Annotated in this window: 42 protein-coding genes and 1 pseudogene (1 of these 43 running past the window's edge); 28 read left to right on the top strand and 15 right to left on the bottom strand. The window is 63.8% G+C overall.

What is annotated here, in order from left to right:
- Positions 1-83 precede the first annotated feature (83 nt).
- On the bottom strand, positions 84-1232 hold the full coding sequence (locus tag NDJ82_RS23765) for an aldose epimerase family protein (protein ID WP_250926416.1): 1149 nt from the start codon (positions 1230-1232) through the stop codon (positions 84-86).
- Between the two features lie 137 nt (positions 1233-1369).
- Between NDJ82_RS23765 and NDJ82_RS23760 the strand changes: the two genes are divergently transcribed.
- A complete protein-coding gene (locus NDJ82_RS23760; protein ID WP_112194774.1) occupies positions 1370-2137 on the top strand; it encodes an SDR family NAD(P)-dependent oxidoreductase in 768 nt (255 codons plus the stop codon).
- A gap of 76 nt (positions 2138-2213) precedes the next feature.
- Here the strand turns inward: NDJ82_RS23760 and NDJ82_RS23755 are convergent, their stop codons facing one another.
- Positions 2214-2810, bottom strand: a complete 597-nt coding sequence (locus NDJ82_RS23755) for a glutathione S-transferase (RefSeq protein WP_250926415.1) — start codon at positions 2808-2810, stop codon at positions 2214-2216.
- A gap of 89 nt (positions 2811-2899) precedes the next feature.
- Positions 2900-3862: an AraC family transcriptional regulator gene (locus NDJ82_RS23750; protein WP_250926417.1), complete on the bottom strand. Its 963-nt coding sequence runs from the start codon at positions 3860-3862 to the stop codon at positions 2900-2902.
- A gap of 100 nt (positions 3863-3962) precedes the next feature.
- Between NDJ82_RS23750 and NDJ82_RS23745 the strand changes: the two genes are divergently transcribed.
- Both NDJ82_RS23745 and yghU read left to right on the top strand, forming a co-directional pair.
- Positions 3963-5198 carry an MFS transporter gene (locus NDJ82_RS23745; protein WP_250926414.1) on the top strand — a complete coding sequence of 412 codons (1236 nt, stop codon included), beginning with the start codon at positions 3963-3965 and terminating at the stop codon, positions 5196-5198.
- 44 nt (positions 5199-5242) lie between these two features.
- Positions 5243-6070 carry a glutathione-dependent disulfide-bond oxidoreductase gene (gene yghU / locus NDJ82_RS23740; RefSeq protein WP_112194780.1) on the top strand — a complete coding sequence of 276 codons (828 nt, stop codon included), beginning with the start codon at positions 5243-5245 and terminating at the stop codon, positions 6068-6070.
- A 61-nt stretch (positions 6071-6131) separates the two neighbouring features.
- Here the strand turns inward: yghU and NDJ82_RS23735 are convergent, their stop codons facing one another.
- Genes NDJ82_RS23735 through NDJ82_RS23725 form a run of 3 tightly spaced genes read right to left on the bottom strand, consistent with a single transcriptional unit; the run spans position 6132 to position 8858 of the window.
- Positions 6132-7058, bottom strand: a complete 927-nt coding sequence (locus tag NDJ82_RS23735; protein ID WP_099586407.1) for a sugar ABC transporter substrate-binding protein — start codon at positions 7056-7058, stop codon at positions 6132-6134.
- Positions 7059-7077: 19 nt separating this feature from the next.
- Positions 7078-7857, bottom strand: coding sequence for a TIM barrel protein (locus NDJ82_RS23730; RefSeq protein ID WP_099586408.1), 780 nt, complete (start codon positions 7855-7857; stop codon positions 7078-7080).
- Positions 7854-8858, bottom strand: coding sequence for a Gfo/Idh/MocA family oxidoreductase (locus NDJ82_RS23725; RefSeq protein WP_250926413.1), 1005 nt, complete (start codon positions 8856-8858; stop codon positions 7854-7856). Before NDJ82_RS23725 ends, NDJ82_RS23730 begins: the two co-directional genes overlap by 4 nt.
- 185 nt (positions 8859-9043) lie before the next feature.
- Between NDJ82_RS23725 and NDJ82_RS23720 the strand changes: the two genes are divergently transcribed.
- Positions 9044-11005 carry a sigma-54 interaction domain-containing protein gene (locus tag NDJ82_RS23720; RefSeq protein WP_250926412.1) on the top strand — a complete coding sequence of 654 codons (1962 nt, stop codon included), beginning with the start codon at positions 9044-9046 and terminating at the stop codon, positions 11003-11005.
- Positions 11006-11074: 69 nt separating this feature from the next.
- Here the strand turns inward: NDJ82_RS23720 and NDJ82_RS23715 are convergent, their stop codons facing one another.
- The gene (locus NDJ82_RS23715; protein WP_250926411.1) at positions 11075-12124 is read right to left on the bottom strand and encodes a LacI family DNA-binding transcriptional regulator; all 1050 of its coding nucleotides are present in this window, start codon (positions 12122-12124) and stop codon (positions 11075-11077) included.
- A gap of 162 nt (positions 12125-12286) precedes the next feature.
- Between NDJ82_RS23715 and NDJ82_RS23710 the strand changes: the two genes are divergently transcribed.
- From NDJ82_RS23710 to NDJ82_RS23695, 4 genes are read left to right on the top strand one after another with little or no spacing between them, the layout of a single operon-like run.
- Positions 12287-13381, top strand: coding sequence for a fatty acid desaturase family protein (locus tag NDJ82_RS23710; protein WP_250926410.1), 1095 nt, complete (start codon positions 12287-12289; stop codon positions 13379-13381).
- Between the two features lie 27 nt (positions 13382-13408).
- Complete coding sequence (locus NDJ82_RS23705) at positions 13409-13729, top strand: MocE family 2Fe-2S type ferredoxin (protein ID WP_250926409.1); 321 nt, start codon at positions 13409-13411, stop codon at positions 13727-13729.
- Positions 13730-13731: 2 nt separating this feature from the next.
- Positions 13732-14931, top strand: coding sequence for an NAD(P)/FAD-dependent oxidoreductase (locus NDJ82_RS23700; protein ID WP_250926408.1), 1200 nt, complete (start codon positions 13732-13734; stop codon positions 14929-14931).
- A 1-nt stretch (position 14932) separates the two neighbouring features.
- Entirely contained in the window at positions 14933-15757 is an 825-nt protein-coding gene (locus NDJ82_RS23695) for a sugar phosphate isomerase/epimerase family protein (protein ID WP_250926407.1), read from the top strand.
- Positions 15758-16038: 281 nt separating this feature from the next.
- On the opposite strand, the gene NDJ82_RS23690 is transcribed toward NDJ82_RS23695, so the two are convergent.
- Positions 16039-16914 carry an undecaprenyl-diphosphate phosphatase gene (locus tag NDJ82_RS23690; RefSeq protein WP_099586416.1) on the bottom strand — a complete coding sequence of 292 codons (876 nt, stop codon included), beginning with the start codon at positions 16912-16914 and terminating at the stop codon, positions 16039-16041.
- A 178-nt stretch (positions 16915-17092) separates the two neighbouring features.
- Between NDJ82_RS23690 and NDJ82_RS23685 the strand changes: the two genes are divergently transcribed.
- On the top strand, positions 17093-17599 hold the full coding sequence (locus NDJ82_RS23685; protein ID WP_099586436.1) for a GNAT family N-acetyltransferase: 507 nt from the start codon (positions 17093-17095) through the stop codon (positions 17597-17599).
- On the opposite strand, the gene NDJ82_RS23680 is transcribed toward NDJ82_RS23685, so the two are convergent.
- Entirely contained in the window at positions 17577-18521 is a 945-nt protein-coding gene (locus NDJ82_RS23680; RefSeq protein WP_250926406.1) for a GlxA family transcriptional regulator, read from the bottom strand. The two genes, NDJ82_RS23685 and NDJ82_RS23680, sit on opposite strands and share 23 nt — an antisense overlap.
- Positions 18522-18694: 173 nt before the next feature.
- On the opposite strand from NDJ82_RS23680, the pseudogene NDJ82_RS23675 reads away from it, so the two are divergent.
- The 3 genes and pseudogenes from NDJ82_RS23675 (at position 18695) to NDJ82_RS23665 (ending at position 21201) form a co-directional block, all read left to right on the top strand.
- A pseudogene (locus NDJ82_RS23675) lies at positions 18695-19322 on the top strand (TetR/AcrR family transcriptional regulator).
- Positions 19319-19999: a type 1 glutamine amidotransferase domain-containing protein gene (locus NDJ82_RS23670; protein WP_250926405.1), complete on the top strand. Its 681-nt coding sequence runs from the start codon at positions 19319-19321 to the stop codon at positions 19997-19999. Before NDJ82_RS23675 ends, NDJ82_RS23670 begins: the two are co-directional and overlap by 4 nt.
- Positions 20000-20076: 77 nt before the next feature.
- Positions 20077-21201, top strand: coding sequence for an alkene reductase (locus NDJ82_RS23665; RefSeq protein WP_112196943.1), 1125 nt, complete (start codon positions 20077-20079; stop codon positions 21199-21201).
- A gap of 61 nt (positions 21202-21262) precedes the next feature.
- Here NDJ82_RS23665 and NDJ82_RS23660 read toward each other — a convergent pair whose 3' ends face one another.
- The gene (locus NDJ82_RS23660; RefSeq protein ID WP_250926404.1) at positions 21263-22261 is read right to left on the bottom strand and encodes an NAD(P)H-quinone oxidoreductase; all 999 of its coding nucleotides are present in this window, start codon (positions 22259-22261) and stop codon (positions 21263-21265) included.
- A gap of 195 nt (positions 22262-22456) precedes the next feature.
- Here NDJ82_RS23660 and NDJ82_RS23655 point away from each other — a divergent pair, with 195 nt between their 5' ends.
- Complete coding sequence (locus tag NDJ82_RS23655) at positions 22457-22843, top strand: DoxX family protein (protein WP_099586421.1); 387 nt, start codon at positions 22457-22459, stop codon at positions 22841-22843.
- Positions 22844-22887: 44 nt separating this feature from the next.
- On the opposite strand, the gene NDJ82_RS23650 is transcribed toward NDJ82_RS23655, so the two are convergent.
- Entirely contained in the window at positions 22888-23706 is an 819-nt protein-coding gene (locus NDJ82_RS23650) for an alpha/beta fold hydrolase (RefSeq protein ID WP_250926403.1), read from the bottom strand.
- Between the two features lie 149 nt (positions 23707-23855).
- On the opposite strand from NDJ82_RS23650, the gene NDJ82_RS23645 reads away from it, so the two are divergent.
- A complete protein-coding gene (locus NDJ82_RS23645; RefSeq protein WP_112194802.1) occupies positions 23856-24923 on the top strand; it encodes an NAD(P)-dependent alcohol dehydrogenase in 1068 nt (355 codons plus the stop codon).
- 56 nt (positions 24924-24979) lie between these two features.
- On the opposite strand, the gene NDJ82_RS23640 is transcribed toward NDJ82_RS23645, so the two are convergent.
- On the bottom strand, positions 24980-25291 hold the full coding sequence (locus NDJ82_RS23640) for a hypothetical protein (RefSeq protein ID WP_191948498.1): 312 nt from the start codon (positions 25289-25291) through the stop codon (positions 24980-24982).
- Positions 25292-25508: 217 nt separating this feature from the next.
- Here NDJ82_RS23640 and NDJ82_RS23635 point away from each other — a divergent pair, with 217 nt between their 5' ends.
- The 3 genes from NDJ82_RS23635 to NDJ82_RS23625 are packed head-to-tail and all read left to right on the top strand — an operon-like array spanning position 25509 to position 27659.
- Positions 25509-26153 carry a secretin and TonB N-terminal domain-containing protein gene (locus NDJ82_RS23635; RefSeq protein WP_099586425.1) on the top strand — a complete coding sequence of 215 codons (645 nt, stop codon included), beginning with the start codon at positions 25509-25511 and terminating at the stop codon, positions 26151-26153.
- Complete coding sequence (locus NDJ82_RS23630) at positions 26150-26695, top strand: RNA polymerase sigma factor (protein WP_099586426.1); 546 nt, start codon at positions 26150-26152, stop codon at positions 26693-26695. Before NDJ82_RS23635 ends, NDJ82_RS23630 begins: the two co-directional genes overlap by 4 nt.
- Positions 26696-26732: 37 nt before the next feature.
- The gene (locus NDJ82_RS23625) at positions 26733-27659 is read left to right on the top strand and encodes a FecR family protein (RefSeq protein WP_250926402.1); all 927 of its coding nucleotides are present in this window, start codon (positions 26733-26735) and stop codon (positions 27657-27659) included.
- Positions 27660-28485: 826 nt separating this feature from the next.
- Here NDJ82_RS23625 and NDJ82_RS23620 read toward each other — a convergent pair.
- Complete coding sequence (locus NDJ82_RS23620) at positions 28486-29091, bottom strand: type II secretion system protein GspJ (protein ID WP_099586428.1); 606 nt, start codon at positions 29089-29091, stop codon at positions 28486-28488.
- Positions 29088-29540: a type II secretion system minor pseudopilin GspH gene (gene gspH, locus NDJ82_RS23615; protein ID WP_099586429.1), complete on the bottom strand. Its 453-nt coding sequence runs from the start codon at positions 29538-29540 to the stop codon at positions 29088-29090. Before gspH ends, NDJ82_RS23620 begins: the two co-directional genes overlap by 4 nt.
- A 93-nt stretch (positions 29541-29633) precedes the next feature.
- Here gspH and NDJ82_RS23610 point away from each other — a divergent pair, with 93 nt between their 5' ends.
- A complete protein-coding gene (locus NDJ82_RS23610) occupies positions 29634-30065 on the top strand; it encodes a type II secretion system protein N (RefSeq protein ID WP_158878772.1) in 432 nt (143 codons plus the stop codon).
- Here the strand turns inward: NDJ82_RS23610 and gspI are convergent.
- The gene (gene gspI, locus NDJ82_RS23605) at positions 30052-30417 is read right to left on the bottom strand and encodes a type II secretion system minor pseudopilin GspI (protein WP_099586431.1); all 366 of its coding nucleotides are present in this window, start codon (positions 30415-30417) and stop codon (positions 30052-30054) included. The two genes, NDJ82_RS23610 and gspI, sit on opposite strands and share 14 nt — an antisense overlap.
- Before the next feature lie 147 nt (positions 30418-30564).
- On the opposite strand from gspI, the gene gspG reads away from it, so the two are divergent.
- The 10 genes from gspG to NDJ82_RS23555 all read left to right on the top strand — a co-directional run.
- Positions 30565-31014 carry a type II secretion system major pseudopilin GspG gene (gene gspG, locus NDJ82_RS23600; RefSeq protein WP_099586432.1) on the top strand — a complete coding sequence of 150 codons (450 nt, stop codon included), beginning with the start codon at positions 30565-30567 and terminating at the stop codon, positions 31012-31014.
- A gap of 8 nt (positions 31015-31022) precedes the next feature.
- Positions 31023-31901 (top strand): type II secretion system minor pseudopilin GspK, encoded by an 879-nt coding sequence (gspK, locus tag NDJ82_RS23595; protein ID WP_250926401.1) that lies wholly within the window; start codon positions 31023-31025, stop codon positions 31899-31901.
- Complete coding sequence (gene gspL, locus NDJ82_RS23590) at positions 31898-32968, top strand: type II secretion system protein GspL (protein WP_250926400.1); 1071 nt, start codon at positions 31898-31900, stop codon at positions 32966-32968. The genes gspK and gspL overlap by 4 nt, the downstream gene beginning before the upstream one ends.
- Positions 32961-33473, top strand: a complete 513-nt coding sequence (locus NDJ82_RS23585; RefSeq protein WP_112194814.1) for a type II secretion system protein M — start codon at positions 32961-32963, stop codon at positions 33471-33473. The genes gspL and NDJ82_RS23585 overlap by 8 nt, the downstream gene beginning before the upstream one ends.
- Positions 33470-35731 carry a type II secretion system secretin GspD gene (gspD, locus tag NDJ82_RS23580; RefSeq protein WP_250926399.1) on the top strand — a complete coding sequence of 754 codons (2262 nt, stop codon included), beginning with the start codon at positions 33470-33472 and terminating at the stop codon, positions 35729-35731. Before NDJ82_RS23585 ends, gspD begins: the two co-directional genes overlap by 4 nt.
- A gap of 142 nt (positions 35732-35873) precedes the next feature.
- Positions 35874-37292 (top strand): type II secretion system ATPase GspE, encoded by a 1419-nt coding sequence (gene gspE / locus NDJ82_RS23575; RefSeq protein ID WP_150675258.1) that lies wholly within the window; start codon positions 35874-35876, stop codon positions 37290-37292.
- Positions 37292-38503, top strand: a complete 1212-nt coding sequence (gspF, locus tag NDJ82_RS23570) for a type II secretion system inner membrane protein GspF (RefSeq protein WP_250926398.1) — start codon at positions 37292-37294, stop codon at positions 38501-38503. The genes gspE and gspF overlap by 1 nt, the downstream gene beginning before the upstream one ends.
- 474 nt (positions 38504-38977) lie before the next feature.
- Complete coding sequence (locus tag NDJ82_RS23565; RefSeq protein WP_099584170.1) at positions 38978-40159, top strand: substrate-binding domain-containing protein; 1182 nt, start codon at positions 38978-38980, stop codon at positions 40157-40159.
- A gap of 183 nt (positions 40160-40342) precedes the next feature.
- Positions 40343-52861, top strand: a complete 12519-nt coding sequence (locus NDJ82_RS23560) for a filamentous hemagglutinin family protein (RefSeq protein WP_250926397.1) — start codon at positions 40343-40345, stop codon at positions 52859-52861.
- A 549-nt stretch (positions 52862-53410) separates the two neighbouring features.
- A protein-coding gene (locus tag NDJ82_RS23555) for a transposase (RefSeq protein ID WP_099584172.1) crosses the window boundary here: on the top strand, positions 53411-53545 show its beginning. 459 nt of this gene lie beyond the right edge of the window; the window shows 135 of its 594 coding nt (coding positions 1-135); the start codon lies at positions 53411-53413; its stop codon lies beyond the right edge, outside the window.

The following is a 53545-nucleotide window of genomic DNA, read 5'->3' as shown; positions in this document are numbered from 1 at the left end:
GGGCTTGCCCCCGATAGCGGTGGGTCAGTCACAGATTTATCAACTGACCCACCGCTATCGGGGGCAAGCCCCCTCCCACAGTTTTAATCGGCGGAGAATTTGAACACGGTGTTTTGGGTATAGGTTTGCCCTGGATTCAGGCGAGTTGAAGCAAACGTCGGCTGGTTAGGCGCATCCGGATAATGCTGCGTCTCCAAGGTAAACCCGCTCCAGTGCAGGTAAGTCTTGCCGCCTTTACCCTTTACCGAGCCATCCAGGAAGTTGCTGGTATAGAACTGCACCCCAGGCTCGCTGGTGTACAGCTGCAAACGCCGGCCCGACTCAGGGTCATGCACCTCGGCGGCAAGCTTTTTGACGTCGCCCTGGGTATCGAGCGCCCAGTTGAAGTCAAACCCGCCTTGCTTGGGCTCGGCAAACTTGAGCTGCGGATGATCGGCCTTGATGTGCTGGCCGATCGGCGTCGGTTTCAGGAAGTCCATCGGGGTGCCTTTGACCGGTGCCAGCTCGCCTGTCGGGATCAACGTGGCATTCACCGGGGTGTAATGGCTGGCATGCAAGGTAGCGACTTGCTTGAGGATGTCGCCGTTGCCCGCGCCGGCCAGGTTGAAGTAGCTGTGGTTGGTCAGGTTGAGCACCGTGGGTTTGTCAGTGGTGGCGGTGTAGTCGATGTGCAGTTCGTTGTTGTCGTTGAGGCGGTAGGTGACTTCGGTCTTCAGGTTGCCGGGGAAACCCATTTCACCGTCCTTGGACAGGTAGCTCAGCTTCACGCCGACCGAGCCCTTGTCCTTGACCGACTCGGCCTTCCACACCTGCTTGTCAAAACCCTGGGCGCCGCCGTGCAGCGAGTTGGGGCCATCGTTGAGCGGTACCTGGTAGCGCTTGCCGTCGAGTTCAAAGGCGCCGCCCGCCAGGCGGTTGCCGAAGCGCCCAATGGTCGCGCCAAAAAACGCCGTGCCGGCCTGGTAGCCCTGCACGTCGTCGAAGCCGAGCACCACGTCGTCGACCTTGCCGTTTTTATCCGGCACTTTGAGCGACTGCAACACGCCGCCGTAGGTGATGACCGTGGCTTGCATGCCATGGCTGTTGCGCAGGATGTACTGTTCGACGGGTGTACCGTCGTTGGTCTTGCCGAAGGCTTTGTGCTCGCTGGACAGCCCTGCCGCCTGGGCGCCGCCACTGGCAACCAGCAGGGACATGGCGAGGCCCGAGAGCAGGTATCGAGGGTGCTTCATGGTCGAACTTCCTTTTGTTGTTTTGAGTGGAATAGTTCTACTAATAGCGATATTTTGTCGGTGTGACAGCGAATTTATAGCCTTTAACGCCGATTTCGTAAAATAAAATAAGACTAATTGATCGAGGCAACCGTTATATGAGTACTGCACAGGCTGTTTATCCCGACCTTGAAGGCAAAACCGTGCTGGTGTCTGGCGGTGCCTCGGGCATCGGCGAGTTCATGGTGCGGGCCTTTGCCGCGCAGGGTGCCAAGGTCGGCTTTGTGGACCGTGCACAAAGCCAGGGCGAACGCCTGGCGGCGTTGCTGAGTTCAGCGGGGCATACCGTGGAGTTCGTGTGCTGCGACATCACCGATGAGATTGCCTACAAGGCCGCCATCGAGCGTTTCGAGCATTCATTGGGGCCGATCACCGTGCTGGTGAACAACGCCGCCAATGACGTGCGCCACACCCTGGAAGAAGTGGACTCGGACACCTTCGACAAGCTGATCTCGGTCAACCTCAAGCACGCCTTCTTTGCGGCCAAGGCGGTGGTGCCGATGATGAAAGCGGCCGGTGGCGGCGCGATCATCAACCTGGGTTCGGTCGGCTGGATGATGGCCTCCGCCGGCTACCCGGTATACGCCGCCAGCAAGGCGGCCGCCCACGGCATGACCCGAGGCTTGGCGCGCGAGCTGGGGCCTCACCGCATTCGCGTCAACACGCTGGTGCCGGGCTGGGTCATGACCGAGAAGCAATTGGCGATGTGGGTGGACGACGCGGCCAAGGAACTGATCGCCCGCAGCCAGTGCCTGCCCGGCAGCGTGATGCCGGAACACATCGCCAACATGGCGTTGTTCCTCGCCTCGGATGCCTCGGCGATGTGCTCGGCACAAAACTTTATTGTGGATGGCGGTTGGGTCTGAGCCTGACTCAATCCTTCATGCAACCCAGGCCAGTGTGGGAGGAGGCTTGCCCCTTCCCACATTTGAACTGCGGTGCTTAGGCGATGGGGTAACGCTTGAACGCCGGATGCTGCTCCAGACGCTCGGCATGCCGTCGCAGGTTCGGGAACGCATCGGCCTTGACCACCGACGCCACGGTGAACTGGCTGAACGACCACGCGACTGCCGCCGTAATCGACGCCTGGGTCAGCACTTGGCTGTCACCCAGCTGCTTGTCCAGCAAACCATAGGCCGCGAGCAACTGGCCGGTTACGCGCTCAAGCCACGGCGCGTGCTGTTTCTCCGCCGGGCGCAGGTTGTGCTCATAGACGATCTGCACGCTCTTCTCACAGGCTGCCAGCGCCAGCCCTAGAACGTGCAAGTCCTTGGCAAGTGCCACCGGTTGCTGGGGCAGCAGTTTGCTGTCCGCCGGGGCCAGGGCTTCGAGGTACTCTAGGATCAGGCTCGAATCCATCAACACCGTGCCATCGTCCAGCACCAGGGTCGGGGCCTTGACCACCGGGTTGATCTCGGCAAATTCCGCGTAGGTGCTGAACACCGACAATGGCTCGTGCACAAACTCAAGCCCATACAACTCCAGGGAAATGGCTACGCGCCTTACGTAAGGCGAATCCAGCATGCCGACCAGTTTCATGAAGCCTCCATTGCTATCAGGGTGACGAGCTCAAGAGATTAAGGGCACTCGGCCGCCCGGCGCAACGAGGATGTCTTCAAGCCCGGCGCTCATACCGCGCTCCTGAAACCCTGGCGGCTGGCGCCCGGCGGTTGCCCGGTAATGCGTTTGTAGGCGCGACTGAAGGCCGCCTGGGAGGTATAGCCGAGGCGGTGCGCCACTTCTTCGATGGGCAGTCGCTCCAGGGTCAGCCACTGGCTGGCGAGGCGCATGCGCAGTTCGGTCACGTAACGCAACGGCGGAACCCCCAGGGTCGCCTGGAAACGATCCGCGAACACCGAGCGCGAGGTATGACAGTGCGCCGCCAGTTCGGCCACGCTCCAGTCGCGCCCCGGCTGCTGGTGCAGGGCGAGCAGGGCACCGGCCAGGCGGGTGTCGCGCAAGGCGGCCGCGAGACCCGACGCATTGGCGCAGGCGCACTCGACCCAGCCCCGCACGATCATCGCCGCCACCACATCGGCCAGGCGCGCAAGGATGCCGGCGTAACCGACGCGGGCGCTGGAGACTTCGCGTTCCATCACCGCCAGGATCGGCATCAGGCCAGGGTAACGCTGGCCTGCGGCATCGATCAGCATCAAGGCCGGCATCAAGTTGCCGAGGCCCTGGATGCTGTCGAGTTCGAACTCCATGCAGGCACTGAACAGCAGGGTGCTGGAGGCAGCGTGGGGCGAGGCATTCACCGCGCACACGGTATCGCCCAGCGGTGCGGCGTCGAAGCTGGCGATGTCCTGCACGGGGTCATCCGGTTTGGATAACAGCGCGTGGGCGCCACCGTGGGCGATAAACACCGCATTGCCGGCCGACAACTCAAAGAGGCTGCCGTCGTGCAGGCGCAGGGTAGCGCAGCCGGCGGCCAGAAAATGGAAATACGCATGGCCCGGCTTGGCCGCAAAGCTGATGCCGAACACCGGCCCGGCCTGGATGCGCCGGTACTGCACGCCGCGCAGGCGCATGCTGCGCAGCAGTTCGTTGATCAGCTCGGAGGACAGGGTGAACGCATTGTCGGCTGGCATATTCGGGGTTTCGGTCAAGAACTTAAGGGTTTGAATCATAGATCATCCTGAAGGCGGAACCTAGACTGGCCGTCACGTTAATGCCTGAGGATGTCTTGTGATGAATGATTGTGTGTCCCATGCCCCTGTTGATGAACGGGTCGAACCGACCACACCCGCGTGGATGGCGGTGTTTTCCCTGGCGATGGGCGTGTTCGGCCTGCTCACGGCGGAGTACCTGCCGGCCAGCCTGCTGACGCCGATGGCCTTGGACCTGGGTGTGTCGCAAGCGTCGGCCGGGCAGGCGGTCACGGTCACGGCGGTGGTGGCGTTGTTCGCCGGTTTGCTGGTGCCTGGCCTGACGCGCGGCATCGACCGGCGCCTGGTGCTGTTGGGGTTCTCCACGCTGATGATTGCCTCCAACCTGCTGGTGGCGTTCTCGTCCAGCCTCCTGGTGCTGTTGTTGATGCGCATCCTGCTGGGCATTGCTCTCGGCGGTTTCTGGAGCATGGCGGCGGCCGTGGCGATGCGCCTGGTACCGGCGGCGTTGCTGCCCCGTGCGCTGTCGATCATCTTCAGCGGCATTGCGGTGGGTACCGTCGTCGCGGTGCCGTTGGGCAGCTACCTGGGTGACCTGTACGGCTGGCGCAGTGCATTTGTGGCTGCGGCCGCCGTCGGCGTGGTGACCCTGGTGTTCCAGCTGTTCACCCTGCCGCGCCTGGCACCCAGCGGCACCGCACGCCTGCGCATCGTGCTGGATGTACTGCTGCGCCCCGGCATTGCCATCGGTATGTTCGGCTGCGTGTTGGTGCACACCGGGCACTTCGCGCTGTTTACCTACATTCGCCCGTTTCTGGAAAGCACCACCGGGGTCGGCACCCAAGGGCTGGCGTTGATGCTGCTGGGGTTTGGCGCGGCGAATTTTGTCGGCACACTGTTGGCCGGATGGTTGCTGGTGCGCAACCCCCGGGGAACCCTGGTGTTGATGCCGGTCCTGGTGGGCGTCGCTGCGTTGGCCCTGGTGATGCTGCCCGCGTCACTGCCGGGTCAGGCATTGCTCCTGGCACTGTGGGGCATGGCCTTCGGCGGTGTGCCGGTGGCGTGGTCCAACTGGGTGGCCCGTGCGGTGCCGGATCAGGCCGAAAGTGCCGGTGGCATGGTGGTCGCTTCGGTGCAATCGGCAATCGCGGCGGGTGCGGCGGGCGGTGGCGCGATGTTCAGTGCCACCGGCATCGATGGGGTGTTTATAGGCGCGGGTTGCTTGATGCTGTTGGCGGCATTGTTGATCGCCCTGCGAGTGCAGGTGCCCCGGCACGCTGCGGCGGGGAGTGTGACGCACCACCCGTCTTTGGTTTAGTCTGAAACGCTTCGTTGATCGCAAACGCTTCTGGAGTCGTAAGCATGACCGAGTATGTACCCCCGAAAGTCTGGACCTGGGACACCGAAAGCGGCGGCACCTTCGCCAGCATCAACCGGCCCATCGCCGGTGCTACCCACGACAAACAATTGCCCATCGGCAAGCACCCGTTGCAGCTGTATTCCCTGGCCACGCCCAATGGGCAGAAGGTCACAATCCTGCTCGAAGAGCTGCTGGCCCTGGGGCACAGCGGTGCGGAATACGACGCCTGGCTGATCAAGATCGGCGACGGCGACCAGTTCGGCAGCGGCTTTGTCGGGGTCAACCCGAACTCCAAGATCCCGGCCTTGATGGACCACAGCGGCGCCACGCCGATTCGTGTATTCGAGTCTGGCGCGATCCTGCAGTACCTGGCCGAGAAATTCGGCGCGTTCTTCCCCACCGAACCGGCGGCCCGAGCGGAGTGTTTGTCGTGGTTGTTCTGGCAGATGGGCAGCGCGCCTTACCTGGGCGGTGGCTTCGGGCATTTCTATGCGTATGCGCCGAGCAAGATGGAATACCCGATCAACCGCTTCGCCATGGAGGCCAAGCGTCAGTTGGACGTGCTGGATAAACGCCTGGCGGTCAGCGAGTACATTGCCGGAGACGAATACACCATTGCCGACATCGCGATCTGGCCCTGGTATGGCGGGTTGGTCAAAGGCCGTTTGTATGGCGCGGCGCAATTTCTGTCGGTACACGAATACACGCATGTGCAGCGCTGGGCGGACGCGATTGATGCGCGGCCGGCGGTGCAGCGGGGGCGGCGGGTGAACCGGGTGTCGGGCGAGGAACAGTTGCCCGAACGCCATGACGCAAGCGACCTCGACTGATTGAGGTCCCAGTGTGGGAGGGGGCAAGCCCCTCCCACATTTGGATCTCCTTGTCTTTGATTTATTTATAGCGCTGTTCGAACACCGCCACCTGCTCAGGCTTGATCAGTTCAAACGGCACCCACACCTCCGACTCGATCGGCTCGCCCTTGATCATCTTGATGGCCGACTCCACCGCCTTGGTCGCCTGGGCCTTGGGGTCCTGGAACACCGACGCCGCCAGCATCCCGCGCTTGACCGCCGCCAGACCGTCCGGCAAACCGTCGATACCGACAATCGCCACTTCGCCCTTGGCCTTGCCCGATTGCTGCAACGCCATGGCCGCGCCAATCGCCATTTCATCGTTGTTGGCGACGATGGCATCGAACTGGGTGCCCGCCAGCAACCAGTTGCTGGTCAGGTCCATGCCTTTGCTACGTTGCCATTCCGCGCTTTGTTGCTCCACCACCTTGATCCCCGGAAAGTCCTTGAGCACCTGCTTGGCGCCCTCGGTGCGGTCGTGGGTGGCATTCTGCGCAAGATCGCCCATGATGATCGCCACATTGCCCTTGCCACCGAGTTTTTCCGCCAGGAAGCGCATCTGCAATTGCCCGGCCTCAATGTCGTTGGAGGCGACCGTAACCACGCCCTTGGGCAGGGTGCGTTCATCCGGGTGGCGGTTGACGTACACCAACGGCGTCTTGGCGGCCACGGCGGCGCGGGTCATGTTGGCGGTGGCGGAGGTGTCCACCGGCAGTACGATCACCGCGTCGACCTTCTGGTTAAGGAAGCCTTCGACCTGGTTGAGCTGGCGCACCACGTCGCCCTGGGCGTCTTCGAACTGGATCTGCACGCCGTGCTGCTTGGCGGCGCTGTCCAGGCCGTTGCGCACGTAGGTCATGAAGTTATCGTCGACCCTGGCAATGCTCACGCCGATTCGGTAATCGGCGAAGGACCATGGGCTGAACAGCAGTAGCAGCGTGGCAACGATCAATGAATAGCGATGCATGAGAGTGTTCCTTTTATTGTTATAGGGTGAACGCTTGACGGAAACGCTCCAGGGCCAGCTCGCTGTCGCCGCTGGCCCAGCCTTCCAGGCCAACCACGCCGCTGTAGCCGATGCCATGCAAGGCCCTGGCAATGGCCGGGTAGTGGATTTCGCCGGTGCCGGGCTCTTTGCGTCCGGGCACGTCGGCCACCTGGATCTCACCGATGGCGGGGCCTGCGCGCTGGATCAGTTCGATCAGGTTTCCTTCGCCGATCTGTGCATGGTACAGGTCCAGGTTCATCTTCACGTGGGGGCTGCCCACGGCTTCGATCAGCGCCAATGTGTCCTCGGCGCGGGCGAACGGAACGCCGGGGTGATCGACTTCGGTGTTGAGGTTTTCCAGCAGGAACACACGACCCGCGTCTTCACCCAGGCGGGCGATTTTTTCCAAGGTTTTGCAGGCGCTCAGCCACATGCGCCCGGTGGTCTGGCTCACGGGCTGCACCGGCAGGCCGCCTTCACCCAGGCCAGTGCCGTGCAGGTTGAGGCTGGGGCAATTCAGGCGTTCGGCGATGCCTAAAGATTCCCGGGCGCTGTCGAGCAATTGGCGGATGCCATCGGGATCGGTGAGGGTGCCGCTGATGTAGCCGGTCATCGAGGTGAAATCGGCGCCCGTGGCGACCAGCGCGTCGATGTCCTTGTGGGTCCAATCCCAGATTTCGGCGCTGAAGCCCAGGGCGTGAATGCGTTTGACGCGCTCGACGAAGGGCAGGTCGAGGAACACCATCTCGGCACTGATCGCCAGTTTGAACGGGATCATACGGCCACCGCCTTGCCCTGTTCGAATGAGGTGATGCAGGCGCGGGCAATCGCCAGGGCCGCCCGCGCGTCTTCGCCGCTGGCCAGGGGCTTGGCGCCGGTGCGCAGGCAGTCGACAAAGTGGTTGAGCTCGGCGACGTAGGCGTCGCGCAGCAGGTCGGTGTCCAGGCGCTGGGTGTCGGCCTGGATACCTTGGGCCAGGTAGCGCGTCAGGTCGGATTCCTGTACGCCACCCATGGTCAGCATGCCGGCGCTGCCGAAAACTTCGCCGCGCACATCGTAGCCATACACGGCCTGGAAGTTGGCCTCGGCGGTGGCAATCGCACCGTTATCGAAGCGGATCGCGACCACGGCGGTGTCGAGGAAGCCTTTGCTTTTGAATTGCGGGGCGATCAGCGCGTCGGCCATTACGTGGACTTCTACGGCTTCGGCACCGGGGTTGAGGTAGCGCAGGGTGTCGAAGTCGTGAATCAGGGTTTCGAGGAAGATCACCCATTGCGGCGAGTTGGCCGGGTTGTTCAGCGCCGGGTCGCGGGTCAGCGAGCGCAGCAGCTGTGGGGTGCCGATACGGCCGGCCAGCACGTCAAGGTGCGCGGTGCGAAAGCTCTTGGCGAAGCGCCGGTTGAAGCCGACCTGCAACGGCACGCGGGCATCGGCGGCGGCAGCGATGGCGCGGTCGGCCTCATCGAGGGTGATGGCCATGGGTTTTTCGCAGAAAACCCCTTTGCCGGCGCGGGCGGCGCTGATCACCAGTTCGGCATGGCTGCGGGCAGGAGCGGCGATCAGCACGCCGTCGATATCCGGGTCGTCGAGCAACTGTTGCGGGTCGGTGTAGACCTTGTCCACGCCCAACTCTGCTGCCAGGCGAGCGGCTTGACCTGGGGTCGGATCGGCGATGGCGGCCAGGCTGGCGCCGGGGATATGCCGCGCAGCAGTCAAGCCGTGGAAGCTGCCCATGCGACCAGCACCGATCAAGCCCAGGCGGATGTTCTGTGTACTCATGTGGTGACCCCTTCTTATTGTTGGCCTCAGGACGGTCCTGATGGGCAAAGGGGTAGGAGCAAAGCCTGTGCCAATTCGTAAGTTGCTGATAGTTATAGGTTTATGGAAATTCAATAAACAAAATGTGTTCATTTGGATGACATGTCTATACTGACATGTCAAAAATATGAACATGGATAACCGTGATGAGCATGGCCTTCAGCGTACAAGACCTCGACTACCTGACAGCCCTCGGGCCTGCTGCGCTGAACGACGGCCCAATCAATGCCTTGGAGCAAGCGTGGCAGGGTTGCCAGGAACATTTGGTCGAACGCCCGGCCGATGTGCGCCAGGTGATCTGGGATTCATGGCGGCGCAGCGTCGAGGCGGGTATCGATCCTGCCGACAGCCAATACCGTTTTGTCGACCCTCACATCCTGGCTGCCACCCTGGCCAGCCACCGCGTGCTGATCGCGGCCGCAGCCCAAGTCATGCATGGCCTGCTGGCCTACAACCCTCGCGGGCATATCAACCTTACCGATGCCGACGGCACCACCCTGTATTTCTGCGGGCTGGACATTACCCCCGTGGGCAGCCGCCTGTCGGAGTCGGTACAAGGCACCAACTGCACCGGTTTGGCCCTGGCCGAAGACCGCCTGGTGTATGTGCTGGCCGAGGAAAATTTCGCCGTTGGCCTGCGCCAGCGCCGCATGCACTGTGCCGCCGCGCCAATCAAGAATGCCCAGGGCCAGACCTTGGCCATGCTCACCCTCACCGCCGAGCCCGGTTGGTTCCACTTCCACACCTTGGGCACCGTGCAAGCTGCCGCCGAAGCCGTATCACGCCAGATGGCCCTGCAAGCGCTGCTTGAAGAACAGCAAACCGTGCTCGAAGTGCTTAACGAAGGCCTGGTGGTACTGGACGAGCGCGGCTGCATCAAGGCGCTCAACCGCTATGCCCGGCAGCTGTTCCAGGTCGGGCCGGAGTTGGTGGGCAGCCCCTTCCAGCGCCTGGGCCGCAGCGAATTGAGCGACGCTCTGGGTGAGCCGGTGCGTGACCTCGATTGCACCTTCCACCTGCACGACCGCAGCCAACTCGCCTGCCTGGTCTCAGTGTGCCCGCTGGAACAGGGTGGGGTGATCGTGTCGCTGCGCGAGAACCGGCGCATCCGCGAAATCACCCGGCGCCTTGTCGGCACCCAGGCGCGGTATACCTTCGAGACCCTGCAGGGCACCTCGCGGGCGATCCAGGACGCGCTGCACCTGGCGCGCATCGCCAGTCGCAGTGACGCCACCACCCTGATCCTGGGTGAAAGCGGCACCGGCAAGGAGTTGTTTGCCCAGGCGATCCATAACGCCAGCGAGCGCTGCAACGGCCCGTTCGTGGCGGTCAACTGCGGCGCGATTCCACGGGACCTGGTGCAGAGTGAACTGTTCGGCCATGTCGAAGGCGCGTTCACCGGCTCGGCGCGGGGCGGCTCGGCGGGCAAGTTCGAACTGGCGGATGGCGGCACCATTTTCCTGGACGAGATCGGTGACATGTCCTTCGACGCCCAGGTCAGCCTGCTGCGGGTGTTGCAGGAGGGTGAAATTGCGCGGGTCGGCGCAAAAAGCGCACGCCAGGTGGACGTACGCATCATCGCCGCCACCCACCGCAACCTCAGCCAGGCCGTGGCCGAAGGCGCGTTCCGCGAAGACCTCTACTACCGCCTCAACGTGCTGAACCTGACCGTGCCGCCGTTGCGCATGCGCCGTGAAGACATCCCGCTGCTGGCGCGGCACTTCCTCACGCGTTGCGCGCGCTCGTTGCGAAAATCGGTGCAGGGTTTTTCGCCGGAGGCCTTGGCCTTGCTCTCGGCCCACGGCTGGCCGGGCAATGTGCGGGAGCTGGAAAACGCCATCGAACGGGCGACCAACCTGGCGACGGGCGAACTCATCCAATCGGCCGACTTACCCCTGGAAACCAGGCCGCGAGCCACGCTGCGCCATTCCGAGCCCCAGCCCGCCCAAGACCTGAGCAGCCACGAAATGCACGCCATCATCGCCGCGCTCAAAAGCACCCGCGGCAACATCCGCCTGGCCGCCCAACAACTGAACGTATCGCGGGGTGGGCTGTACAACAAAATGAGCCGATTCGGGCTGAATGCCGGGGATTTTCGCGGCGCGTAAATTCAAAATATGGCCACAGAAGCCCCTCACCACAGAAACCAGGTCACCACAACAGCGCATGACCGCGCTTCAGTCACACATATTTTCGGACGTCACAATCTGCGGCGCGATATGCACCCGATGCCGCATCGCATCAAACCCTTCGGCACTCTGCAACTCCACCAACAGCCCCACCAGCGCCACCGCCGTCTGCCGTGGCTGTGAGTCCATCACCACATCAATCAAGCCCTGGCTCAACGCCTGGCGAGACAGCTCGGTGGACTCCTGCAGGATGCAACACAGCGCCGGGCGCTTGGGCAGCTGCGCCAGGGCGCTGATGATGCCGTCACCGCCGCCGCCCACCACGCACAGGCCGCGCAGGTCGCTGTGGCGGGTGAGCAGGTCGAGGGTGGCTTCTTCGGTGATGTCGCAGTTGTCCAGGTTGATCAGCGGCTCCAGCGGCTTGAGCCCCGGCGCGTGTTCGGCCAAATAGCTGTGCAGGCCTTCGACCCGTGTCTGATGCCCCAGGAACCGGTGGCCGCCCAATAGAATCCCGACGCTGCCTTTGCGCGCGCCACAGGTGCGGGCGAGCAGCCAGCCCATGGTGCGCCCGACCACATGGTTGTCCTGGCCGACATACGGTTCCAGGGCCTGTTCATGGATATCCGAGAGCAGGGCGACCACCGGCACGCCGGCCTCGCGGATCTGCGCCAGGCAGGCATTGATCAGCGGGTGGGCAAAGCTGACCACCGCTAGGGCATCACACTGCACGGCCAGTTGCTCGATCTGCGCGACGATGGCGCTGGGCGTGCGGTCGTTGATGTATTCGAACTGACAGGTCAGGTTGGCCGTGGCGTGATGCTGCGCGGCGTCGCTGATCGACTGCGCCAGGTGCGCATAGAACGCCTGGGCGGTGCCCAGCAGCAGAATGCCGAAGCGATAGGTGGGCCGGCGTTCGCGGATGCGCTGGCCGATCAGCCGCGCCGCAAAATAGCCCACGGCTTCGGCGGCCTGGAATACTTGCTCGGCCGTTTCCGGATTTACCGGAGCACGCGCATTCAGCACCCGATCAACAGTGGCCACACTCAGGCCCGCGTGGGCGGCGACGGTGGCAATGGTTGGGCGTTTATTGTTGTTCATGACAGCCCTCTTGAACGTCTTGATAGAAAACTATCAAGCCCCGCTGGGCCTGGATGATAGCTTGATAGGGAATGGATTCAAGGCCTTGAGGGTGATTTAGCCGCACTCTATCGTTGGTTTCGCAAAGCACCAGAAACCACCCGCTTGCGGAGAACAATAACAATGCCTGAACACACCGCTCACACCGCCCGGCGCGACTACAGCCTGACCGGCCCGGAAGCCGCCCGCGCGGCGGAAAAAGGCCTGGTCTCGGCCAGTTGGTACCAATCGCCGATTTCCCGTAAACGCATGAAAGAACTGATGCAGCGCCGCGACGCCCCGGCCTTGCGCGACACCGCCATCTGGGTGAGCGCGCTGTTCGCCACCGGTTTCGGCGGCTACTGGTTCTGGGGCTCCTGGGCCTGCGTGCCGTTCTTCCTCGCCTATGGCGTGCTCTACGGCACGGCGTCCAACCCGCGCTGGCACGAAACCGGCCACGGCACCGCGTTCAAGACCCGTTGGATGAACGACGTGCTGTACCAGGTCGCCAGCTTCATGTGCATCTTCGAGCCCCATGTCTGGCGCTGGAGCCATGCCCGGCACCACACCGATACCATCGTGGTTGGCCGCGACCCGGAAATCGTCGAACCGCGTCCGCCGAGCTTCTTGATGATGTTCCTGAGCCTGTTCAACCTGCCTTTGGCGTGGAAAACCTTCAGCGGCGTGGCGCGTCATGCGGTGGGCCAGATGAGTGCCCAGGAAGCGGACTTTATCCCCGAATCCGAGTGGCCCAAGGTGTTCCGCGCCGCGCGGATCTGGGTTGGCATTTATGCGCTGGTCATCGGCACTGCGCTGTACCTGCACAGCTGGTTGCCGCTGATGCTGGTGGGGTTGCCGAGCATCTACGGCGCCTGGCTCGGCTACCTGTTCGGCCTTACCCAGCATGTGGGCCTGGCCGAAGACGTGCTCGACCACCGCAGCAACTGCCGCACCATCTACATGAACCGCGTGCTGCGCTTTATCTACATGGACATGAACTACCACCTCGAACACCACATGTACCCGATGGTGCCGTACCACGCCCTCGCGCAGTTGCACGAAGAGATCCGCAACGACTGCCCGCCGCCGTATGCGAATATTTTCGAGGCTTACCGGGAAATCCTGCCGACCGTCTGGAAGCAGCGCAGCGATCCGACGTATTTCATCCAGCGGCCGATTCGCCCGAGCGCGGAGCCGGCTGCCAATGCCCCGATGAGTGCCGAAGCCGCAGTCAGCTGAACCCCATCTATAACAAGAGAAACCGCCATGAACGATCAATGGATCGACGTCTGCGCCGTGGGCGAGATAGACGAAGAAGACGTGCTGCGCTTCGACCACGGGCCCCACACCTATGCGGTGTATCGCTCGGCCGATAATGAGTTTTTCGCCACCGCCGGCCTGTGCACCCACGAGAAAATCCACCTCGCCGATGGCCTGGTGATGGACCACGTCATCGAGTGCCCCAAGCACAACGGGCGGTTTGATTACCGCACCGGCAAGGCCATGGGCGCGCCGGTGTGCGTCAACCTCAAGACCTACCCGGTGCGGGTCGAAGCGGGGCGGGTACTGCTCGCTATCACGGTGTGATGATGAACGCACCCCTGATCATCGTCGGCGCCGGCCATGCCGGTGGCCGTGCGGCGCTGACCCTGCGCGAAGAAGGTTATACCGGGCGCCTGGTGCTGATTGGCGATGAGCCGCACCTGCCCTACGAGCGACCGCCGCTGTCCAAAGGCCTCTTGCAGGGCACGGCGGACCTGGCGGCGTGCAGCCTGTGCGACAGCTCGCGCCTGGCCGAACTGGGCATCGAGCATATCGCCGCCAACCCGGTGACGCAGTTGGAGCCGCAGCACCATCGCCTGCAACTCGCCGACGGCCAATGGCTGGCCTATGCCGGTTTGCTGCTGGCCACCGGCGGGCGAGCGCGACGTTTGCCCCAGGCGCAGGCCAATGTGCTTTACCTGCGCACCCACGACGAGGCCCTGGCCCTGCGCAGTGCCTTGCGTCCGGGTACACGGCTGGTGATTGTCGGCGGCGGGTTCATCGGCCTGGAAGTGGCCGCCACTGCCCGGGGCCTGGGGTGTGAGGTCACGGTGCTGGAAGCCGGGCCGCGCCTGGCGGGGCGGGTGCTGCCGCCGGTAATCAGCCAGGCGCTGCTGGATCTGCACCGCCAGCAAGGCGTGGATGTGCGCTTGAACGTGGCGCTGGAATCCATCCATGACGCCGCCGTGCAACTGGTCGACGGGCAGTTGCTGCCCTGCGATCTGGTGGTGGTCGGCATCGGCATGCAACCCAATCTGGAACTGGCCGCCAATGCGGGGCTGGAGGTAGGGCAGGGCATCCGCGTCGATGCACACCTGCGCACCAGCGCACCGGACATCTATGCGGCCGGCGATGTCTGTGAGTTTCGCCTCGATGGCCTGTACCAACGCCAGGAAACCTGGCGCAACGCCGAGGCCCAGGGGCGGCATGCGGCGCTGAATATGCTGGGGCGTGAAGTGCCTTTCGAAGCGATTCCCGGTTTCTGGTCTGATCAATACGACTGGGGCTTACAGACAGTGGGCGCGATGACCCCGCACCTGATCAGTCGTGCCTTGCCGGCCGGCGGCCTGCTGCTGTTCTACCTCAATGCCGACGGGCATTTGCAAGGCGCCTGCGGCTGGGCGCCCGGCAACAGCGTGGCCAAGGACATCAAGCTGTGCGAACGCCTGATCACGGCGCGCGCGGTGCTCAACCCGTCCAGCCTGGCAGACCCCGAGCTGTCCCTCAAACACTTGCTGCGGAGCTGATATGCGCCAATTCCTGGTATTCCAATCCCTGTGGGCCATGCAGACCGAGCCCGGCCCGCTCGAAGCGCAGCTGGATCGAATCGCCGCAGCCGGCTTCGACGGCATCACCGACCATTACTGGAAACCCGCTGATGTGACACGCCTGCACGCCGCCGCCACGGCGCGGGGCTTGCAGATCGAAGGCCAGCTGTTTCCGCAATCGGTGGATGACCTCGCCGCCGCGCTGGATGTAATCAGCCGCTACGGCTGCCACCACCTCACCCTGCAAGCCGACGTGCGCCCGCGCACCCAGGCCGACGCGGCGCGGCTGGTCGAAGGTTGGCAGCGCCTGGCCGAGCAGGTGGATTTTCCGGTGCTGCTGGAAACCCACCGGTATCGCCTGACCAACGACCTGCTGTTCACCCTCGACCTGCTGGCGCAAATGCCCGACTTGAAGTTGCTGGCCGACCTGTCCCACTACGTGGTGGGGCGCGAGTTGCCCGAGCCGGGCGCGGTGGAAGACGACGAACAGATCCGCACGATCCTGCGCCACAGCTGGGGGTTTCATGGCCGCGTGGCCAGCAGCGAGCAGGTGCAGGTCTCAATGGTATTCCCCCAGCATCAGGCCTGGGTCGAGCGGTTTATTGGCTGGTGGCGCTACGGCATCGAAGACTGGTTGGCGCGCCCCGATACAGGGCAGAGCCTGTCGTTCACCTGCGAACTGGGCCCGCCGCCGTATGCGATCACCGGTGCCGATGGGCGTGAAATCAGCGATCGCTGGGCTGAGGCGTTGAAGATGCAGGGGTTGATTCGCCAGGTTTGGAACGACTGCCAAACCCTGGTCTGAAGGCGGCCTTACGAGAGTGGGCATATTCTGTATGGTGACCTGGCTTTTGTAGTTCGCGGGCCTCTATGGTGAGCAGGCTTTTGTGGTGACCTGGCTTCTGTGGTGAGCGGGCTTGCCCCGCGCTGGGCTGCGAAGCAGCCCCATTAAGAACGCCGCGTTTTTTCAGGTAAATCCCAGTGTCAGGTTTTGGGGCCGCTTCGCAGCCCAGCGCGGGGCAAGCCCGCTCACCACAGAAGCCATGCCACCACAGAAGTGAGCTCACCCCAAAACAGCACGCGGCCTTACCCGGCCAACATCCCGGTGCTCACCGCCACAATCAGGAACACCCCCAACAACGCCCGGTAGATCACGAACGGCCAGGTGGAGAACCGCTCCAGAAACTTCATCAGGCCCCAGATCGCAAAAAACGCCGAGACGCTGGCCACCACCAGGCCAAACAACAGGTGCGGCCAGGCATGGGCTGGCAGATCGGCGTGCAGCAACACCCACAGTTCTTTCAAGCCGGCGAGGGCGATAGCGGGCAGGCCCAGCAGGAAAGAAAACCGTGCGGCTTCTTCACGCTTGAAGTTGAGGAACAACGCGGCGGTAAGCGTCGAACCCGAACGCGACACCCCTGGAATCAACGCGCCAATCTGCGCCACACCCACGATCAGCGCATCGCGCAGGCGCATCTGGCTCACGTCGCGGGTGTGCCGTGCACGCAGCTCGGCTGCCGCGAGCAACACCGCCATCACCAGGCAGGAAATACCAATCACCATCAAACCACGCATGGGCGAGTTGCAGCTGTTGAGGGTCGACGACAGTGCCAGGCCAGCGATACAGATCGGAATCGTCGCCAGCACAATCGCTACCGCGAGCTTGAACCACCGGTCGTTGTAGTCGCCACGGCGCACTGCACCAATGCTGCCTGTCGTCACCTGCTGCACATCGCGCCAGAAATAACTGACCACCGCCGCCAGGGCCGCCAACTGCATGGCCGCCGAAAACGCCGAACCGGGATCCTGCCAGCCGAGCAGGGCGGGCACCACGCGCATGTGAGCGGTGGACGACACCGGCAACAATTCGGTAATGCCCTGGATGACACCGAGGATGAAGATCTGCAGGTAATCCAGGGACGCAAAGCCCACATCCAGGCCGGCGGAACAGACGTTCGTCAAAATACGTGTCCTTGAGAAAAGGGAGATATCGGCGAAGTTTATTCGAAATGTTTCAGCGCTTCGGCAGGGCCGACGGCTATTTGCAATCGGTTCAGCAATTAGAAAGGTTCGCGACGCTATTGGACTGTTCCGAGGTTTTGTGAACAATGGCGCCCTGCGTTTTTTGACCGAGAGCCCCATGCCCGAAACCACCGTGGAACTGATCCAGACCGGCCCCGAAGAAGCCGAGTTGATCCGCAACCTCTACCAGTATTACGCCTATGAGTCGTCGGACTGGGAGCAGGAAGATGTCGAGGCCGACGGCCGCTTCTACATCCATGACGAGCACCTGAACCGCTACTGGCAAGACCCGCGCTGGAGCGCCAACCTGCTGCTGGTCGATGGCTATATCGCCGGGTTCCTGTTGATCGAGGACAGTGAGGTATCAGGCATCGACGCCCTGGAACTGGCCGACCTGTTCATCCTCAAGCGCTACCGCCGCAAAGGCATCGGCCGCGCCATTGCCACCCAGGTGCTGTGCAGCGGCGAGGCCAATTGGCTGGTGCGCTTTTATGACCAGGATGAAGTGTCCCAGGCGTTCTGGCGCACGGTGCTGGACAACCTGCCGCGCCCGGTGCAGACCCTCGAACTGGACGACGAGCCGCAGTTGGTGAGCTACTTGATCACGCGTGCGGCGCTGCATTAAACGCCTGCTGCATCGCCTGGGGCGGCTGCCCGAACGCCCGTAGAAACGCCTGGCGCATGCGCTCGCGATCACCGAAGCCGGTTTCGCGGGCCACCACTTCCACCGGGTGACGGCTGGTTTCCATCATTGCCCGCGCAGCTTCCACGCGCAGGGCTTCGATGGCCTTGGCCGGGGTTTGCCCGGTTTCTTCGCGGAACACCCGGCTGAACTGGCGCGGGCTCAAACGGGCGACGTCGGCCAGGGCTTCGACGGACAGGTCATGGGTGAGGTTCTCGCGGGCGTAGGCCAGGGCCAGTTGCACGCGGTCGGACTTGGGGTCCAGCTCCAGCAGGGCCGACAATTGCGACTGCTCGCTGCCCCGGCGCTGGGCGATCACCAGTTTGCGTGCAATGCGCCGGGCAAGGTCGCTGCCCAAATCGTTCTCCACCATCGCCAGCGCCATGTCCACACCGGCGCTCATGCCGGCGCCGGTCCATACCTGGCCGTCCACCACAAACAGTTTGTCTTCTTCCAGTTGGATAGCCGGGTAGCGCTTGCGAAACGCCGGGGCGTGAATCCAGTGGGTGGTGGTGCGCTTGCCTTCCAGCAATCCGGCGTCGGCCAGCACAAAGATGCCCATGCACAACGAGGCCACGCGGCGTGATTGCGCCGAGGCCGCCTTGACCAAGTCCAGCAGGTTGGCCTCCGGCAGGCGGAATTCCAAATAACCGCTGACGATCAGCGTGTCATAGCCCTCGGGCCGAATCGGCGAGGTGTTCACCGAAAAACCCTGGGAGGTCATCACCGCGCCGCCGCTTTCAGAGACCAGGTGAAACTCATAGGCCGGCTCCCCGCGCAGCAGGTTCGCGCACTCGAACACCGAGCCCAGGCTGAGGCTCAGGGATTGAAAGTTCGGGTAAACCATCAGCGCAACGCTGTGCATCGTCATTCTCCAAGGGGCGCGGGAGGGTGGATTGTCGGCGCGTGCCGGGCAAACGGCAACCCGCGTCGGGTCATGTCCGGAATCCTTGCGTATCTGACATTGTGAGGGTGCGGCGTGGCCCCTAACATTCCCTCAACGAACTAGACGACTGGTCTAATCGGACGGGATCAAGCATGAACAGCGAAACCAAAAATGCACGACAGACCATTCTGGACACGGCGCAAGTGATTGTAGGCCGCAAGGGATTTTCTGCGGTGGGCCTGAATGAAATCCTTCAAGCCGCCGACGTGCCCAAGGGGTCGTTCTATCACTACTTCACCTCCAAGGATGGCTTCGGTGTGGTGTTGCTCGACACCTACTTCGACCACTACGTACACGGCATGCAGCAACTGTTCGACCAACCCGGTTTAACCCAGCACGCCAAGTTGATGCGCTATTGGGACGCCTGGATCGACAATCAGACCGGCTGCACCGAGGCGGGCAAATGCCTTGCCGTCAAACTGGGTGCCGAGGTGTCTGACCTTTCAGAGCCGATGCGTCTGGCCCTGCAACGCGGCACTTCGCGCACCATTGCATTACTCGCCGTGGCGCTGCAGCGCGGCATTGAAGACGGCTCATTGCGGCTTCAGCACCGCCCGCAGGACTTGGCCCAGCAGCTGTACGCGCTGTGGCTGGGGAGCAGCGTCATGAGCAAGATCACCCTGACATCCGCGCCGTTTGATGAGGCGTTGTTGCTGACCCGACAGCTGTTGGGTTGCCCTGAACACACTGATATTCACTGATCGAGGCACTGGAAAATGAAAAAAGTATTAATGGTACTGACCTCTCACGACCAGCTTGGCGATACCGGGCGCAAGACCGGCTTCTGGCTCGAAGAGTTTGCCGCGCCGTATTACGCATTCAAGGACGCCGGCGCCGACGTGGTGCTGGCCTCCCCAGCCGGTGGCCAGCCGCCGTTGGACCCGGTCAGCGACGAGCCGGATGCGCAAACCGAGCAGACCCGCCGCTTCGCCGCCGACCTGGTCGCGCAGCAGGCATTGGCCAACACCGTCAAGCTGGACACAGTCAACGTGGATGCCTTTGACACGGTGTTCTACCCAGGCGGTCACGGCCCGTTGTGGGACCTGGCGGAGTCGCCGGTGTCCATCGCACTGATCGAAGCGTTTGAGCGTGCCGGCAAGCCCATCGGTTTTGTCTGCCACGCGCCGGGCGCGCTGCGTCACGTCAAGGCGGTCAATGGTGAGCCGTTGATCAAGGGTCGTCGCGTGACTGGCTTCTCCAACTCTGAAGAAGAAGCCGTAGGCCTGACCAGCGTGGTGCCGTTCCTGATTGAAGATGAATTCAAGAAGCTGGGCGGCAAGTACGAGAAGGGCGCCGACTGGGCATCCTTCGTGCTCGTCGATGGCCTGCTGGTCACCGGGCAGAACCCCGGCAGCTCCAGCGATGTGGCCAAGGCCCTGCTGAAACTCACCGCTTAACTTAATCAACCACTCGATTCGTTGGCGACTCAATAGAGTCGCCAATGCTTTCGTGCGCCCCGAATTTGGAAAAAACCATGACTGACACCGTTTTAAGTACCCCGGTAAAACTGGGCCATCACACGCTGACCAACCGTGTTGTGCTGCCCCCGCTGACCCGCCAGCGTAGCGCCCAGCCCGGCGATATCGCCACCGACCTGATGGCCGAGTATTACCGCCAGCGTGCCAGCGCCGGGTTCATGGTCAGCGAAGGCACGCAGATCGAACCCCGTGGCCAGGGTTACGCGTGGACACCGGGCATCTACACCCCGGCGCAGATCGACGGCTGGCGCAAAGTCACCGACGCGGTGCATGCCGACGGCGGGGTGATCTTCGCCCAACTGTGGCATGTGGGGCGCGTCTCCCATAACGCCTTGCAGCCAGGCGGTGCAGCACCGGTGGCGCCTTCTGCGCTGGCGGCCTTGCAAGCCAAAGCCTTCATCGCCACCGGCCCTGGCGCCGGCGAACTGGTGCAACCCCCGGTGCCGCGCGCGTTGAGCACCGCTGAGGTCAAGCAACTGGTGGGGCATTACGCCCAGGCGGCGCGCAACGCCGTGGATGCCGGGTTCGACGGGGTGGAAATCCATTCGGCCAATGGTTACCTGGTCAATCAGTTCATCTCGGCCCATTCCAACACCCGCGATGATGAATACGGCGGCTCGCTGCAAAACCGCCTGCGTTTTCTGCGTGAGATCGTCGAAGCAGTCAGCGCCGTCGTCGGTCCGGAACGCCTTGGCGTGCGGTTCTCGCCGTTGTTCAGCGGCACTGACGAAGACCGTGTGTACATCGGCCTGGTGGAAGAAGACCCGCACCACACCTATATCGAAGCGATCAAGGTGTTGGAGGCGTCGGGCATTGCCTATGTGTCCATCGCCGAGGCCGACTGGGACAACGCGCCGATCCTGCCTGACAGCTTCCGTGAAGCCGTGCGCAGCACCTTCAGCGGTCGCATCATCTATGCCGGTCGCTACACCGCTGAACGCGGCGCGAAACTGGTCGAAGCCGGGCTGGCGGATTTGATCGCATTCGGGCGGCCGTTCATTGCCAACCCGGACCTGCCGCAGCGGATTTTTAATGGCTGGCCATTGAATCCGCTGCGCGAGGCAGGGATGTATGGTGGCGGTGAGGAGGGGTATATCGACTATCCCACGTACCTCGGGTAGTCATGCAATCAATGTGGGAGGGGCTTGCCCCCTCCCACATTTGATGTCTAGTGCCTGCTGGTTACGCGACCCGCAACACAATCTTCCCAATATGATCCCCACCTTCCATCCGTGCATGGGCCTTGGCGGCGTCGGTGTAGTCAAACACCTGGTCGATGATCGGCAAGCAGCGCCCGGCCTCCAGCACCGGCCAGATGTACTCGCGCAGCTGTTCGGCAATCGCGGCTTTTTCTTCCTTGGTGCGTGCGCGCAGCAGCGAGCCGGTGATCACCGCGCGTTTGCCGAGGATGGTCAGCAGGTCGACGTCATTGGCCTTGGCGCCGCCGAGAAAGCCGAGCATTACCAGGTGCCCGTCCATGGCCAGTGCCTTGAGGTTGTTGTTGAGGTACGAGCCACCCATGATGTCGAGGATCACGTCCACACCCTGGCCGTCGGTCTGTTGGGCGATGACCTCGGCAAATGCCTGCTCGCGGTAATTGATCGGCTTGGCGCCCAGCTTCGCGATAGCTGCGCACTTGTCGGCGCTGCCTGCGGTGGCGAAGGCCTGGATGCCGAACTCTCGGCACAACATCAGTGCGGTGGTGCCGATGCCGCTGGTGCCGCCATGGATCAGCACCCGTTGGCCGGTATGCGCATCGCCCAGGCCGAACAGGTTGGCCCACACGGTGAAGAAGGTCTCCGGCACGGCGGCGGCTTGAATCCAGTCCATGCCTTCGGGGATCGGTAAGGCCTGGCCGGCGGGCACCGTGCAAAACTGCGCGTAACCGCCGCCATTGGTCAGGGCGCATACCTTGTCGCCGAGGCCGAACTCGGTCACGCCGTCGCCCAGCGCCACCACTTCACCGGCCACTTCCAGACCTGGAATCGGGCTCATGCCGGGTTTCATCGGATACTTGCCTGCGCGTTGCAGGGCGTCGGGGCGATTGACCCCGGCGGCGTGCACGCGGATCAGGATCTCGCCGGGACCGGCCACAGGTGTTGGCGCCTGGCGCGGTTGCAGCACCTCTGGGCCACCGGGGCTGGTGATTTCGATCAGGGTCATGTCGTTAGGGAGTGTCATTTGAAATTACCTGCAGCGATGAGCGTATGGAGTGGGACCGCATCGGGCGGCCGGCGGTTCAGCCAAAGCATGCCCAGTTCCAGTGCCAGGGCGACCACTATCGCCCCGGCGGCGATCATGAACAACAGCACAGGCTTGCAATCTTGCGCGCTGCTCAGTGGACACAATCCACCGTTCAACCAACAGGGAGCACCTATGAGCGAATCAAGACATCAGGATCTGGGGCTGTTGTTTCTACGGGCGAGCGGGGCGCTGTTCCTGCTATGGGTGCATGGTGTGCCCAAGGTGCTCAACTACAACGAACAACTGCAACTGATCGAAGACCCGTTTCACCTCGGCGCCCACGTCACGCTGCTGCTGGCGATCTTTGCCGAAGTGCTGTGCCCGGTGCTGATCGTTGCCGGCGTGTGGGTGCGCCTGGCGTGCCTGCCGATCCTGGCGGTGCTGTTGATCGCCATGGTGGTGGTGCATCCGCAGTGGACGGTGTTTGAAGGGCAGTTCGGCTGGTTGCTGCTGATCATCTTCACCAGCGTGCTGATTGCCGGGCCGGGGCGCTTTGTGCTCGGCCAGCGTTTTGCCTGAATAAAAAAAGGCCGGGTAAACCCGGCCGAATAAGGAGAGCGGTTTCAGCGATTGAGGAACGCCAGCAAGTCTTCGTTCAATGCCTGGGCGTGGGTCACGGCAAACCCGTGGGGCGCGTCCTTGTAGACCTTCAACTCGGCGCCCTTGATCATCTCGGCGGCCACTTTACCGGTGGTTTCGAACGGCACGATCTGGTCACCATCGCCGTGGATCACCAGGGTCGGCACGTCGATCTTGGCCATGTCCGGACGGAAGTCGGTTTCGGAGAAAGCGGTGACGCAATCCACGGTCGACTTGAGGGACGCCAGCATGGCGATTTGCAGGGTCTGCCTCAGGGTGCCTTCGGAGACCGTCTGCCCCTTGTTGAGACCGAAGAACGGCGTGTTGAAGTCCGCGATGAACTGCGCACGGTCCTTGAGCAGGCCGGCCTTGATGCCGGTGAACACTTCCAACGGTACACCCTGCGCGTAATCCGGCTGCTGGCCGAAGATCGGCGTGACTGCACCCAACAGCACCAGCCCGGCAACCCGGGCGCTGCCGTGACGGGCGATGTAGCGCGCCACGTCGCCGCCGCCCATGGAGAAGCCCACCAGGGTCACGTCCTTGAGGTCCAGGTGTTCGATCAGTTGCGCGATATCGTCGGCGAAGGTGTTGTAGTCGTTGCCGGTCCACGGCTGGTCCGAGCGGCCAAAGCCACGGCGGTCGAACGCGATGGTGCGGTAGCCACGGCTGCTGAGGTATTCCATCTGGTATTCCCACATGTCGGCATCCAGCGGCCAGCCGTGGCTGAACAGCACGGGTTTACCGCTGCCCCAGTCCTTGAAATAGATCTGGGTACCGTCTTTGGCAACGAATGTGCTCATGGAAAACTCCTGGTTGAGGGGGGCGATAAGACGCTGGCGCACTATTGCCGTAAACCTGACGAAGGGCTTGTACGGGTGTGCTCGGTTGAACGGTTCAGCGTCTATGCTGGTCCACTGACCTCCACAGTCTGATCACGCAGGTGAACGAAATGGCCAAGACCTACAGCTACGCCGCCCGGGACTCCAAGGATTCGCTCAAGCCCTTCACCTTCGAGCGCCGTGCGCCAGGGGCGGACGATGTACAGATCGACATCCTCTATTGCGGCGTGTGCCACTCCGACCTGCACACCGCGCGCAACGAGTGGAACAACACCCTGTACCCCTCGGTACCCGGCCATGAAATCGTCGGCCGCGTAACGGCGGTGGGCGCCAACGTGAAAAAATTCAAGGTGGGCGACCTGGCCGGTGTCGGCTGCATGGTCGACAGCTGCCAGCACTGTCCATCCTGTGCCGAAGGCGAAGAGCAGTACTGCGAGAACGGCTTTACCGGCACCTACAACGGCCCGGTATTCGGCGGTGAAAACACCTTCGGCGGTTACTCCGACAGCATCGTGGTCAAGGAAAAGTTCGTGCTGCGCATCTCCCACGACGATTCCAACCTGGCTGCGGTGGCGCCGTTGCTGTGCGCGGGCATCACCACCTATTCGCCGCTGCATCACTGGAAGGTCGGCCCCGGCAAGAAGGTCGGCGTGGTCGGCCTCGGTGGCCTGGGCCACATGGCGGTGAAGATCGCCCATGCCATGGGCGCGCACGTCACGCTGTTCACCACTTCCCCCAACAAACGCGAAGACGGCCTGCGCCTGGGCGCGGACCAGGTGGTGGTGTCGAAGAACCCGGATGAAATGGCCAAGGTCGCCAACAGCCTGGATTTCATCCTCAACACCGTCGCCGCACCGCACAACCTCGACGTGTTTCTCAACCTGCTCAAGCGCGACGGCACCATGACGTTGGTCGGCGCCCCGGACAGCCCGCACCCGTCGCCAGCGGTATTCGGCCTGATCTTCAAGCGTCGCAGCCTGGCCGGCTCGTTGATCGGCGGCATCCAGGAAACCCAGGACATGCTGGACTTCTGCGCCAAACACGGGATTGTCTCGGATGTGGAGATGATCGATATCCAGGGTATCAACGAGGCGTATGAGCGGATGCTCAAGGGCGATGTGAAGTACCGGTTCGTGATCGATATGGAGAGTTTGAAGAAGGAAAGCCACGCGGCCTGAGCCTCGCTCTCCAATCTACCGAATAACCCTTGTGGGAGGGGGCTTGCCCCCCAGGCTCACGGCCGTTGCGGCTTGACCGATGTACCAAAGGTATTGCCCATGCGCACGCTGGTTGCCGCCGGGGTGGATAAGCCCACGGCGTTTGGCGGGCGTTTTTCCACGGACAGGTTTTGCGCCTCACGGTTTTTTTTCGCGGCCTTGGCTGCATTCGTGTCATTGCCCATGTGTTGGCCCAGGCAGCCATAGTCGGGCGCCTTGTAGCCATCCACCGTGACTTCGGTGCAACCGCCGGGCGCGTTGTCGGCGTGGGCGAGCAAGGGCAGGGCGGCGCACAGCAACAGGCTGGCGAGCGTCGGGAGCAGCTTCATCATGGCCTCCTGGCAGGCCCGAGGGAGTGGGCCGGTAAGGCTTTGGAGTCTAGTGCAGCCGGCTTCTCGTCACCGTGATGTTTTTTTTGCTATCACCGTAACATCAGGTTCATAAACGGGCCTCAGGATGACGGTTTTCTAGGGCGCGTCGGCCGTGCAGCGATGCAACGCAGGGGGTGAACAGGGGGCCTGGAGGCGCGCCGTATGCGCCCTGGTCTTGCTGTTGCTGCTGGCCGGCGGCAGCGCTGCGCGGGCACAGTCGCCGCCGTTGTTACTGAACCTGCCCGCGCAAGACCTTGAACATGCCTTGCAAGCCTACAGCCGCGCCACCGGGATGGCGGTGCTGGTGGACCGCGAATTGACGCGGGGCCGTCGCTCCTTTGGAGTGCGCGGTCGTTTCACGGCGCAGGAGGCTCTGGCGATGTTGCTGACGGGGAGCGGCCTGATGGCACGTTATGCACGCAGCGATGCGTTTACCTTGCAGTTGCCCGAGGTCAGCCAACCGCCCCCGGCTCGTGGTGCGGCGGCCCGCAGCGCTGCGCGGATCAATAACAGCTACGCGACGGCCTTGCAGCAGGCCATCGAGACCAGCCTGTGCCGTTCGCCCCTGACCCGGCCCGGCAGTTTTCGTGCGCTGGTGCAGGTGTGGGTCAACCGCGACGGCAGGATCGAACACAGCCGGCTGGTCAGCTCCACCGGCGATGAACAACGCGATGAAGCACTGGTTCGCGGCCTCGGCGCTGCGCGGGTGGAACGCCCGGCGCCGAGTTCACTGCGCCAACCACTGACTTTGCTCTTGATGCCCGACACCACAGGAACACGCATGGAATGCACAGCCGTAAAAGGAGCCTCGGGCGGATGAAAAATACCGGGCACAGTACGATGGTCAGCTTGTTCCTGGCATCCTACGAAGACTTCAAGGTGCGCTTGCGCAAGCGCTTGGGCTCGGAAGACCTGGCCAACGACGTCCTGCACGAAACCTACCTGCGGGTCGACCGCATGGAAGTGCCGCCGAACCTGGCGCAACCCAATGCCTACCTGTACCGCATGGCCCTGAACATCGCCGCCGACCGCCGCCAAGCCGACGCCCGCTTGCTCACCGGCAGCGAGGTGGAAGAATTGCTGCAAAGCGCCGACGAAGCCCAGGACCCGTCGCGGGTGGTGGGTGGCCAGCGTGAAATCCAGTCCCTGGTCAAAGCCCTGTATGAACTGCCCGCGCGCCGCCGCAAGATCCTGATCGCCGCCCGCCTGGAAGAAGCGCCGCACCTGGAAATCTCCCAACGCTTCGGCATCTCCACGCGCATGGTGGAGAAAGAAATCAAGGCCGCCCTGGGGCATTGCGCCAAGCGTCTGGAAAGAAAAGTGATCCAGCGGTTCGGTCCCGGCGCCGGAAAACCGTCTTAGTGTTGAGTCCCTGATAAAACCGTGAGTATGTGCGCGCTTGAACATTTTTAGCCTCTCCCTCGCCCGGCCGTCCGCCGCCAGCCCCTTGCACGATGAAGCTCGCGACTGGCTGCTCCTGCTGACCTCGGGCCGCGCCACCGTGGCCGATGCCAAGGCCCTCAAAGCCTGGTGCGACCAGAGTAATGAGCATGCCCAGGCGTTTGAACAGGCCAAAGGGTTGTGGCAGCAATTGGCACCGGCGCTGGAGCAAACGTCTGCGCCGCGTCAGTTCGGGCGTCGCGCATTCCTCGGTGCTGCGATTGCCGCGTCGGCGGCGGTGGTGATGGTGCGCGTCGGTGTGCCAGGCGGTTTTTCCGGGCTCACGGCGGACTATCGCACCGAGGTCGGCGAGCAGCGCCAAGTGTTGTTGAGCGACGGCGTGAGCCTGGAACTCAACACGCAGACACGCATCAGCCGGGTGGGGCAGGGGATTGAACTGCTCGAAGGCGAGGTCGAGGTCGTCGCCCATATTGCGCAACCGCTCAAGGTCCAGGCCGGGGAAGGCTGGGTGAGTGCGGCGCAGGCGCGCTTCAATGTGCGGCATACCGATCACCGGGTGTGCGTCACCTGCATCGAAGGATCGCTGTCGGTGGACGTTGGCGGCAACAGTCTGAGTTTGGGCAGTGGTCGGCAAATAAGCTATGACGCTGCCGGGGTCAGTGCCGTGACGACGGTGGACACGCAGGCGGTGGTGGCCTGGCGTGAGCAGGTGCTGGTGTTCGATAACGCGACGCTGGCGACGGTGGTGGATGAAATCAACCGCTATCGGCCGGGGATGCTGGTGCTGCTCAATAAAGAACTGGGACGACGGCGGGTGCAGGCGCGGTTCAGTCTGCAGCAGTTGGCGGGCGTGGCGCTGTTGATTCGGGATGCGTATGGGGCCAAGTGTACGGAGTTGCCTGGGGGCGTTGTTTTGTTGAGTTAGGCCAGGTCTCTTCAGTTGAACCCAGCCCAAATGTGGGAGGGGCGGTGCGACGATAGCGGTGGGTCAGTCAAAGTTGCATCAACTGACACTCCCTCATCGAGGCATGCGTATCTACACATCTTTCAATGGATGGTGAATCTATGGCAAATAGGCTGTTGTGGTGAGCGGGCTTGTCCCGCGCTGGGCTGCGAGTCCAACGGTAACCACGATGCGAAGCAAGCCGCCCTTGATCTTGCTTTTGATCTTGATCTTGATCTTGATCTAAGGCGCCCCGTTAAACCACGCTGGCCGGAATTCGACAGTGATTTGGGGGGTAAACCGGCAGGGATGCCGGTTTAGCCGCCCCGCGCCATGGATGGCGCGTGGCGGCGGCCCCCCAAATCACTGTCGGATTACGGGCACACCGAGCCTAGGCGAGGTGCCGAGTGGTGGGGCGAAGCGTTTTGCTTACTTTTGCGCTCTTCAAAAGTGAGCCGCCGTAAGGGCGGAACCCATAGCTGCCGTGACCGCAGGAACGGATATGTACTCGTTCTGATCCAACATCCCGGTCGGCTGTCAGGCCGCTATCGGGGGCAAGCCCCCTCCCACAGTTCAATCGCGGAGCATCAGTCGGATAGTCGTCGGCTCTAGAGCAGTCGCGGGAGCAAGCCCCCTCGCCACAGGTTCAGGATGATGCCAACGTTGTGTAGATACCGATGCTCCGATGGCAGTTTGTCGGTGTACATATCCGTTGTTGGAGTAACGGCGGCTTATGGTTGAGCCCCCTCCCACATTTGGATCTCCATATCAGACCGATGTCAGCCAGCATCGGCGCTGGCTTTTGATCTCAGTCGCCCCCCACCCGCAAAGGCCCCAGCACCTGCCGATACCGCTCCACCCCCTGCGCCGTCTGCCTGACCAACCGAATCTCCAACCCCAGCGGATCCGCCCGCCGATTCCCACTCAACTGGCGCCAGCCCTTGTCCGCCTCCCACACCCGCACCTGCAAATCGCTGACCCCGGTCAACACCACGACCCCATCCTTGGCCGCCGGTAACGGAAACCGATCCCGCGCCGGCGCGGCGGCGCGATACAGGCTGTCGCCCTTGAGCCACCAGCGCACCCGCTGCAAGCCATCGCCTGCCACGGGGGCACTGCGGATTACGTCCAACTGAAACCCTTTGCTGTCGGAGCTGCGAACGGAAACGCCAGCCAACCCATCGGCGCCGTCTTTCGGCACAGTCAGTTCCACACTGGCCCTGAGGCTGATGTCCCGTTGCAGCTGGTTCAGTACGCGCAACATGGCCTCAGTCTGTTCCGTGCTCGCCTGCAGGTGATGATCGGCACGGGTCACGCTGTCCAACCCGCGCCAGGCGATCAGGCTGACTACCGCCATGAGCATGATCGCGACCATCACTTCGATCAGCGTAAAACCTTGTTCAGCGCGCTTCATGGCAGGCTCACCACACGCATCAAACCGGCGGCATCCCGTTGCAGGCTGAGGCTGTGTTGCCCGTCGGACAGCACCACGCGCACGGGTGGGTTGATCCACTCGGCATCGAGTACCAGGGTCTGCCTGGGTTCGATGTTGATCTGCATCGACGGGCTCTCCCATAGACGTGGGCGCAATTGGGCATCGCCCTTGAACGCCTCCATGCCCATTCCGTCCTCACTGCGACGATTGAAGCGAAACCCCTTGGCATCGGCGCGCCAGGTAATCGGGCGGCCGTCGGCGCGGGCTTCGGCCTGGGCCACTTGCAACAGCTGGCTCAGGCGCTCGGCGTCTTTGCGCAGCAGGTGCAGCGGGTCGGGCTTGATGCTCAGGCTGATGGCGGCACTGGCAATGCCGATGATCACCAGCACGACCATCAGCTCGATCAGGGTGAAGCCGTGTTGTTTCATCGCGGGGCACCTGCTGAACTGGCGAGGTTGTGAAATAAAAACGTGCGAATTGGCCTGTACGCTGGAGACTCGGACAAACAGGAGGTCCCACCCATGGCTTTTTCCCTGCGATTTTCCCCCGCCCAGGGCGTGCAGATCGGCGCGCTGCTGGCGGCCTTGGCCGGCGGGGTAGTGTGGACGCCACTGTTGCTCACCTCCGCGCAATCCCATACGCCCCAGGCCACCCCGCAGGCCCTGGCGGCACGCAGTGATAACCCGGCGCTGCAATGGTTTTCCAATGCGCCGACGGCGTTGCAGGTCAAGGTCACTGGCGTGCTCGCCGGCGCGCGCGGTGCGGTGGCGATCCTCAGCCTCAACGACGGCCCGCCGCGCAGCTTTCTATTGGGTGAGCGCCTGAGCCCCGGCGTGCGGCTGACGGCCATCGAAGGCGATGGTGTGGAGATTGAGCGGGGCGGCGAGAAACTGCGCGTCAACCTCGACAAGCTGCCGGACGCTCCCGCATTGCCGCGCCTCACTCGGCCATGACCTGAGTGGCAAGGCGCGCCAGGGGCGGCGCTTCGCGACTGGCGTCGAGCACCAGGACGGTGATCTTAAACAGCGGGCCATCGGCGCTGACGGTCTGCTCGCAGCGCAGTTTCAGGCGGCCCTGGTCGCACTCGATGGTCTGCTTGCCGCTGCGCAGACTGCCCTCCAACCGGGCTTCCGCCAGGCGACTTTGCGCCGCCAGCAGCGCCATCGACTTGTCCCGCAACAGCCCGTTGCTCTGGGTCATCAACCCGGCCACACGCACAGCGGCGGCCATGGCCACGGCAATGATCGCAAGCGCCACCAGCACTTCAATCAGGGTAAATCCTCGCTCGTTGCGATGGCCGTACATGGCGCTCTCAAAGCCTGGAAACAGGCCCGCAGACTAGCGCCGCGAGTTGACCGATTGGCGACCGAACCTCCCGAGGATTTTCAATACGACTGACATGTGTTCTTGCAACACTGCGCCACGAAATGCACTCACCCAAGGAATGTCGAGATGGATATCGCGCGCCTAACGTCCCCATTGCCAGGCCCTCGCGGCCAGCGTGGCTTTACCTTGATCGAGATCATGGTGGTGGTGGTCATCCTCGGGATCCTGGCGGCGATGGTGGTGCCCAAGGTGCTCGATCGGCCGGACCAGGCACGGGCCACGGCGGCCAGGCAAGACATCGGCGGCTTGATGCAGGCACTGAAACTCTACCGCCTCGACCACGGCACCTACCCGAACATGAACCAGGGCCTGAAAGTGCTGGTGGAGCGCCCGGCGGATGCCAAGAACACCAGCTGGCGCGCCTACCTCGACCGTTTGCCGAATGACCCGTGGGGTCATCCGTACCACTACCTCAATCCGGGCGCCAACGGCGAAGTCGATGTGTTTTCCCTCGGCGCCGATGGCCAGCCGGATGGCGATGGTGTGAATGCCGATATTGGCTCCTGGCAGTTGTAAGGCGCGCCATGAAACGGTATTCGCCCCCAGTGGTGAAGCAGCGCGGCATGGCGATTATCAGCGCGCTGCTGATCGCCGCCGTGGTGGCGGTGATCGCCGGCGCCATGCTCACGCGCCAGAGCGTGTTTACCCGCAGCCTGGAAGCCGAGCAGATGCGCATCCAGGGCCAGTGGCTGTTGCAAGGCGGCCTTGAGCGCAGCCGGCAGATGTTGTGGGAAGCGCGCCAGAAAGACGTGCTGACCCGCCTGGACCAGCCGTGGGCCAGTGCCCAGGGCGGTGCGTTCGAAGGCCGGGTTGAAGACGAGCAGGGCAAGTTCAACCTGCGCAACCTGGTCAATCGCCAGCGGGTGGATGTCGAGCAAGTGCAGAGCTTCGAACGCCTGTGCCGCCTGATCGGCGTTGACCCGGCCGTGAGCCGGCGCATCAGCCAGCGCGTGATCGCGTCCTATGAGCAACTCGACACGCCCGCCAGATACCCGATGCTGCGCAGCCTGGATGACTTGAGTGGTATCGAAGGCCTCGAACCCGAGGTCGTGCAGCGCCTGCAGACCTATATCAGCGTGCTGCCCGACGTCACCTGGGTCAACGGCAACACCGCCCGCGCCGAAGTGCTCAGCGCCGTGGTGCCGCAACTGAGCCTGTCCCAGGCCCAGGCGCTGGTGGCTGAACGTGACGGCGGGCACTGGTTTATCAACCGGGGGGATTTCGTCAACCGTCTGCACTTGCCGCAGGTGGCGGTGGACACGGTGCAGGTGGGCATCACCAGCGAGTGGTTTCGCCTGCAGGGCCAGGCGCGGCAGGCGCAACGGCGGGTGACCCTTGATGCGCTGCTGCACCGTCCGGAGAGTCGCCGGCCCCAGGTGATCTGGTCGCGGGTGGGCGTATGAAACGCTTGCGCATTGCCTTGCCGCCGCTGGCTGAATTGAGGGTCGACAGTCGGGTGAAATGGGCCTGGCTGGAGCGTGGCGCGGTGGTCCGCGAAGGTCATGAAAGCCTGGTGCAATTGGGCAAGGGCCGCCACGCGGTGGACTGTTTTCTGCACCCCCGCGACAGCCTGCTGACGAGCCTCGAATTGCCGCCATTGCCCGCCGCCAAAACCCAGGCCGCCGTGGCCTGCGCGGCCCAGGCGTTGATCCTCGGCCCGGTGGAGCAGATGCACGTGGCCCACGGCCCCCGGGAAAGCGACGGCCGCGTGCAGGTCGGCTGGGTGCCCAAGGCCGGGCTGGAGCGGCTCGGTCAGGTCCTGGCGCTGGCGCAACTCAAACTGCGCGGCCTGTACCCGGCGCCCTACGCGTTGCCCGTGGGCGCAGCGGCGCTGGACGAAGGCTGTTTGTTGACCCGCGACAGCCTGCAACAAGCGGCGGTGCACCCGCTGGGGTTGCAGGCCCTCGATATGCCGCTGGTGGACGCTGCGCAACGTTGGGCCGGTGCCGTGCCCGCCTGGGGTTTGCACGCACGCCTGCGCGAAGGCTCCAAGGGTGGGTGGGGCCGGGCGCTGGCCTGTGTCGCGCTGGCTGCGCTGGTCTGGACGGTTGGCCTCAATCTGTATGCCGCCCGCCAGGCGGATGAAGGCTTGCGGCTCAAAGCGTTGATGAGCCAGCAGGTACGCCAGGCGTTTCCCGAGTTGCCGGTGGTGCTCAATCCGTTGCAGCAGGCCCGCCAGCAACTGACGGCACGCCAGACCGGCGCCGCCGCCGATCCCGGCCAACGCTTTCCCAGCCTGCTGCAACTGGTGGGCAGCCAGTTGCCGTTCATGGTGGGCAGCGTCGACACCCTGACCTTCGAACACGGACGCTTGCAACTGGCGTTGCTGGCCGACAGCCGTAGCCCGGCCGTCGAGGACGAGTGGCAGGCGGCCTTGGCGCAGGCAGGGTTTGCCGCCACGCGGGACGACCATGGCTGGAGCATTGCCCCCGCGCAGGTCGCAGAAAAACCGGGAGCCGGCGATGAATAAATGGCACCGCATGCGCGGCCAGACCCAGGTGTTCTGGAACGGCCTGGCCCTGCGTGAAAAACGCATGCTGGTGGGCGTCGGCCTGGTGCTGGCGAGCCTGTTGACCTGGCTGGTGCTGGTCCAGCCCGCGTTGAAGAAGATCGACTATTGGCAAGCCGAAACCCCCAAGCTGCGCGCCCAGGCCGCCGCCTTGCAGGTGCTGTTGCAGGACGTCACCGCGCCTCGGCCCGCCGATGAGGCGGCGCTGCGCCAGGCCCTGGACAGCGCCGGTCTGCAAGGCCATTACCAGTTGCAGGCGCTGGACGCCGGCGGTTGGCGCCTGACCTTCGACAACGCCCCGGCCGACGCCGTGGTGGGCTGGTTGCTGGGCAATCCCCGTTCATTTTCTCTGGAAGTGTCCGAGGCGCGTTTGCAACGTGCCCCGGACGCCGTCGACACCTCGGCCGGCACTGTGTCCGGGACCGTTCGCATGGATCAGGCGCTTGGCGCTAAGGAAGCTTCATGAAGTGGTCAGTCCCCCCTTTTCGTATGGCCGCGCCACTGCTGTTGCTGGCGCTCAGTGCATGCAGCAGCCAGGAGGCGCCCAAGCCGTTGCTGGTGGACAGCGAACTCGGCCAGCCGTTGGCCGACACGCGCCGCAGCGGCGATAGCGTGCTGGATCGCCAGCGCGAACTTGTCCCCAAGCCCGCCGTGCAGCATCGGGTGACCAACAGCGCCCGTGGCCAGGCCCCGGCGACGGTCAAGGCGCGTAACCCGTTGGGCGACCAACCGGTGCAACTCAACTTCGTCGACGCCGATATCCAGGCGGTGGTGCGCGCACTGTCCCGTGCCACCGGCCAGCAATTTCTGGTGGACCCGCGTGTGAAGGGCAACCTGACCCTGGTCAGCGAAGGCCAGGTCCCCGCGCATCAGGCCTACGACATGCTGCTGGCCGCGTTGCGCATGCAGGGCTTTAGCGTGGTGGATGTAGGCGGCGTGGCCCAGGTGGTGCCGGAGGCCGATGCCAAGTTGCTCGGCGGGCCGATCTACAGCGCTGGCAGCAGTGGCATGCAGACCCGCACCTTCCGCCTGCAATACGAAAACGCGGTGAACCTGATCCCGGTGCTGCGCCCCATTGTGTCGCCGAACAACCCGATCAACGCTTACCCCGGCAACAACAGCATCGTCATCACCGACTATGCGGAAAACCTGGCGCGGGTTGCACAGATCATCAGTGGCATCGACACCCCCAGCGCCATTGACACCGACGTGGTGCAGATCCAGAACGGCATCGCTGTCGACATCGCCGCCATGGTCGCCGAACTGCTCGAAACCCAGGGCGCCGACCAGACCCAGAAGATCAATGTGATCGGCGATCCGCGTTCCAACTCGATCATCATTCGCTCCGGCAGCCCCGAACGCACCGAGCTGGCGCGCAACCTGATCTACAAGCTCGACAACGCCCAGAGTAACCCCAGCAATATGCACGTGGTGTACCTGCGCAACGCCCAGGCGGGCAAGCTGGCCCAGTCGCTGCGCGGGTTATTGACCGGCGAGAGCGATTCCGGCGTCAGCGACGAGGCGCGCGGCAAACTCAGTGCCATGGGCGGCAACGGCCAGACCACCACCCCAGCCAGCAACGCGCAGAACAGCAGCGGCACGCCCACCGGCAGCGGCGTGCAATCGAGCTATGGCCAGGACCCGCAAGCTACCGGCAGCCCGTCCAAGGACCAGGACACCGCGTTCAGCGCCGGCGGCGTGACCATCCAGGCCGACGCCACCACCAACACCTTGTTGATCTCCGCGCCGGACCCGCTGTACCGCAACCTGCGCGAAGTGATCGACATGCTCGACCAGCGCCGCGCCCAGGTGGTGATCGAAAGCCTGATCGTGGAAGTGGGTGAGGACGACGCTACCGAGTTCGGCGTGCAATGGCAGGCCGGCAACCTGGCGGGCAGCGGCGGGTTTGGTGGGGTCAACCTCGGCGGCAGCGGCTTGAACGGCACACCCGCCAGTCCCACCAGCATTGATGTATTGCCCAAGGGCCTGAACATCGGCCTGGTCAACGGCACCGTGGATATTCCAGGGATCGGCAAGGTGCTCGACCTCAAGGTGCTGGCCCGCGCCTTGAAGAGCAAGGGCGGCACCAACGTGCTGTCCACGCCCAACCTGCTGACCCTGGACAACGAAGCGGCGAGCATTTTTGTGGGGCAGACGATTCCGTTTGTCACCGGCAGCTATGTCACCGGCGGCGGGGGCACCAGCAACAACCCGTTCCAGACCGTGCAGCGTGAAGAAGTGGGGCTCAAGTTGAACGTGCGCCCGCAGATTTCCGAGGGCGGCACGGTGAAGCTGGATATCTATCAGGAAGTCAGCAGTGTGGATTCCCGGGCGTCGGTGGCCGCGGGGACGGTGACTAACAAGCGGGCGATTGATACCAGCATTCTGTTGGATGACGGGCAGATCATGGTGCTGGGTGGCTTGCTGCAGGATGGTTATAGCCAGAGCAATGACGCAGTGCCGTGGCTGTCGAGTATTCCGGGGCTGGGGGCGTTGTTTCGCAATGAGCGGCGGGCGGTGAACAAGACCAATCTGATGGTCTTTTTGCGGCCTTACATCATTCGTGACAGTGGGGCGGGGCGGGCGATTACGTTGAATCGGTATGACTATATGCGCCGGGCTCAGGGTGGCTTGCAGCCGGAGCATAGTTGGGCGATGCCGGATGTGCAGGCGCCGCAGTTGCCTTCGGTGGAGAAGGCGATTCCGGCAGGGACACGGCCATGAGCCTGCTGTACACAGAACTAAATGTGGGAGGGGGCTTGCCCCCGATGAGGGTGTGTCAGTCACATATGAATCAACTGACCCACCGCTATCGGGGGCAAGCCCCCTCCCACATTTGGACTGTGTACTCCAGTGGGAGAGGGGTATGAGCCTGCTGCCCTACGCCTGGGCCAAATCCCAGCGCATCCTTCTGCGGCCCGGCGACGAAGGCATGCTGCTCACCGTCTGCCCTTCAACCCCCGGGTGGTCCATCAGTGAAGTCCAGCGCCAGTTTGGCGAGTCGCCGATTGAGCAGGTACGCGACGACGAACTCGACGGCCTGCTCGCCAGCGCTTATGCCGACACGGGCAGTGCCGCCGCTGTGGTCGGTGCTGCCGAGAATGAAGTGGACCTCGACCGCCTGATGCAGGACATGCCCGAAATCACCGATCTGCTCGACACCCAGGACGGTGCGCCAGTGATCCGCATGATCAACGCCTTGCTCACTCAGGCCGCCCGCGATGAGGCCAGTGATATCCACATCGAACCCTACGAAACCCATTCCGTGGTGCGCTATCGCGTCGACGGCACGCTGCGCGATGTGGTGTCGCCGCGCAAAGCGCTGCACGGTGCGTTGGTGTCGCGGATCAAGATCATGGCCCAGCTCGATATCGCCGAAAAACGCCTGCCCCAGGATGGGCGTATCGCCTTGCGTGTGGCCGGGCGGCCGATTGATATTCGGGTGTCGACGGTGCCCACCGGGCATGGCGAGCGGGTGGTGATGCGCCTGCTCGACAAGCAGGCCGGGCGTTTGCAGTTGGAAACCCTGGGCATGGAAGCGCAGTTGCTGGCGCGCCTCGATACGTTGATCCGCCAGCCCCACGGCATCGTGCTGGTCACCGGGCCCACCGGCAGCGGCAAGACCACCAGCCTCTACGCGGCGTTGGCGCGGCTGGATGCGAGCACCAGCAATATCCTCACCGTGGAAGACCCGGTGGAATATGACTTGCCGGGCATCAGCCAGATCCAGGTCAACGCCAAGATCGACATGACCTTCGCGCTGGCATTGCGGGCGATCCTGCGCCAGGACCCGGACATCATCATGATCGGCGAAATCCGCGACCTGGAAACCGCGCAGATCGCCGTGCAGGCCTCGCTCACCGGGCACTTGGTGCTGGCCACCTTGCACACCAATGACGCGGTGTCGGCGGTCAATCGCTTGATCGATATGGGCGTCGAGCCGTTCCTGTTGGCATCGTCATTGCTGGGAGTATTGGCCCAGCGGTTGGTGCGGCGCCTGTGCCCCCATTGCAAGCAGGAAGACCCGGCCGCGCCGGGCACCTGGCGTCCGGTGGGATGTTCACATTGCAACCAGGTCGGTTACAGCGGCCGCACCGGTATCCATGAGTTGTTTTGCGTAGACGACGATGTGCGCAGCCTGATCCACCAGGGCGCCGGTGAGCAGGATTTGCGCCTCGCCGCGCGCCGGGCCGGGATGTTCAGCATGCGTGAGGACGGTGAGCGCTGGGTACGCAGCGGCGCCACCGCCCCCGAAGAAATCCTGCGCGTGACACGGGACGCCTGATGAATCGCTATCGCTATGAAGCCGCCGACGCCAACGGTAACGTCGAGGCCGGGCACCTGGAGGCCGACAGCCAGAGCGGGGCGTTTGCCGTGCTGCGCAGCCGTGGCCTGACCGCGCTGCTGGTGCAGGTCGAAGGCCATCAGCACACCACCGCCGGCAGCAGCCTGTTCGCCGCCAAGCTGTCGGACAACGACCTGGCCTGGGCCACGCGGCAACTGGCGAGCCTGCTCGGCGCCAGCCTGCCGCTGGAGGCGGCGCTGAGTGCCACGGTGGAGCAGGCCGAGAAAAAGCACATCGCCCAGACGTTGGCGGCCGTGCGTGGCGACGTGCGCGGCGGCATGCGCCTGGCGGATGCGCTGGCGGCGCGGCCACGGGATTTCCCGTCGATCTACCGCGCGTTGATCGCGGCGGGGGAGGAATCCGGTGACCTCGCCCAGGTGATGGAGCGCCTGGCCGACTACATCGAGGAACGCAACAACCTGCGCGGCAAAATCCTCACTGCATTTATCTACCCCGGTGTGGTGGGGCTGGTGTCCATCGGCATTGTGATTTTTTTGCTGAGTTACGTGGTGCCCCAGGTGGTCAGCGCGTTTTCCCAGGCGCGCCAGGACCTGCCGGGCCTGACCCTGGCGATGCTCAACGCCAGCGACTTTATCCGTGCCTGGGGCTGGCTGTGTTTCGCCGGGATCGTCGGCGGTTTCTGGAGCTGGCGCCTGTACCTGCGCAACCCGGTGGCGCGCTTGAATTGGCACAGCCGCGTGCTGCGTCTGCCGCTGATCGGGCGCTTTGTGCTGGGCCTGAACACGGCACGGTTTGCCTCGACCCTGGCAATCCTCGGCGGTGCCGGCGTGCCGTTGTTGCGGGCGCTGGAGGCGGCGCGGCAGACCTTGTCCAACGAGCGCCTGAGCCAGTGCGTCAACGATGCCACCGCCAAGGTGCGTGAAGGCGTCAACCTGGCGCCGGCGCTGGCGGTGGAGAAAGTCTTTCCGCCGGTGCTGATCCACCTGATCGCCAGCGGCGAAAAAACCGGCTCGCTGCCGCCGATGCTGGAGCGTGCGGCGCAAACCCTGTCGCGGGATATCGAACGGCGCGCCATGGGCATGACCGCGTTGCTGGAGCCGCTGATGATCGTAGTCATGGGCGCCGTGGTGCTGGTGATTGTGATGGCGGTGCTGTTGCCGATCATCGAGATCAACCAACTCGTCACCTGACGACACGCTGTAAAAAATGTGGGAGGGGGGCTTTGGTGAAAACATAACCTTAGCAAACGAGGCTCTTGTGGTGAGCTGGCTTGCCACAGAAGCCCCCTCCCACATTGGGGCTTTTCTGTTCAGTTGATTTTTGGGGCGGGCCAATATCGCCAGACCCCAACCTCGGGTTCCTCATTCCGTCATATCCAGGCCCCTTGTCACAGCCCGTGCAGCCTTGACGAAACCCACGCTGAAACCTCGCTGTCATCTGCCGCCAAACCGCTCAAAACCATGACCGAAACACCCGAGAATCTTTTTAAAATCAAGTGCTTCCTCCCGAGGTTTTTTCCTACATCTGTCATCGGAAACTGCGACTTTCTCTCCATGGTTTTCACCCCCCGGCCACCCCCGCATCACGGCCTTGGGACCGAAGCCATGGCGTCATGCAAGAGCCATCTACCCCAAACGTACAAACACGACGAAAGGAGATTCTTCATGTTTAAGCGCAACGTTCTCGCGGTATCCATGACCCTCGCTGCACTGTGCTCGGCCCAGGCTGCAATGGCTGACATCAACGGCGGCGGCGCAACCCTGCCACAGCCGCTTTACCAGACCTCCGGCGTCCTCACCACTGGCTTCGCCGCCTACATCGGCGTGGGCAGCGGCAACGGCAAGTCGGCGTTCCTGAACAACGACTACACCAAGTTCGTGGCTGGCGTGACCAACAAGAACGTGCACTGGGCAGGCAGCGATTCCAAGCTGACGGCGGCCGAACTGTTGGCTTACAAAACCAACAAGCAACCGACCTGGGGCAAATTGATCCAGGCACCTTCGGTGGCCACTTCGGTTGCCATTCCGTTCAACAAGGCCGGTGCCAACGCGGTTGATCTGAGCGTGAACCAGCTGTGCGGCGTGTTTTCGGGCCGCTTGACCGACTGGAGCCAGATCACGGGTTCGGGTCGCACCGGCGCGATCAAAGTGATCTACCGCAGCGAGTCCAGCGGTACCACCGAGCTGTTCACCCGCTTCCTCAACGCCAAGTGCGCTGAGACGCAGCCGTTCGCCGTGACCACCACCTTTTCGTCCAGCTACGGTGCAGGCTTGCCTGCTGGCGCAGTGGCAGCCACCGGCAGCCAAGGCGTAATGACCGCGCTGAACGCGCAAGATGGCGCGATCACCTACATGAGCCCGGACTACGCGGCGACCACCCTGGCCGGTCTGGATGACGCCACCAAAGTTGCCAAAGTGGGCGGTGTTTCGCCTGCGCCTGCCAACGTTTCTACCGCCATCAGCCAGATCCCTGCGCCAACCGAAGCCCGTGCTGATGGTTCGTTCATCGACGCGACCAACCAGGACAACTGGGTACCGGTCTTCGCGGCTACCGCCAGCGGCCCGGCGACTTTCGCTTACCCGTCCAGCGGCTACCCGATCCTGGGCTTCACTAACGTGATCTTCAGCCAGTGCTACGCCGACGCCACTCAGACCACCCAGGTCCGTGCGTTCTTCAACCGCCACTACGGCAATCTGATCAACAACGACACCGCCATCAACAACAACCGCTTCGTGCCGTTGCCAGCCAACTGGAAAAAAGCCGTGCGTGACACCTTCGCCACCGCTTCCAGCGCTCAAGGCATCGGTAACACCAGCGTCTGCAACGCCATCGGTCGTCCGCTGTAACCCAGGCTTTCAACGACCCGCAACACCGATCAGCAACGGCCCGTGCCGTTGCTGATTTTTTTGCGTTAGCAGCCCTTTATGAACTTTGCATGACAGAAGTTCAGTCCCGCCCCTCGCCAACCGCCTAACCCTCATACGTGAGCCTGTCTTGCGCCTGGCGATTACAAAGAAGGAAGATTCCCGATGGTCCGCTGCACACCCACGCTCAAGCTGAATGCCCAGGGCTCGCACGCCCAGACTGTGTTGCGCCTCAAGCCTCTGGCCCAGGTCATTGCCTTGTTGGTGGTGGCGGGCAATGCCCATGCGGCGACGGCGTTCAGCCCGGCCTGGTTCGCGGCCAAGGGGGCGACCCAGGCGACGACGGCGGCGCGGATCAATGCGGGGCAGATGCCGTCGGTACCGACGCTGAACCAGCAGGCGCGGGTCAACCAGCAGTTGGCGCGCTCCATCAGCACGCTCAACACCACGGTCGCGGCCATTGCGGCGCAACAGGCGGCGCAGGCGGCGGGTCGGCAGGCGGCGTTCGGTCAGGTCTCGACGATTCCCGATGGCCTCGGCAAGGGCGGCCTGCAGGTGGATAACAGCCTGACCCAGGGCTGGACCAACGCCAAGGCACCGACCCAGACCCAGGCGGGCGGCAAGACCACGGTGAGCATCGAGCAGACCGCCGACAAGGCGATCCTCAATTGGGAGACCTTCAACGTCGGGCGCAACACCACCGTGGATTTCCAGCAGCAGTCGACCTGGGCGGTGCTCAACCGCGTCAATGATCCTGATTCACGGCCCAGCGAGATCCAGGGCCAGATCAAGGGCGCCGGCACGGTGATGATCATGAACCGTAACGGCGTGGTCTTCAGCGGCACCAGCCAGGTCAATGTGCGCAACCTGGTGGCGGCGGCCGCGACGATCACCGATGACCAGTTCACCCAGCGCGGCCTCTATGTCGACACCAATGGCACACAACCGACGTTCACCGACGCGGCGGGCAAGGTCGAGGTACAGCGCGGTGCATTGATCCAGACCCACAACGCCGCCACCTCCACCGACGCGGGCGGCTATGCCTTGCTGCTCGGCAGCGAAGTGGAAAACGCCGGCACGATCATCACCGCCAAGGGCCAGACCACCCTGGCCGCCGGCGACAGTTTCTACATCCGCAAAGGCGTGGGCACGGCGGGCAACGAGCGTTCCACCACCCGTGGCAACGAAGTCGCCGCCAGCCTGAAAACCGGCAGCACGGCGGGAACGGTGATCAACAACGGCCTGATCATGGCTGCCACCGGCGACGTCACCCTGAGCGGGCACAATGTGCAGCAAAACGGCGTGGCCCTGGCCAGCACCTCGGTAGACACCCGTGGCTCCATTCACTTGCTCAATTCGGCCAGCGATACCACGGGCAACATCACCCTGGGCGAGGGCAGCACCACTGCGATCCTGCTGGACGCCAGCGGCAGCACCGCCCTCAACAGCCAGAAAGACAACGGCCTGATCAAGCTCGACGGTACGCCCGCCAACCTGATCGCTGGGCAGTTCAACCACCTCAGCGCCGTGGCCGACCGCACTGACCAGTCGCGGATCGAGATCGTCAGCGGCGGCACCGTGGACTTCCAGAAAGGCTCGATCACCCTCGCCACCGGCGGCCAGGTGGCGGTCAGCGCGGGCCAGCGCAGCCTGGTGCGCGATGGCGCGATGATCGACGTGTCGGGCGCCGTGGGCGTCAAGGTGTCGATGGAAGCCAATAACATCAAGATCAATGTGCAGGGCAACGAGCAGCGGGATGCGCCGGTCAACCGCGACAATGGGCAACTGATCAACAACGACGTGTGGGTGGACTTGCGCGACCTGGTGTTTGTCCCGGCCGGTACCAATGGCTATGCCACCGACCGTTGGTACACTGCTGGCGGTCTGCTGGAAGTCGGCGGCTACCTTGGCACCCAGGGCCATTCGGTGGGTGAATGGATGGCCCAGGGCGGTACCGTGACGTTTACCGGCAAGGATGTGGTGACCCAGCAGGGCGCGCAGATCAACCTGTCGGGCGGCACCGTGGATGTGCAAGGCGGCTATATCCGGCAAACCTGGCTCAAGGGCCCGGATCGACGCTTGTACGAGTTGTCCAGGGCGCCGGGTGACATCCTTTATTCGGGTATCTACAAGGGCTATGAAGACACCAGCGTTCGCTGGGGCCAGACCGAGTACTACTACAACCCGATGATTGCTCCGCAAGGCCGTAACGAGGCCGGTTATACCGTGGGGCGTGACGCCGGCAAGCTGGTGGTGAGCACCGCCAGCGCGGTACTGGAAGGCCAGATGATCAGCGCGGTGTTCCAGGGGGATCGCCAGACCCAGGCGCCAAACATCAACCTCGACGGTTACCAGCAATCCCAGAAGGCCATGGCCCAGCTTGCGCAGTTGATCATTGGCCAATACACGCCGATCTACAACAAGACCACCGGCACCTTGCGCTATGCCTTGGGGGCGAACGCCGACGAGGTGTCGCTCGACGGCAACCTGGCAAACATCGCCGATGGCCTGGACCTCGCCACCGCGTTGCCCCAGGAGCGCCAGGGCAAGATCCTGCTCGACAGCGGGCAGCTCAGTGGCAACCCGTTGGGCGCGATCAAGGTCGCGGCCCGGCAGCAGGTGACGGTCAATGGCGCGCTCAGCGTGGCGGATGGGGGCGACATCACCCTGTTCGGGCCGAGGGTTGATATCAACGCGAATCTGACGGCCCTGGGTGGCAGCATCAATGCCGGCAACATCCTCAGCCAGGTCAACCCACTCAAGGCCGGCGCGGTCGAAGACACGACCCTGGCCGGGGGTTCGAGTGTGAATGTCGCGGCCGGCGTCAAGCTCGATGCCCGTGGTCGCTGGAACAACCTGCTGCTTGACCCGGCCAACAGCACCGGCGTGGCGTATGTCAATGGCGGCAAGGTCTCGTTGCGCAGCTCGAACAACGTCAACCTAGCGGCGGGCAGCGAGGTGGACGTGTCTTCCGGCGCGACCCTTGGCGTAGACGGCAAGCTCATCGGCGGCAAGGGCGGCAGCGTGACGCTGGGCGCGCTCGGTGCCCTGGGCCTGGATGGCGACGTGCGCGGCTACGGCGTGAACGGCGGCGGCACCCTGGCGTTGCAGGCTCGCAAGGTGCAGATCGGCGACAGCGCGGGTGCGGTGGACAGCGACACGCTGCGACTGGCCGGCGATTTTTTCAATAAGGGTTTCTCGGCCTACGACATCACGGGCAACGAAGGGCTGATCGTCACCGACGGCACCCAAGTGGATGTCAGCGTGCCGACCTATCGCTTGGGTACGCAAGCGTCCACAGTGCCGACCGGCAGCGATGCCGCCACGGCCCTGGAGCAATGGACGCCGCCGCTGTACCAGGAGGACGCCACCAAGGGCGTGCTGACCCAGCGCCGAGGCGCCGGCTTGAGCCTCACCGCCGGCACGGTCTTCGCCGGCGCTGCGCAGATGGCGAGCACAGCCCTGACGGTGGGCCACGGCGCGGTGATCAACGTCGACCCCGGCCAAGCCATCCAGCTGCGCAGCATCGGGCAATTGACCCTGGACGGTACGCTCAATGCCTGGGGCGGCAGCGTCACCTTGGGTGGCTTGACCACTGGCGCCTCGGAGGCAGTGAACGCCAGCGGCCATGACCGCTCGATCTGGATTGGCGAACAGGCATTGATCGACGTCGCGGCGCGGGCGGCCACGGCAGTGGACTTCCGGGGGCGCACCTACGGCGTGGTACGCGACGGCGGCACGATCAACATTGGCGGCACCCTTGACCTGAACACCGGCCTGACCACGGCCAGCGACTTGTTCGTGGTGGTACGTGAGGGTGCGCGCCTGGACGCGTCCGGCACCCAGGCCTTGCTGAATATTCCAGGGCAGGGCGCGGTGGCGGTCGCCAGCAACGGCGGCAGCATCAGCCTGGCCTCGAACAACGGCCTGTACCTGGACGGCAGCATGGTCGCCAAAGCCGGTGGTGTTGGCGCGGCAGGCGGTAGTCTCAACCTGGTGCTGGAGAGCCCGTATTACCAGAAAGCCGGGCTCACCGACCGGGTGCTCAAGGTCCGTGACCTGGTCGTGAGCCAGGTGCATCAACCGACTGCGCTGGGCGACAGCCTGGAGTACGGGCATGGCCGCCTGGGCGTGGATCAAGTCACTGCTGGCGGCTTCGATAACCTCGCGCTGCTGAGCAATGGCCTGCTGAGCTTTGACGGCGATGTGAGCCTGGACATGGGCCAGAGCCTGCGCCTTTACAGCCGGGGTTATGGGCTCAGTGAAAACGCGGCAGGCAACTCCCGTATCAACCTCAAGGCGCCGCACCTGTTGCTGGCGGGCTACCTCGCGCCGCCCGAAACCGGCAAGGATCTGTATGTGCGTCCGGTGCCGGTGCTTCCGGCGCCGTCCCAGCGCGCAACCGAGGCGCAGTTCAATGCCGACGGCGACCTGGTGGAAGTGCGCGGCAACGTGATCTTCGGTAACCGCAGCAGTTTGTATAACGCCGACAATAGCCTGGCGAGCCTTGAGCGCCGTGGCTTTGACCACGTCAACCTGACCAGCCAGGGCGATCTGCGCTTTCTGGCCGGCGCCTCCGCAAACGACATCATCACCGGGGTCAGTACCCAGTTGCTGACCCAGGGCGACATGACCCTGCGGGCGGCGCAGGTGTACCCGAGCTCAGACGTCAGTGCCCGAGTGATCGCTGGCTACCTTGGCGAATCAACCACGCTGAATCTGGGCCTGGACTTTGATCCGTTGCGCACATTGACGATTGGCCGCGTCGGCAGCACGGACGCGCCCCTGCCGTATTCGGCATTCGGGCGTCTGCAACTGGGTGCGGCCACCGTCAAGCAAGGCGGCGTGGTGCGCGCGCCCCTGGGCTTGATCGATATCGGCAGCATGGGCAGCAGCCTGGTGCAATTGTTGCCGGGCAGCGTCACCTCGGTGAGCGGCAAGGGGCTGGTATTGCCTTATGGCGGCACGCTGGACGGGCAGGTCTACACCTACAACGGCAAGACCGTGACATTCCTCGGCCAGGGCGGGCTGGCCAATACCAACAGCGACTTGAGCGTCGGCGTCATTCTGGGCGGCCAGTCGGTTGCGGTGCAGCCGGATGCCATCCTCGACCTGTCGGGCGGTGGCGAGCTGCTCGGCGCCGGTTTTGTTTCCGGGCGCGGCGGTTCCACGGATGCGCGTTACAACCCGCTGGTGCAATTTGGCGCCAACGGTGGGTTTGTGCTGCCGGGGCTGTCCACCAACCCGATCTACGCGATTGTGCCGGGCGTGCAACCCGGCGCGGCGCCGGTGGCCGCCGAGGGCGGTGCCGTGGCGCCGCTGGTGGGCCAGCAGGTGACCATTGGCGCGGGTGTGCCGGGGTTGCCGGCGGGCACCTACACCTTGATGCCCTCGACGTATGCCTTGATGCCCGGCGCCTTTCGCGTGGAGATCAATGGCCTGGCCGGGCTCGGCAGCGACGCCGCGACCACCCTGATGCGCAATGGCTCGTGGTCGACGGCCGGGCAGCTGTCGATTGCCCACACCGGGATCCGCAACAGCATCGCCAGCCAGTTGATCCTGACCTCGGCGGACACCCTGCGCCGTTATTCCCAATACAACGAAACCAGTTACGCCCAGTTCGCCAAAGCCGACGCGGCCAGGCTGGGCGTGCCGCGCCCACTGCTGGAAGCCGACGCCAAGACCCTGAAACTGGCATTGCGCCCCGGCCAGGGCGCCGATGCATTCGCCTTCGACGGTATCGGACGTTTTGATGCCGCGACGGGCGGATATGGCGGCACGGTCGCGGTGGTGGACCCGAGTCGCCTGGGTATCGAAGTGGTCGCCGCCGACGCCTCGGCGACCGCCGGTTTTTCCGGCATTACCCTTAAAGCCGACACCCTCAATGCCATCGGTGCCTCAAGGCTGATGGTGGGTGGCTTGACTGCGGTGGAGTATGGCCAGTCGGGTAACTTCATCGGCCTGGCATCGGGTGTGAATGCCGCCAATAGCAACGTGACCCTGCGTGCGGGCGCCACGCTGGCTGCGCCCGAGGTGTTCCTGGTGAGCAACACCGGCGCCATCGTGGTCGAGCAGGGTGCTTCGATCAATACCCTGGGGCAGGGCGCCGCCAGCTACGATGCGCGCGACGGTTTTATCTACCAGGTTGCCAATATGCTCGCGGTGTCCAACGGGTTGCTCAACGTGGTCGGTGCCGTCCAGCCCGCTGGCGTGATCAGCGGGGGGATCAACGTGGGCGCCTGCGGCAGTAGCGCATGCCTGGGCCAGACCGGGTTGTATTCCGATGGCAGCATCGTGGCCCTGACCGACAGCAGCTTCCAACTCGGCGACCAGGTGCGCTATGGCACCCGTCACCTCAACCTGGGCGTGAGCACCATCAACCTGGGCAGCGTCGAAGCCCTCGCCGCCGCAGCCGCCGCGAACCGCTTGCCAGCCGGCCTGACTCTCAACCAGACGCTGCTCGACCGCCTGCTGCGCGGCGATACGCAACTGGGCGCACCGGCCCTGGAGACCTTGCAGCTGTCGGCGCGTGACGGTTTTAACTTCTACGGCAGCGCCAGCCTCGACACCTATGACCCGCTGACCGGCAAGTCGCTGCTGAGCAACCTGATGCTGTCCACCCCGGCCATGTATGGCGCCGGCGGTGCCAGCGATGTGGCGACCATTCACACCGCCAACCTGATCTGGCTGGGCGCGACCAACGCCCCCGGCGCGGTGGTGACGGGCGGCGCAGGCACCGGCAGCGGGCGCCTGGATATCAATGCCGAACGCATCGAGTTTGGCTACGGCGACTTTGGCCAGCCAAGCAACGTGAAAAGCTTCGACCGCCTGGCCCTGGGCTTTGCCAACGTCAACCTCAATGCCAGCGAGCGCATCACCGCCAACCACAAGGGCAGCCTGTCGGTCTACCAGCGCCAGGGCGCCTATGACCCGGTCAGCGGCTTCCAGTACAGCGGCGGCAACCTGACCATCCGCACCCCGCTGATGACCGGTGAGGCCGGTTCGGTGAACACGATCAAGGCCGGCGGTGCGATCGATATCGGCGCTTCGGCAGGCCCCCGTGGCAGCGCCAGCGGCCAGGGCGCGACGCTGTCCCTGCAAGGCGACAGCATCCGTGTGGCCACTGCGGTGGTGCTGCCCAGCGGCAAAGTCAGCCTCAGTGCGCGGGGCGATGTGCTGTTGACCGATGACGCGCTGATCGATGTGGCCGGTCGTGGGATCACCTTCAACGACGTGACCCAATACGGTTGGGGCGGCGACGTGCTGCTCGACAGCCGCAGCGGCAATATCCTGCAGGCGGCGGGCTCGACCATCGACCTGTCCGCCAAGCACAACCAGGCCGGCAAGTTGCGTGCGGTGGCGACGGATGCGGCAGGCGGCATCGTCGATTTGCAAGGCAAGATCCTCGGCAGCAGCAGTGGTTATTACAACGCCGGTGGCACCTCGTTGCCGCAGCCGGCCGGTACCGTGGAGATCCAGGCCCAGCGCCTGGGCAGCAGCGGCGCTCTGGACCAGCAGTTTGCCGACCTCAACCAGCGCCTGAATCAGGGCGAGGTGTTCGGCGCGCGCAGCTTCCAGCTCAAGCAGGGCGACCTGACCATCGGCAACGGGCTCAAGGCCGGGACTGTCAGCGTGTCCGTGGACAACGGCAGCCTGCGCGTAACCGGGCTGGTGGACGCCAGCGGTGAGCGCGTCGGCAGCATCACCCTGGCCGGCAAAAACGGCCTGACCCTGGACGGCACCGCAGTGCTCGACGCCCACGGCAGCAAGCTGCGGGTGGACAGCTACGGCAAGATCATCGACTCGCCGAACCGCGCCATGGTGGTGCTGGGCTCCGGCAGCGGCCAACTGACCCTCGCCGATGGCGTGCGCATCGACCTGCGCCACGGCACCGGCGCGGCTGCCGGCAATGACGGACGCAATCGCGGCACTCTGGAACTGAACGCACCCCGGTTGGGGGGCAATGACGTGGCAATCGACGCCAGCGGACGCTTGACCATTCAGGGCGCGCGCTCGATCACCCTCAACGGCATGGCGACCTACGACGATGCGCCGCAGAAAAACGATCCGACCGCCAGTGGCAGGCCGTATCAGGAGATTACTCAGGATTATCTGGATAAGAAGCACAAGCTGGCCGTTGATTTCATCGATGCCGCCTTGCTCAACACACAGCTGACGCAGAACAAGCTCGCCGGCCTGAACAACGCCACCTACGCCGACGCCTTCCACCTGCGCCCCGGCGTGGAAATCGTCAGCAAGACCCCTGACGGCGACCTGGTGGTGCAGGGCGACCTGGACTTGTCCGGTTATCGCTATGCCAGCCTCAATCCCAATAGCCAGCAAGACGACAATGTCTACGGCTCCGGTGAGTCCGGCGCCCTGACCCTGCGCGCCGGCGGTGACCTGAATATCTACGGCAGCATCAACGATGGCTTCGCCAAACCGCCGCTGTCCGAGGACGACAAGGGCTGGGTGCTGCTGCCCGGTGTGGACTTCAGCGGCGGCACCATCGTGGTGCCGGGCAATGGTGTGACCCTGGCGGACGGCACGGCCTTCCCGGCGGGCAGTACGCTGAACTACGACCTGCCGATCAAGGGCCTGACGGTCGCCGCCGGCACCCGTTTGCCGGTGGCCGCGACATTGGGCCAGGACGTGGTGCTGCCGGCGGGCAGTGTATTGGCGGCCGACATACGCGATGCCGGGGGCAATCTGTTGTTCGCCGCCGGTACGTTGCTCGGTGAGGCGCAGACCCTGGTGGCGGGCACCCAGCTGGGCGCCGGGACACTGTTGACCCAAGGCACCCGCCTGCAAAACATGATCTGGCCCAAAGGCGTGCCGCTGCCGACGGTGCACGGTGCGAACCTGGCCAACAACACTGTGCTACTGAGTGGCATCAAGGACTTGCCGAAGGGCGCGCTGATCCCCGCCGGCACCGATGTGAAGTTGCCCAACGGGGCGGCCTCGGTGCAGTTGCGGGTCGGCGTGTCCGGCGACGCCGGCCAGGTGTGGGCCATCTCGCCGATGCTGGCCGAAGGCACCCAGTCGTGGTCGTTGCGCCTGGTGGCCGGTGCCGACACCGAGGCGGCGGACAGCCGTTTGCTGCAAGCCCACCCGCGCAGCGGTGATATTCACCTGGCGGACAATCACTACGGCATGTATGCCAAGGAATTGCCGAGCAAGGGCGTCCAGACCTGGACCGCCGCAGCGGTGGCGGTGCTGACTGCGGAAGGGTTGGACATCAAAGAGGGCGACCCTATCGACCAGCAATTGCTCAATGACTTGAGCCTGGGGTCGATTGAAGATTTCTGTGCCGGTGCGCCGGAGTATTGCGCGATCAAAGTCACCTACGTGTGGACGCAGCAAGCGGCCGATGATCTGTTGAACCAGTCCGGCGTGATCATTCCCGTGGGGGCGGTGATCACCAATGAGTTCCTCGCCAGCCTGCAATTGCCGACGGTGGAGGAGGTGTGCGCCATTGCTCCCGAATATTGTGCGGCCCAGAGCAAGACCGAATATGCGGCGACGCCTTCGAGTACCCGCTTCAGTGTGATCCGCACCGGCAGCGGCGACCTGGAACTGTTGAGCGCGGGCAGCTTGAGCATGGATTCGCTGTACGGTGTGTACACCGCGGGCACGTCATCGACTGGCACGTTCGCCGGCGACCCTTACAACCTGCCCAAGGCGCAGCCGTCCGGCAGCGTGCTGAATGACCCAGGCAGCTACTTCGAACAGTTCGTCAACGGCTCACCCACCAGTCTCTACCGGGCCTGGTACCCGCAAGCGGGGGGCAATGTGACCCTGAATGTCGGCGGTGACCTGACTGGCAATATCACCAGCACCACCGCGAGCCTGACGCGCCCCAACCCTAAGGATGCCGGGGTGGACTCGGCGGCGGTCGGCAACTGGCTGTGGCGCCAGGGCAGTGGTGATGTCGCTACGGGCGGGCAGGCTCAACCTACCGCGTGGTGGATCAATTTTGGCAGCTACACCGCCACCACTGCGGCAGACAAAATGCTCGGTTTCACCGGCTTCGGCACCCTCGGCGGCGGCAATCTGGACGTGAACGTGGGCGGCAACGCCGGGGTGCTGGATACCTTGGGTTACGACCTCAATGGCTCCGGAGCCAACCCCCATAGCCAGGGCCTGGTCCTGGCCGTCGGCAGCACGGGCCGGATTGCCAGCGATGGCAGCCAGCAGTTGACCGGCGGCGGCGATTTGCGCGTGCGCATCGGTGGTGCGCTGAACCCGGCCAGCGTGGCCGCGACGGCGGATCATCGTGATGGTGTGCTGGTCAACCTGCGCGGTGATGTGCAGTTGCGCAGCCTCAGCGTGGGCAGCGTCGACTTGCTGTACGGCAGCATCGCCCCCACCCAAAGCCCTGGCGAAACCCGCGCGTTCGACCCTCAGGTTGCCACGCGAAGCGTTGCCCGTGGCGGCATGACCCTGGTGCCCGGTGATGCCACTTTCAACCTGCAGTCCCTGGGAGACCTGGTGGTGCAGAACGTCGAAGACCCGGGCCGGGTACAGCTCTCGCACGTATCACCCTTTGCGCAAGGCGCGAACCCCGGCAGCGGTTCAAGCTGGTTTACGCTGTGGACCCAAGACACGGCGATTGATCTGTTTTCACTGGGCGGCAACCTCACACCGTTCAGCCGCTCCGAGGCGACGGCCGACCTGGCGGTGGTCTACCCGTCCATCCTCAGGGCGACCGCTGCTGGCGGCAGCCTGTATTACGGTAAAGCCGCGCAGGCGCAGACCAACGGTGACAACACCTACAGCTACCCCTTGCTGCTGGCGCCTGGCGAGAACGGCCAGTTGCAGTTCCTCGCCCAGGACTCGATCTACGCCGGCAGCATGCCGGTCAGCCAGTCCGGCACGGCGAACAGCGCGATGGCGACGCCGTGGAATCCTGCGTATCAAGGCCGGGTTGGCAACGCGGTGGTCGCCAGTAACCTGTCGATCACGGGTAACGCGAGCAACCTGGCGTTGTTCGCATTCGGCGCAGGCACCACGGCGGCTTCATCCTCAGGCAGTGCTGAACCCGCACGGTTTTATGCGATGGCCGGCGACCTGGTCGGGGTGAGCAGCGGTCGGATCATCACCTTCCAGAAGAGCGCCGGGGCAGTGCATGAAGGTGAGACCTGGTATGAAGGCAATGGCGCGGTACGGATGATGGCCGGACGGGATATCGTCAGCAGTGGCCGTACCTTTGGCACCGATGGTTTTGCTGTGGCGGCGCCAAGTGACAATCTGTTCATTCACCAAAACACCAACGACATCTCCATCGTGTCTGCGGGTCGCGACATTCTCTACAGCAACTTCCAAGTGGCCGGCCCTGGCCTGCTGGAAGTGTCGGCTGGGCGCAATATCCTGCTGACAGGCACGGGCGGCGAGCACAGTGTGACCAGCCTCGGTGCAGTGCTGCCGGGCGACAACCGCCCTGGCGCGAGCATCGTCATGCAGGCGGGTGTCGGCGCCAACGGGCCGGATTACCAGCGGTTCGTAGAGAACTACCTGAACCCGCTCAACCAGGCACAAGCGGGCGAGTCCTTGCTGGGCGGCAAGGTGGCCAAGACCTACGAGGACGAACTGGCCACCTGGCTGGCCGAGCGCTTCGGCTTTGCCGGCGACAGCGCGCAGGCCCGTGCTTACTACACCGCATTGCCCGCCGAGCAACAACGGGTGTTTGCCCGTGACGTGTATTTTGCCGAACTCAAGGCCGCCGGCCGTGAGTACAACCAGGACGGCGGCGTGCGCGAGGGCAGTTACCTGCGTGGCCGTGCGGCGATTGCGGCGTTGTTCCCGGCCAAGGACGTGGCCGGCAACCCGATCACTTACCAGGGCGACATCACCCTGTTCAACGGCTCGGGCGTGCACACCAATGCCGGCGGCTCGATCCAGATGCTCACCCCCGGCGGCGGCCAGACCTTCGGCATCGAAGGCGCGGCGCCGCCGGCCACGGCGGGTGTGATCACCCAGGGTGCCGGTGACATTCAGCTGTATTCCATGGGCAGCATCCTGCTGGGGCAGAGCCGCATCATGACCACCTTTGGTGGCTCGATCATGGGCTGGACCGCCGAGGGTGACATCAACGCCGGTCGTGGCTCCAAGACCACCGTGGTGTATACGCCACCCAAGCGCGTCTACGACAACTGGGGCAACGTGGGCCTGTCACCGTCGGTGCCGAGTACCGGCGCGGGGATCGCCACGCTGAACCCGATCCCGGAAGTGCCGGCAGGGGACATCGACCTGATCGCGCCGTTGGGCACCATCGACGCGGGCGAGGCGGGGATACGGGTGTCGGGTAACGTCAACATCGCCGCGTTGCGGGTGGTGAACGCGGCGAATATCCAGACCCAGGGCAAGTCGTCCGGGGTGCCGGTGACGGCCTCCGTCAACACCGGGGCCATGAGCTCGGCCAGTGCGGCGGGTGCGGCGGCGTCCCAGGCAGCAGAAGACGCGGCGCGCAGTCAGCAGGCGGCGGCGAAGCAGAGCAGGGCTTCGATTGTGACGGTGGAGGTGCTGAGTTTTGGTTCGGAGCCCGTGCAGCGGGGGCCTGAAGACGGGCAGAAAACGTCGGCGTATAACCCGAACAGCCCGGTGCAGGTGTTGGGTGCCGGGCCGCTGAGTGAACAGGCGCGGGCGCGGTTGACGGATGAGGAGCGCAAGCAGATTAGTTTGTAGATCAAGGACCTCTCGTTGGACTTTGGGGCGATCTTTGATCGCCCCGTTTTTTTTTCGATGTTCAAATGTGGGAGGGGGCTTGCCCCCGATGGCAGTGGGTCAGGCAAAGATGTATTAGCTGACACTCCCTCATCGGGGCATAGGTATCGACACAACTTCCAGTGGATGCTGAATCTATGGCAAATGGGCTGTTGTGGTGAGCGGGCTTGTCCCGCGCTGGGCTGCGAAGCAGCCCCAATAACAAACACCGCGTAGCATCAGCAAGAACCCGATCACCTGGTTTTAGGGCGGCTTCGCCACCCAGCGCGGGACAAGCCCGCTCACCACAGTGTTATGTGTAAGCCTTTGAGAGTTGTGTAGATACCCATGCTCATCGGGGGCAAGCCCCCGCCCACATTGGATCTCCAAACATCAGAAAAATGAAGCTTTCATGACAAAAGTTCGGTAGCCCAAGCCCATCCCCGTCTCTCCTGTGTAACGCGCTCAAGAACACCGCGCAGGTGTTTTCAAAGCCGCCAGCAGGACGCCAGGAGTGGGGCAATGGGATCTATGGAACGTTATTCAAAAGTCGGCATGCAGGAGCTCGACCAGCGCCTGTCAAAGATCGTCGAAGCCGCGCGCAAGAAGCCGGTGTCGGTCTATCGCTACGGCGCACCCTGGGTGTGGATCGTCTCCCAGGACGAT

Origin of the sequence: Pseudomonas sp. SR18, assembly GCF_023701505.1 — a bacterium.
GTDB classification, from domain to species: domain Bacteria; phylum Pseudomonadota; class Gammaproteobacteria; order Pseudomonadales; family Pseudomonadaceae; genus Aquipseudomonas; species Aquipseudomonas cyclaminis.
The sequence above is the reverse complement of the archived record's forward strand: the minus strand, read 5'-3'. Positions and strand labels throughout refer to the sequence as shown.

Coding starts and splice junctions, on each gene's coding strand:
- gspG (WP_099586432.1), top strand. CDS start 30,565: ATGGATATCGCGCGCCTAACGTCCCCATTGCCAGGCCCTCGCGGCCAG.
- NDJ82_RS23720 (WP_250926412.1), top strand. CDS start 9,044: ATGAGCATGGCCTTCAGCGTACAAGACCTCGACTACCTGACAGCCCTC.
- NDJ82_RS23670 (WP_250926405.1), top strand. CDS start 19,319: ATGAAAAAAGTATTAATGGTACTGACCTCTCACGACCAGCTTGGCGAT.
- NDJ82_RS23750 (WP_250926417.1), bottom strand. CDS start 3,862: ATGCCAGCCGACAATGCGTTCACCCTGTCCTCCGAGCTGATCAACGAA.
- NDJ82_RS23680 (WP_250926406.1), bottom strand. CDS start 18,521: ATGCACAGCGTTGCGCTGATGGTTTACCCGAACTTTCAATCCCTGAGC.
- NDJ82_RS23630 (WP_099586426.1), top strand. CDS start 26,150: ATGAAAAATACCGGGCACAGTACGATGGTCAGCTTGTTCCTGGCATCC.
- NDJ82_RS23745 (WP_250926414.1), top strand. CDS start 3,963: ATGAATGATTGTGTGTCCCATGCCCCTGTTGATGAACGGGTCGAACCG.
- NDJ82_RS23725 (WP_250926413.1), bottom strand. CDS start 8,858: ATGAGTACACAGAACATCCGCCTGGGCTTGATCGGTGCTGGTCGCATG.
- yghU (WP_112194780.1), top strand. CDS start 5,243: ATGACCGAGTATGTACCCCCGAAAGTCTGGACCTGGGACACCGAAAGC.
- gspH (WP_099586429.1), bottom strand. CDS start 29,540: ATGAAACAACACGGCTTCACCCTGATCGAGCTGATGGTCGTGCTGGTG.
- NDJ82_RS23640 (WP_191948498.1), bottom strand. CDS start 25,291: ATGAAGCTGCTCCCGACGCTCGCCAGCCTGTTGCTGTGCGCCGCCCTG.
- NDJ82_RS23705 (WP_250926409.1), top strand. CDS start 13,409: ATGAACGATCAATGGATCGACGTCTGCGCCGTGGGCGAGATAGACGAA.
- NDJ82_RS23665 (WP_112196943.1), top strand. CDS start 20,077: ATGACTGACACCGTTTTAAGTACCCCGGTAAAACTGGGCCATCACACG.
- gspD (WP_250926399.1), top strand. CDS start 33,470: ATGAAGTGGTCAGTCCCCCCTTTTCGTATGGCCGCGCCACTGCTGTTG.
- NDJ82_RS23700 (WP_250926408.1), top strand. CDS start 13,732: ATGAACGCACCCCTGATCATCGTCGGCGCCGGCCATGCCGGTGGCCGT.
- NDJ82_RS23650 (WP_250926403.1), bottom strand. CDS start 23,706: ATGAGCACATTCGTTGCCAAAGACGGTACCCAGATCTATTTCAAGGAC.
- gspL (WP_250926400.1), top strand. CDS start 31,898: ATGAAACGCTTGCGCATTGCCTTGCCGCCGCTGGCTGAATTGAGGGTC.
- NDJ82_RS23715 (WP_250926411.1), bottom strand. CDS start 12,124: ATGAACAACAATAAACGCCCAACCATTGCCACCGTCGCCGCCCACGCG.
- gspK (WP_250926401.1), top strand. CDS start 31,023: ATGAAACGGTATTCGCCCCCAGTGGTGAAGCAGCGCGGCATGGCGATT.
- NDJ82_RS23765 (WP_250926416.1), bottom strand. CDS start 1,232: ATGAAGCACCCTCGATACCTGCTCTCGGGCCTCGCCATGTCCCTGCTG.
- NDJ82_RS23755 (WP_250926415.1), bottom strand. CDS start 2,810: ATGAAACTGGTCGGCATGCTGGATTCGCCTTACGTAAGGCGCGTAGCC.
- NDJ82_RS23695 (WP_250926407.1), top strand. CDS start 14,933: ATGCGCCAATTCCTGGTATTCCAATCCCTGTGGGCCATGCAGACCGAG.
- NDJ82_RS23565 (WP_099584170.1), top strand. CDS start 38,978: ATGTTTAAGCGCAACGTTCTCGCGGTATCCATGACCCTCGCTGCACTG.
- NDJ82_RS23610 (WP_158878772.1), top strand. CDS start 29,634: ATGGCTTTTTCCCTGCGATTTTCCCCCGCCCAGGGCGTGCAGATCGGC.
- NDJ82_RS23730 (WP_099586408.1), bottom strand. CDS start 7,857: ATGATCCCGTTCAAACTGGCGATCAGTGCCGAGATGGTGTTCCTCGAC.
- NDJ82_RS23760 (WP_112194774.1), top strand. CDS start 1,370: ATGAGTACTGCACAGGCTGTTTATCCCGACCTTGAAGGCAAAACCGTG.
- NDJ82_RS23655 (WP_099586421.1), top strand. CDS start 22,457: ATGAGCGAATCAAGACATCAGGATCTGGGGCTGTTGTTTCTACGGGCG.
- NDJ82_RS23710 (WP_250926410.1), top strand. CDS start 12,287: ATGCCTGAACACACCGCTCACACCGCCCGGCGCGACTACAGCCTGACC.
- NDJ82_RS23620 (WP_099586428.1), bottom strand. CDS start 29,091: ATGAAGCGCGCTGAACAAGGTTTTACGCTGATCGAAGTGATGGTCGCG.
- NDJ82_RS23585 (WP_112194814.1), top strand. CDS start 32,961: ATGAATAAATGGCACCGCATGCGCGGCCAGACCCAGGTGTTCTGGAAC.
- NDJ82_RS23685 (WP_099586436.1), top strand. CDS start 17,093: ATGCCCGAAACCACCGTGGAACTGATCCAGACCGGCCCCGAAGAAGCC.
- NDJ82_RS23560 (WP_250926397.1), top strand. CDS start 40,343: ATGGTCCGCTGCACACCCACGCTCAAGCTGAATGCCCAGGGCTCGCAC.
- NDJ82_RS23645 (WP_112194802.1), top strand. CDS start 23,856: ATGGCCAAGACCTACAGCTACGCCGCCCGGGACTCCAAGGATTCGCTC.
- NDJ82_RS23660 (WP_250926404.1), bottom strand. CDS start 22,261: ATGACACTCCCTAACGACATGACCCTGATCGAAATCACCAGCCCCGGT.
- NDJ82_RS23735 (WP_099586407.1), bottom strand. CDS start 7,058: ATGCATCGCTATTCATTGATCGTTGCCACGCTGCTACTGCTGTTCAGC.
- gspE (WP_150675258.1), top strand. CDS start 35,874: ATGAGCCTGCTGCCCTACGCCTGGGCCAAATCCCAGCGCATCCTTCTG.
- gspI (WP_099586431.1), bottom strand. CDS start 30,417: ATGTACGGCCATCGCAACGAGCGAGGATTTACCCTGATTGAAGTGCTG.
- gspF (WP_250926398.1), top strand. CDS start 37,292: ATGAATCGCTATCGCTATGAAGCCGCCGACGCCAACGGTAACGTCGAG.